The sequence below is a fragment of the Mycoplasmopsis synoviae ATCC 25204 genome (assembly GCF_000969765.1).
In the GTDB taxonomy this organism is placed as follows: Bacteria; Bacillota_I; Bacilli_A; order Mycoplasmatales; family Metamycoplasmataceae; genus Mycoplasmopsis; species Mycoplasmopsis synoviae.
In genome coordinates this window covers 1-57,671 of record NZ_CP011096.1, presented here as the reverse complement: position 1 = coordinate 57,671, position 57,671 = coordinate 1, and the positions used below count along the sequence as shown (strand labels likewise).

At 26.4% G+C, this 57,671-nt stretch carries 53 protein-coding genes, 5 tRNA genes and 1 pseudogene; 32 read left to right on the top strand and 27 right to left on the bottom strand.

Going from position 1 to position 57,671, the window contains the following annotated elements:
* The first annotated feature begins 13 nt into the window (after window positions 1-13).
* The 16 genes and pseudogenes from dnaX to fusA (VY93_RS00220) all read left to right on the top strand — a co-directional run.
* Entirely contained in the window at window positions 14-1,843 is a 1,830-nt protein-coding gene (gene dnaX / locus VY93_RS00295) for a DNA polymerase III subunit gamma/tau (RefSeq protein WP_020002844.1), read from the top strand.
* Between the two features lie 9 nt (window positions 1,844-1,852).
* Entirely contained in the window at window positions 1,853-2,140 is a 288-nt protein-coding gene (locus VY93_RS00290; protein WP_020002845.1) for a YbaB/EbfC family nucleoid-associated protein, read from the top strand.
* Window positions 2,140-2,724 (top strand): recombination protein RecR, encoded by a 585-nt coding sequence (locus tag VY93_RS00285; RefSeq protein ID WP_011283217.1) that lies wholly within the window; start codon window positions 2,140-2,142, stop codon window positions 2,722-2,724. The genes VY93_RS00290 and VY93_RS00285 overlap by 1 nt, the downstream gene beginning before the upstream one ends.
* A gap of 7 nt (window positions 2,725-2,731) precedes the next feature.
* Window positions 2,732-3,376 carry a dTMP kinase gene (gene tmk / locus VY93_RS00280; protein ID WP_011283216.1) on the top strand — a complete coding sequence of 215 codons (645 nt, stop codon included), beginning with the start codon at window positions 2,732-2,734 and terminating at the stop codon, window positions 3,374-3,376.
* Between the two features lie 3 nt (window positions 3,377-3,379).
* Window positions 3,380-4,297 (top strand): hypothetical protein, encoded by a 918-nt coding sequence (locus tag VY93_RS00275; protein ID WP_020002846.1) that lies wholly within the window; start codon window positions 3,380-3,382, stop codon window positions 4,295-4,297.
* Complete coding sequence (rsmI, locus tag VY93_RS00270; protein ID WP_020002847.1) at window positions 4,290-4,988, top strand: 16S rRNA (cytidine(1402)-2'-O)-methyltransferase; 699 nt, start codon at window positions 4,290-4,292, stop codon at window positions 4,986-4,988. The genes VY93_RS00275 and rsmI overlap by 8 nt, the downstream gene beginning before the upstream one ends.
* Window positions 4,989-5,097: 109 nt before the next feature.
* The gene (gene rpsL / locus VY93_RS00265; RefSeq protein ID WP_011283213.1) at window positions 5,098-5,511 is read left to right on the top strand and encodes a 30S ribosomal protein S12; all 414 of its coding nucleotides are present in this window, start codon (window positions 5,098-5,100) and stop codon (window positions 5,509-5,511) included.
* 33 nt (window positions 5,512-5,544) lie between these two features.
* Window positions 5,545-6,015 carry a 30S ribosomal protein S7 gene (rpsG, locus tag VY93_RS00260; RefSeq protein WP_020002848.1) on the top strand — a complete coding sequence of 157 codons (471 nt, stop codon included), beginning with the start codon at window positions 5,545-5,547 and terminating at the stop codon, window positions 6,013-6,015.
* Window positions 6,016-6,021: 6 nt separating this feature from the next.
* The gene (gene fusA / locus VY93_RS00255; protein WP_011283211.1) at window positions 6,022-8,112 is read left to right on the top strand and encodes an elongation factor G; all 2,091 of its coding nucleotides are present in this window, start codon (window positions 6,022-6,024) and stop codon (window positions 8,110-8,112) included.
* 570 nt (window positions 8,113-8,682) lie between these two features.
* Window positions 8,683-9,033, top strand: coding sequence for a hypothetical protein (locus tag VY93_RS00250; protein WP_026365142.1), 351 nt, complete (start codon window positions 8,683-8,685; stop codon window positions 9,031-9,033).
* 42 nt (window positions 9,034-9,075) lie between these two features.
* The gene (locus VY93_RS00245; protein WP_223211462.1) at window positions 9,076-10,167 is read left to right on the top strand and encodes an HAD hydrolase family protein; all 1,092 of its coding nucleotides are present in this window, start codon (window positions 9,076-9,078) and stop codon (window positions 10,165-10,167) included.
* 1 nt (window position 10,168) lies between these two features.
* On the top strand, window positions 10,169-11,830 hold the full coding sequence (locus tag VY93_RS00240) for a hypothetical protein (protein ID WP_020002782.1): 1,662 nt from the start codon (window positions 10,169-10,171) through the stop codon (window positions 11,828-11,830).
* The gene (locus VY93_RS00235) at window positions 11,803-12,366 is read left to right on the top strand and encodes a hypothetical protein (protein ID WP_020002781.1); all 564 of its coding nucleotides are present in this window, start codon (window positions 11,803-11,805) and stop codon (window positions 12,364-12,366) included. Before VY93_RS00240 ends, VY93_RS00235 begins: the two co-directional genes overlap by 28 nt.
* 85 nt (window positions 12,367-12,451) lie before the next feature.
* Window positions 12,452-14,668, top strand: coding sequence for an ABC transporter ATP-binding protein/permease (locus tag VY93_RS00230; protein WP_020002780.1), 2,217 nt, complete (start codon window positions 12,452-12,454; stop codon window positions 14,666-14,668).
* Between the two features lie 44 nt (window positions 14,669-14,712).
* Window positions 14,713-15,081: a signal peptidase I gene (gene lepB / locus VY93_RS00225; RefSeq protein ID WP_020002779.1), complete on the top strand. Its 369-nt coding sequence runs from the start codon at window positions 14,713-14,715 to the stop codon at window positions 15,079-15,081.
* 92 nt (window positions 15,082-15,173) lie between these two features.
* A pseudogene (gene fusA / locus VY93_RS00220) lies at window positions 15,174-15,855 on the top strand (elongation factor G); the annotation flags it as partial.
* A gap of 60 nt (window positions 15,856-15,915) precedes the next feature.
* Here the strand turns inward: fusA (VY93_RS00220) and VY93_RS00215 are convergent.
* A complete protein-coding gene (locus VY93_RS00215) occupies window positions 15,916-16,938 on the bottom strand; it encodes a hypothetical protein (protein WP_027332492.1) in 1,023 nt (340 codons plus the stop codon).
* Between the two features lie 303 nt (window positions 16,939-17,241).
* On the opposite strand from VY93_RS00215, the gene VY93_RS00210 reads away from it, so the two are divergent.
* The 4 genes from VY93_RS00210 to VY93_RS00190 all read left to right on the top strand — a co-directional run bounded on the left by VY93_RS00210 (window position 17,242) and on the right by VY93_RS00190 (window position 21,792).
* On the top strand, window positions 17,242-18,465 hold the full coding sequence (locus VY93_RS00210; RefSeq protein WP_020002734.1) for a S8 family serine peptidase: 1,224 nt from the start codon (window positions 17,242-17,244) through the stop codon (window positions 18,463-18,465).
* Entirely contained in the window at window positions 18,404-18,679 is a 276-nt protein-coding gene (locus tag VY93_RS00205; protein WP_020002733.1) for a hypothetical protein, read from the top strand. Before VY93_RS00210 ends, VY93_RS00205 begins: the two co-directional genes overlap by 62 nt.
* A gap of 160 nt (window positions 18,680-18,839) precedes the next feature.
* Window positions 18,840-19,862: an IS30 family transposase gene (locus tag VY93_RS00200; protein ID WP_020002725.1), complete on the top strand. Its 1,023-nt coding sequence runs from the start codon at window positions 18,840-18,842 to the stop codon at window positions 19,860-19,862.
* Window positions 19,863-21,003: 1,141 nt separating this feature from the next.
* The gene (locus VY93_RS00190) at window positions 21,004-21,792 is read left to right on the top strand and encodes an ABC transporter ATP-binding protein (protein ID WP_020002730.1); all 789 of its coding nucleotides are present in this window, start codon (window positions 21,004-21,006) and stop codon (window positions 21,790-21,792) included.
* A gap of 126 nt (window positions 21,793-21,918) precedes the next feature.
* Here the strand turns inward: VY93_RS00190 and VY93_RS04335 are convergent, their stop codons facing one another.
* The 9 genes from VY93_RS04335 to VY93_RS00150 all read right to left on the bottom strand — a co-directional run bounded on the left by VY93_RS04335 (window position 21,919) and on the right by VY93_RS00150 (window position 30,360).
* Window positions 21,919-22,047 carry a hypothetical protein gene (locus VY93_RS04335; protein ID WP_258454424.1) on the bottom strand — a complete coding sequence of 43 codons (129 nt, stop codon included), beginning with the start codon at window positions 22,045-22,047 and terminating at the stop codon, window positions 21,919-21,921.
* A gap of 1,107 nt (window positions 22,048-23,154) precedes the next feature.
* A complete protein-coding gene (locus VY93_RS00185) occupies window positions 23,155-24,525 on the bottom strand; it encodes a Cof-type HAD-IIB family hydrolase (RefSeq protein WP_020003030.1) in 1,371 nt (456 codons plus the stop codon).
* Complete coding sequence (locus VY93_RS00180; protein ID WP_011283197.1) at window positions 24,509-25,243, bottom strand: L-ribulose-5-phosphate 4-epimerase; 735 nt, start codon at window positions 25,241-25,243, stop codon at window positions 24,509-24,511. The genes VY93_RS00185 and VY93_RS00180 overlap by 17 nt, the downstream gene beginning before the upstream one ends.
* Window positions 25,243-26,118 (bottom strand): L-ribulose-5-phosphate 3-epimerase, encoded by an 876-nt coding sequence (locus VY93_RS00175; protein WP_011283196.1) that lies wholly within the window; start codon window positions 26,116-26,118, stop codon window positions 25,243-25,245. The genes VY93_RS00180 and VY93_RS00175 overlap by 1 nt, the downstream gene beginning before the upstream one ends.
* On the bottom strand, window positions 26,096-26,749 hold the full coding sequence (locus VY93_RS00170; protein ID WP_020003031.1) for a 3-keto-L-gulonate-6-phosphate decarboxylase UlaD: 654 nt from the start codon (window positions 26,747-26,749) through the stop codon (window positions 26,096-26,098). Before VY93_RS00170 ends, VY93_RS00175 begins: the two co-directional genes overlap by 23 nt.
* Window positions 26,750-26,758: 9 nt before the next feature.
* Window positions 26,759-27,238 carry a PTS sugar transporter subunit IIA gene (locus VY93_RS00165; RefSeq protein WP_020003032.1) on the bottom strand — a complete coding sequence of 160 codons (480 nt, stop codon included), beginning with the start codon at window positions 27,236-27,238 and terminating at the stop codon, window positions 26,759-26,761.
* Window positions 27,238-27,519 (bottom strand): PTS sugar transporter subunit IIB, encoded by a 282-nt coding sequence (locus VY93_RS00160; protein WP_020003033.1) that lies wholly within the window; start codon window positions 27,517-27,519, stop codon window positions 27,238-27,240. Before VY93_RS00160 ends, VY93_RS00165 begins: the two co-directional genes overlap by 1 nt.
* Window positions 27,520-27,547: 28 nt before the next feature.
* The gene (locus VY93_RS00155; protein ID WP_020003034.1) at window positions 27,548-29,278 is read right to left on the bottom strand and encodes a PTS ascorbate transporter subunit IIC; all 1,731 of its coding nucleotides are present in this window, start codon (window positions 29,276-29,278) and stop codon (window positions 27,548-27,550) included.
* 20 nt (window positions 29,279-29,298) lie between these two features.
* A complete protein-coding gene (locus VY93_RS00150) occupies window positions 29,299-30,360 on the bottom strand; it encodes a phospho-furanose lactonase (protein ID WP_011283191.1) in 1,062 nt (353 codons plus the stop codon).
* A 225-nt stretch (window positions 30,361-30,585) separates the two neighbouring features.
* On the opposite strand from VY93_RS00150, the gene VY93_RS00145 reads away from it, so the two are divergent.
* The 3 genes from VY93_RS00145 (at window position 30,586) to uvrA (ending at window position 35,633) form a co-directional block, all read left to right on the top strand.
* A complete protein-coding gene (locus VY93_RS00145) occupies window positions 30,586-31,434 on the top strand; it encodes a MurR/RpiR family transcriptional regulator (RefSeq protein WP_011283190.1) in 849 nt (282 codons plus the stop codon).
* Window positions 31,435-32,009: 575 nt separating this feature from the next.
* Window positions 32,010-32,735, top strand: a complete 726-nt coding sequence (locus tag VY93_RS00140; protein WP_020003035.1) for a glycerophosphodiester phosphodiesterase family protein — start codon at window positions 32,010-32,012, stop codon at window positions 32,733-32,735.
* Between the two features lie 42 nt (window positions 32,736-32,777).
* Window positions 32,778-35,633: an excinuclease ABC subunit UvrA gene (uvrA, locus tag VY93_RS00135; protein ID WP_020003036.1), complete on the top strand. Its 2,856-nt coding sequence runs from the start codon at window positions 32,778-32,780 to the stop codon at window positions 35,631-35,633.
* Between the two features lie 21 nt (window positions 35,634-35,654).
* On the opposite strand, the gene ffh is transcribed toward uvrA, so the two are convergent.
* Window positions 35,655-37,022 carry a signal recognition particle protein gene (gene ffh, locus VY93_RS00130; protein ID WP_020003037.1) on the bottom strand — a complete coding sequence of 456 codons (1,368 nt, stop codon included), beginning with the start codon at window positions 37,020-37,022 and terminating at the stop codon, window positions 35,655-35,657.
* A gap of 24 nt (window positions 37,023-37,046) precedes the next feature.
* Window positions 37,047-37,721: a glycerol-3-phosphate 1-O-acyltransferase PlsY gene (plsY, locus tag VY93_RS00125; protein ID WP_020003038.1), complete on the bottom strand. Its 675-nt coding sequence runs from the start codon at window positions 37,719-37,721 to the stop codon at window positions 37,047-37,049.
* A 40-nt stretch (window positions 37,722-37,761) separates the two neighbouring features.
* Between plsY and def the strand changes: the two genes are divergently transcribed.
* From def to VY93_RS00105, 4 genes are read left to right on the top strand one after another with little or no spacing between them, the layout of a single operon-like run.
* On the top strand, window positions 37,762-38,331 hold the full coding sequence (def, locus tag VY93_RS00120; protein WP_020003039.1) for a peptide deformylase: 570 nt from the start codon (window positions 37,762-37,764) through the stop codon (window positions 38,329-38,331).
* Window positions 38,332-38,353: 22 nt separating this feature from the next.
* Window positions 38,354-39,508 (top strand): hypothetical protein, encoded by a 1,155-nt coding sequence (locus tag VY93_RS00115; protein WP_020003040.1) that lies wholly within the window; start codon window positions 38,354-38,356, stop codon window positions 39,506-39,508.
* Window positions 39,508-40,413: an MSC_0882 family membrane protein gene (locus VY93_RS00110; RefSeq protein ID WP_020003041.1), complete on the top strand. Its 906-nt coding sequence runs from the start codon at window positions 39,508-39,510 to the stop codon at window positions 40,411-40,413. Before VY93_RS00115 ends, VY93_RS00110 begins: the two co-directional genes overlap by 1 nt.
* Window positions 40,413-40,958 carry a DJ-1/PfpI family protein gene (locus VY93_RS00105; RefSeq protein WP_020003042.1) on the top strand — a complete coding sequence of 182 codons (546 nt, stop codon included), beginning with the start codon at window positions 40,413-40,415 and terminating at the stop codon, window positions 40,956-40,958. Before VY93_RS00110 ends, VY93_RS00105 begins: the two co-directional genes overlap by 1 nt.
* On the opposite strand, the gene tsaD is transcribed toward VY93_RS00105, so the two are convergent.
* The 6 genes from tsaD to rpsP are packed head-to-tail and all read right to left on the bottom strand — an operon-like array spanning window position 40,959 to window position 44,162.
* Window positions 40,959-41,882 carry a tRNA (adenosine(37)-N6)-threonylcarbamoyltransferase complex transferase subunit TsaD gene (tsaD, locus tag VY93_RS00100; protein ID WP_020003043.1) on the bottom strand — a complete coding sequence of 308 codons (924 nt, stop codon included), beginning with the start codon at window positions 41,880-41,882 and terminating at the stop codon, window positions 40,959-40,961.
* A complete protein-coding gene (gene tsaB / locus VY93_RS00095) occupies window positions 41,876-42,445 on the bottom strand; it encodes a tRNA (adenosine(37)-N6)-threonylcarbamoyltransferase complex dimerization subunit type 1 TsaB (RefSeq protein ID WP_020003044.1) in 570 nt (189 codons plus the stop codon). The genes tsaD and tsaB overlap by 7 nt, the downstream gene beginning before the upstream one ends.
* Entirely contained in the window at window positions 42,445-42,843 is a 399-nt protein-coding gene (tsaE, locus tag VY93_RS00090) for a tRNA (adenosine(37)-N6)-threonylcarbamoyltransferase complex ATPase subunit type 1 TsaE (RefSeq protein ID WP_011283179.1), read from the bottom strand. Before tsaE ends, tsaB begins: the two co-directional genes overlap by 1 nt.
* Before the next feature lie 38 nt (window positions 42,844-42,881).
* The gene (rplS, locus tag VY93_RS00085; protein ID WP_020003045.1) at window positions 42,882-43,235 is read right to left on the bottom strand and encodes a 50S ribosomal protein L19; all 354 of its coding nucleotides are present in this window, start codon (window positions 43,233-43,235) and stop codon (window positions 42,882-42,884) included.
* A complete protein-coding gene (gene trmD / locus VY93_RS00080; protein WP_020003046.1) occupies window positions 43,225-43,908 on the bottom strand; it encodes a tRNA (guanosine(37)-N1)-methyltransferase TrmD in 684 nt (227 codons plus the stop codon). Before trmD ends, rplS begins: the two co-directional genes overlap by 11 nt.
* Window positions 43,908-44,162, bottom strand: a complete 255-nt coding sequence (gene rpsP, locus VY93_RS00075; protein ID WP_011283176.1) for a 30S ribosomal protein S16 — start codon at window positions 44,160-44,162, stop codon at window positions 43,908-43,910. The genes trmD and rpsP overlap by 1 nt, the downstream gene beginning before the upstream one ends.
* 138 nt (window positions 44,163-44,300) lie before the next feature.
* On the opposite strand from rpsP, the gene eno reads away from it, so the two are divergent.
* Entirely contained in the window at window positions 44,301-45,659 is a 1,359-nt protein-coding gene (gene eno, locus VY93_RS00070; RefSeq protein WP_020003047.1) for a phosphopyruvate hydratase, read from the top strand.
* 621 nt (window positions 45,660-46,280) lie between these two features.
* Here eno and VY93_RS00065 read toward each other — a convergent pair.
* From VY93_RS00065 to VY93_RS00040, 6 genes are all read right to left on the bottom strand, one after another.
* Window positions 46,281-46,365, bottom strand: a tRNA-Leu gene (locus VY93_RS00065).
* 5 nt (window positions 46,366-46,370) lie between these two features.
* Window positions 46,371-46,446: transfer RNA gene (locus VY93_RS00060), tRNA-Thr, on the bottom strand.
* A 1-nt stretch (window position 46,447) separates the two neighbouring features.
* Window positions 46,448-46,523: transfer RNA gene (locus VY93_RS00055), tRNA-Val, on the bottom strand.
* A 3-nt stretch (window positions 46,524-46,526) separates the two neighbouring features.
* Window positions 46,527-46,602 (bottom strand) — tRNA-Glu (locus VY93_RS00050).
* 3 nt (window positions 46,603-46,605) lie between these two features.
* Window positions 46,606-46,680, bottom strand: a tRNA-Asn gene (locus VY93_RS00045).
* Window positions 46,681-46,752: 72 nt separating this feature from the next.
* On the bottom strand, window positions 46,753-47,337 hold the full coding sequence (locus VY93_RS00040) for an ECF transporter S component (RefSeq protein WP_020003048.1): 585 nt from the start codon (window positions 47,335-47,337) through the stop codon (window positions 46,753-46,755).
* 37 nt (window positions 47,338-47,374) lie between these two features.
* Between VY93_RS00040 and coaBC the strand changes: the two genes are divergently transcribed.
* The 4 genes from coaBC to VY93_RS00020 all read left to right on the top strand — a co-directional run bounded on the left by coaBC (window position 47,375) and on the right by VY93_RS00020 (window position 54,698).
* Window positions 47,375-48,529, top strand: coding sequence for a bifunctional phosphopantothenoylcysteine decarboxylase/phosphopantothenate--cysteine ligase CoaBC (coaBC, locus tag VY93_RS00035; RefSeq protein WP_020003049.1), 1,155 nt, complete (start codon window positions 47,375-47,377; stop codon window positions 48,527-48,529).
* Window positions 48,505-49,257, top strand: a complete 753-nt coding sequence (locus VY93_RS00030) for a type III pantothenate kinase (RefSeq protein ID WP_020003050.1) — start codon at window positions 48,505-48,507, stop codon at window positions 49,255-49,257. Before coaBC ends, VY93_RS00030 begins: the two co-directional genes overlap by 25 nt.
* 83 nt (window positions 49,258-49,340) lie before the next feature.
* Window positions 49,341-50,336 (top strand): phosphatidate cytidylyltransferase, encoded by a 996-nt coding sequence (locus tag VY93_RS00025; protein WP_020003051.1) that lies wholly within the window; start codon window positions 49,341-49,343, stop codon window positions 50,334-50,336.
* Window positions 50,337-50,342: 6 nt separating this feature from the next.
* Window positions 50,343-54,698, top strand: a complete 4,356-nt coding sequence (locus tag VY93_RS00020) for a PolC-type DNA polymerase III (protein WP_020003052.1) — start codon at window positions 50,343-50,345, stop codon at window positions 54,696-54,698.
* Between the two features lie 36 nt (window positions 54,699-54,734).
* On the opposite strand, the gene yaaA is transcribed toward VY93_RS00020, so the two are convergent.
* From yaaA to VY93_RS00005, 3 genes are all read right to left on the bottom strand, one after another.
* Window positions 54,735-54,950: a S4 domain-containing protein YaaA gene (yaaA, locus tag VY93_RS00015; RefSeq protein ID WP_011283169.1), complete on the bottom strand. Its 216-nt coding sequence runs from the start codon at window positions 54,948-54,950 to the stop codon at window positions 54,735-54,737.
* Window positions 54,951-54,956: 6 nt separating this feature from the next.
* Window positions 54,957-56,090, bottom strand: coding sequence for a DNA polymerase III subunit beta (locus VY93_RS00010; protein WP_020003053.1), 1,134 nt, complete (start codon window positions 56,088-56,090; stop codon window positions 54,957-54,959).
* A gap of 154 nt (window positions 56,091-56,244) precedes the next feature.
* Window positions 56,245-57,615 (bottom strand): helix-turn-helix domain-containing protein, encoded by a 1,371-nt coding sequence (locus tag VY93_RS00005; protein WP_020003054.1) that lies wholly within the window; start codon window positions 57,613-57,615, stop codon window positions 56,245-56,247.
* Between the last annotated feature and the right edge of the window lie 56 nt (window positions 57,616-57,671).

Genomic DNA, 57,671 nt, shown 5'->3' with positions numbered 1-57,671 from the left:
AATTAACTTAACTATGAAATACAAATCTTTATACAGAAAATATCGTCCTCAAAATTTTCACGAAATTATCGGTCAAGATCACATTATTCAAACCCTTGATAATGTAATTTCTTCAGAAAAAATAGCGCACGCTTTTTTATTTGCAGGGCCTAAAGGAACTGGGAAAACTTCAACAGCTAGAGTTTTTGCAAAAGCGCTAAATTGCAGCCATAGCGAAGTTAGAAGTCAAATCTGCGAAAGCTGCCTCAATCAAAATAGCGGTGATATTATCGAAATGGATGCTGCATCAAATACAGGTGTTGATGAAATTAGAAATTTAAAAGAAAATGTTGATCAGCTTCCATTTGAATCTAAATACAAAATTTATATAATCGACGAAGTGCACATGCTAAGTAAAAGTGCATTTAATGCTCTTTTAAAAACCTTAGAAGAACCGCCTTCTTATGTAATTTTTGTTTTAGCAACCACTGACGTGCAAAAGGTTCCAATTACTATCCTTTCAAGAGTTCAAAGTTTTAACTTTAGAAGAATCTCTGAAAAACAAATAGTAGCCCAACTTGAAGATATATTAAATAAAGAAAATATTTCATTTGAAAAAGAAGCGCTCATGCTAATCGCTCAGCTTTCAAGCGGAGGCCTAAGAGACGCACTAACTATTGCTGAACAAATTTCAAATTTTGAAAATAACAATATAACCAAAGAATCAGTTAGAAAAAACTTTGGAATAGCGTCTAACGATGAAATAATTCAAGTTCTTAATGATTTGTATTCAAAAAACATTAGCGATGTTTTAAAAAAACTTAACGACTTAAAACTTTGAGGAATTGATCCGTTTTTATTTGTATTAAATTTAATATCACTTGTTAAAGAATATTTACTATTTAGAAAAACTGGTGATGATTCATTTTTAAATTATTATTCTGAAAAAGAATTAAATGATTTAAAAATAAACGATAGCTTTGCTTATCGAGTTTCTTCATCTTTATATGATTTATTAATAAACGTAAAAAGAACTGAATATCCTTTTGAAATAATAGAAGTTAGCTTTTTAAAACTTCTTGATGAAAACGATTTTATAGCAATGCAAAACGAAGAAAAGCAATTCAAACAAGATTTTCTTTCATCAATTAAAGAGCTTCAAAAAGAAACAAAAGAAAACAAAGCTAAAAAAGAAATTAAAATCAATCTTTTTGAAAATAAAACTAGCTCTTCAACTAAAGAATCAAGTGACACTATCAATATAGTTAACCCATTTGAAATTGATTTAGGTTATTTAGGTGAAGATGAAAAAGATGAGCCTAAAGCGCAGGTAAAGCTTGCTAAAGAAATTGATTTAAATTTTGCAACTTGAGCTATTTTTATAAATAAACAAAAAGATAAAGATTTAATTAAAAGACACGAATTTCAACTTAAAGATTTTTGACATTCTGTAAAAGATAGCGCGCTTCAAGAATTTCAATACTTTAAATCAGAAATGATCGATAGGCTACAAGTAGTGGCATCTAGTGATAGTTACATCGTTTTTAACATTAAAAACGATCCGGCTTCTGAAAAATATAAGCCTTATTCACCTAAAAAATTAAAAGAAATAACAGATAGTTTAAATAATAATAATTATTCTTATTTTCTTCAAAATTTTTCAGAACTAGCCTTTGGCGGATACAAGCACATCTTTTTCATTTCTTCATCACTTAAAAATGAACTTATGGCGGCTAAAAAAGACTTAAATGAGAATTTTGAGAACTTAGCTTTTGATAAAATAGAAAAAGATAATTTAAAAACTGAAAACAATTTAGTTTTTAAAAAGAATTTAGAAGATTTAATATTTAATAAATTTGGTTAGGAAGTAAAAATGAATGCAGAATTTCTAAAAAGAATGCGTAAAATTCAAGCAGAATACGAAGTAAAACAAAAAGAAATCGAAAAAAAAGAATTTGTTGTTGAAAAACAAGGAATTACTTTAGTTATGCTTGGAACTTTTAAATTAAAAAGTTTAAAAATTGATGAAGCTTTAATTGATCCTGAAGATAAAGAACTTTTAGAGGATTTAATTTCACTTACATTAAATGAAGCCATTGATTTAGTAAACGAAGAAATCGATAAACTATCTCCACAACTTCCTGGCGGACTTTCAGTTTAATGTTTAACTTATCATTAATCGAAGAATTTATTACAAAAATTAGAAAAATCCCAGGAATAAGTAGAAAGCAAGCTGAAAAAATCGTCGCTTGAATTTTATATTCAAAAGACGATGAAATCTACGAGCTTTCTAATTACTTTAAAAAACTTAAAGATAATATTTCTTTTTGCAGTTTTTGTAATATTCCACAAGAAAATAATAATTGTTATATTTGCAATGACACTAGCCGTGAAAATAAATTATTGGTAGTTGAAAATCCACTAATAATAGAAAAGCTTGAAAAGCTTTCTTTATTTAAAGGCAAATATTTCGTTTTCAAAAACTTAGTTAAAAATGAAAAATCACTTGATAAATTTTATTTAGATTTATCCAAACTTTTAAAGTATTGCAAAAATTTTGAAGAAGTAATTTTTGGAATTTCGCCAACGCTAGAAGGCGAAGTTACAACTAACTTAATAAGAAAAGAATTTGAAAAATTTCAAATTAATTCATCGCAGCTTGCTATTGGAATTCCAATTGGAGCTTCAATTGATTACATGGATGAAATCACTTTAAAATTTTCAATAAAAAATCGTCAAAAATAGGAGAGAAATGTTTATCACTTTTGAAGGTCTTGATGGTAGTGGAAAAACTACTGTTATAAACGAATTACTTAAAAAATTAAAAGATAATTTTAAATTTTTAGATTACGTACTAACTAGAGAACCAGGTGGTAAAGATATAAAAGAATCAGAAAAGATTCGTGAAATGATTCTTGATTCTGATTTAGAATTTTCTCCAATCACAGAAGCGCTCTTATATACTACCAGCAGAAGAATTCACATTGACAAAGTTATTCTTCCAGCGCTAGCTCAAAATAAAATAGTTTTCTGTGATAGATACTACGATAGCTTTTACGCATATCAAGGTTATGGTAGAAATCTAGGAATGGAATTTACCAAAACTTTAACCGAGCTTGCTGTAGGAAAGACTATTCCAAATTTAACTTTTTTCTTTGATATTTCTCCATTTGAAACTAGAAAAAGAAGAAGTGAAAATAATTTAATTAACGATAGACTAGAGCTAGAAGATTTATCATTTCATAATAGAGTTTATGAGGGTTATTTAGAAATAATAAAAAATAACAAAGAAAACCGTTTTGTAGTAGTAGACGCTACAAAACCAGTTAACGAAATTGTAGATTTTATTTTTAATTACTTAGTTAAACATAAAGATTTTGTAAAATTTTTAAAGTAAGCTATGATCGATTTAAAAATATTATCTTCTTTAAAAGAAAAAGCCATGCAAAATACTTTGCATCACTTTTTTTTACTTAATGGTAATCATCAAGAAGTATCTAAAGAAGATATTTTAGAATTTTTAAATTCAATTAATAATAATCAAAGTTTGAATTCACTAGAAGATCTTCCTGAAAATATTATTTATTTTGATAATAGTGATGAAATACTAAAAAAAGAAGATTTTTTATCTGCTATTGAAAAATTTTCATTTAAAAATAGTGATGAAAAATCATTTTTGATTATTAATAATTTAGAAAAAACATCTAATGTTGTTTTAAATGCAATTCTTAAAACAATTGAAGAGCCTAGCGATAATATTTACTTTATTTTTACAAGTAAATATTTATTTAAACTTCTTCCTACAATAATTTCTAGAGCTTTTGTAATTAACGTTTCAAAGGTAAGCCAAGATCAAATACTATCGCATTTATCTAGTGATAAAAAATTTGATGAATTTGAATTTTTTATTTCATATTTAGCAAAAAGTTTTTATCAAGCCGATGAATTTAATAGTAAATCTTACAAAGATTTTACGCAAAAATTTATTGAAGTTTTAGATTTTGCGCTATATGAAAACATTTATAAACTTGCTTCATTTTTAAATGAGCATATTGAAAAAAATTCAATTAAAAGTGAATTTGTAATTGAGTTTTTAATTCTATTTGCAAAAATAGAAATTTTTCAAAATAAAAAAACAGAAGAAAATAAGTATTTTAAAAGTCTTTTTGGGTTATTTGAAAATTATAAAGATGCAGAAATATCTTTTTATTTAGTTATAACTTATATAGATACTTATTTAAATAATAATTTAAGAAATAGTAACTATTATTTAAATAAGCAAAACTTGATTTTAAATATACTATCTTTATATGAGTAAACTTTATTTAATCGGAACACCAATTGGTAATTTAGAAGACATCACTTTAAGAGCTTTAAATAAACTTAAAGAAGTTTCAATTATAGCTTGTGAAGATACTAGAGTTACTTATAAATTATTAAAGCATTATCAAATTGAAGGTAAGAAGTTATTTTCTCATAATAAATTTAATGAAAAATCTTCTGCTAAAGGATTAGTTGATTTAATTTTGCAAGGTAATGACATTGCACTTGTTTCCGATGCTGGAATGCCTTTAATTTCAGATCCTGGTTTTGATTTAATAAAGCTTTGTAAAGAAAATAATATTCAAATCGAGCTAATTCCAGGAGTTTCGGCAGTAACAAGTGCTTTTGTTTTATCTAATTTTTCAGATACATTTACATTTTGTGGATTTATCAAAGATAAAACCAACCAAAGAGTTAATTATTTGAAAAACTTAACTCAAGGAACTTATATTTTTTTTGTATCGCCACATAAAATTGAAAAAACGCTAGAAGATATAAATTTAGTATTTAATGGAAATGAAAAAATTTCACTTTCTAGAGAGCTAACTAAAAAGTTTGAAAAAACATATCATGGATCAGCGATAGAGGTATTAAATACTTTAAAAACTAATTCAGAAATCTTAGGAGAATTTACTTTAGTGCTTCATATTCCTAAGGTTAAAAAGGCAAAAATTTCTAAATATTAACGCATATAAAACGTTGATATTTTTTTATAAATTTTTGTGATACTCTAGGCCATGTTGTTGTATAATATGTAAATCTTAACCAAACATAATAAATTTAGAAAGGATAAATATGCCTACAACTAATCAATTAGTTAATCGTGGACGTACTTCAAAAGTTCAAAAACAAAATGCTCCTGCATTAAGCTGAAGTTACAACTCATTAATTAAAAGATCTAAAAAAATGCCATCACCATTTAAACGTGGTGTATGTACTCGTGTGGCAACAATGACACCTAAAAAGCCTAACTCAGCTCTTCGTAAATTTGCCCGTGTTAAGCTTTCAAATGGTATGGAAGTTACTGCTTATATTCCAGGTGAAAAACACAACATTCAAGAACACTCTGTTGTTTTAATTCGTGGTGGTCGTGTTAAAGACCTTCCTGGGGTTAGATACCATATCGTTAGAGGTACTCAAGACGTTGCTGGAGTAAATAACCGTAAACAAGGTCGTAGTTTATACGGAACCAAAAAAGACAAAAAATAATAATTAATAAAAATAAAAACTAAGAAAGGTAAAATGTCAAGAAAAAAATCTGCAAAAGTTCGCGAAGTACTTGCTGATCCAATTTTTAACTCAGTAGTTGTTACTAAGTTAATTAATACCATTATGCTTGATGGTAAAAAATCAATTGCGCAAGATATTTTATATTCTGCATTTGATCTTGTCAAAGAAAAAACAAAAAAAGATCCAATGCAAGTTTTCACTCAAGCTGTTGAAAACATTACTCCACAACTTGAAATTAGAACAAGAAGAATTGGTGGAACAAACTACCAAGTTCCAACTGAAGTTTCTAAAAGAAGAAAACAAACATTATCTCTTAGATGACTTGTGCAATATGCACGTTTAAGAAATGATAAAAGCATGGACCTTCGTTTAGCTAACGAAATTATCGATGCTGCAAATAAAACCGGTGGTGCTATTAAAAAACGTGAAGATACTCATAAAATGGCAGAAGCTAATAAAGCCTTTGCTCATTTTAGATGATAGGCGAGCATGGCAAGAGATTACGATTTAAAAGATTACCGTAATATCGGAATTATGGCTCATATCGATGCCGGTAAAACCACTACTACTGAAAGAATTCTTTACCACACTGGTAAAATCCATAAAATTGGAGAAACTCATGATGGTGTTTCACAAATGGATTGAATGGAACAAGAAAAAGAACGTGGAATTACCATTACTTCAGCAGCAACCACTGCTTATTGAAAAAATAAAAGAATTAACATAATCGATACCCCAGGACACGTTGACTTTACAGTTGAAGTTGAACGTTCTTTAAGAGTTTTAGATGGTGCCGTTGCGGTTTTAGATGCTCAATCAGGAGTAGAACCTCAAACCGAAACAGTTTGAAGACAAGCTACAAACTATAAAGTTCCTAGAATTGTTTATGTTAATAAAATGGATAAAGCTGGAGCTGACTTTGAAGCTGCAGTTGCTTCTGTTAAATCACGTCTTGGAGGTAACGCTGTTGCCATTCAATGACCTATAGGATCTGAATCTAATTTCAATGGAATTATCGATTTAGTTACCATGACTGCAACTACTTATAATGGAGAATCTGCAGAAGAAGAATTCCCAATGGAAATTCCTACTGATTTACTAGACGTAGCTAAAGCAAAACGTCAAGAATTATTAGAAGCTGCAGCTAACTTTGACGAAGAAGTTATGATGATGGTTTTAGAAGGTGCAGATGTAGATATCGATACCTTTAAAAACACAATTCGTAAAGCAACTTTAACAAGTGAATTCTTCCCAGTTGTTTGTGGAACATCATTTAAAAACAAAGGTGTTAAGAAAATGATTGACGCGGTAGTTGATTATCTACCTTCACCTTTAGATATTCCACCAATTAAAGCTTATTTAAATGACCAAGAAACAGATGTTGTGGCTACCGACGATGGTGAATTTGCAGCGCTGGCTTTCAAAGTTATGACCGATCCTTTTGTTGGATCACTTACATTCTTTAGAGTATATCGTGGAGTTTTAGAAAAAGGAAGCTACGTATATAACTCAACTAAAGAACAAAAAGAGCGTATCGGACGTATTCTACAAATGCACGCTAATAACCGTGTAGAAATCGACGAATGTAGAGCTGGAGATATCGCTGCCGCTGTTGGACTTAAATTCACCACAACTGGAGATACTCTAGTTGGTGAAAAATCACCTAAAGTTGTTTTAGAGAAAATGGTATTCCCTGAACCAGTTATCTCTCAAGCACTTGAACCTGAAAGTAAAGCAGCTAACGAAAAACTTTCACTAGGTCTTCAAAAATTATCTGCAGAAGATCCTACTTTTAGAACATATACCGATGAAGAAACTGGTCAAACAATTATTTCAGGTATGGGTGAGCTTCACCTTGATATTATTGTTGACCGTCTAAAAAGAGAATTCGGTGTTAAAGTAAAAGTTGGTGCGCCTCAAGTTTCATATCGTGAAACAATTACCAAATCAGCTGAAGTTGAAGGTAAACACATTAAACAATCAGGTGGAAAAGGTCAATATGGTCATGTATGACTTAAATTTGAACCTAACCACGATCAAGGTTTTGAATTTATAGATAAAATAGTTGGCGGAAAAATTCCAAAAGAATATATAAAACCAATTCAAAAAGGTCTTGAAGAAAAAATGGCAGTTGGAATTCTTGCCGGATATCCAATGATTGACGTTAAAGCGACATTATTTGATGGATCATACCATGATGTCGATTCATCTGAGTTAGCTTATAAAATAGCAGCTTCAAAAGCTCTAACTAAAGCTAAAGATTTAATTGGAACAGTATTGTTAGAGCCTATTATGGATGTTTCTGTAGTTGTTCCTAGCGATCACATGGGTGATGTAATTGGTGATTTATCACGTCGTAGAGGATTAATAAGCGATCAAGAACAAAGAAATGACGGAGCTGTTATCGTTAGAGCTAAAGTTCCTTTATCAGAAATGTTTGGTTATTCAACAGAACTTAGATCAATGACTAGCGGTCGTGGTACATATCAAATGCAATTTGATCACTATGAAAAATGTCCTAAAAATATTTCAGATGAAATAATCAAAAAACGTAACATTCAAAACAAAGACGAAGAATAATAATTTATAAAGTCACCCTATGGGTGATTTTTTCTTCAAAAATTTGATAAAAAAACACATAAAGTGCTAATCTTAAATAACAATACATATACAGGCTACATCTTGAGTTTCCAAGTTACAATCTTTTAAAAAACGAATACATCTACGGTATAGTTGTATTCGTTTTTTGCCTTAAAAATTACTAGAACTATTTCTCTAGTATGTTGTAAAATCACTATAAATTTTGTTTAACTCTTTGTGCTAAGGAACTAAATTATTTGTAATTTCTGATACTACTTCATCATTTACTATTTTTGTGTGACAATTATGAATTTCAAAGCATCTAAAAATTTATTAATTTTAATTTTTTGCACTTCGCCATTTCTTTTATTCCCAACAATGAAAAGAAAATAATAGCAAAATCAAAAACGAATTATGTTTTTGATTTTTTTCACACAAATATAGTGATATTTGTAAAAAAAGTTAATTATTTAATATAATGAAAAAAATCAAAGTAATTTCAAAGGATTTAATATTGAGTTAATTAAAAAAGGATATATCAATATTTCTTATAAAAATGATGCAGAATTTGTGCAAGAAAAAATCCTAAATGGTTTTAATCATAATGTTAATTATGATTTATTAAATAAACTTAATTTTGTACCTAAATTTTTAGGTAGCGATAAAAAATTTATAAGGTGAGAATTTATTGCAAATAATAAATTTAAATTTAATGATTCAATTATTAAGGAAGTTGCTAATAATTTAAAACAACTTCATAGCTCAGATTTAAAATTTCAAGAAAACTTTATGCACAAAAGATTAGAAGCATTTTTAGAAAATATTAAAAAATTAGATAGATTAAATGATATTGTGCAAAAAAGTTGAATATTATTATCTAATAGACTTAAAAAATTCAGATTTAAGCACACCCATTCATAATGATTTATATTTTCAAACATTTTATTAACAGATGAAGAAAAAGTGTATTTTGTTGATTGAGAATATGCTTCAATGGGTAATAAATATTTTGACTTAGCTCTTTTTGTTTGTGCTACTGATTTAAGTGTTGAAAATGAAACAGAACTTCTTTTACAATACAAAGATGTCAATTTATATGAGTATTTAAACGAAAAACTTGTGGCTTACTTTTTTATTTGCACTTGAGCAATAGCTAAAAATGAAATTCCAATTAATATTAAATATTTCTTAACAAAATTAGAAGATTTTTACAACTTGGTTGTTTATTTAAACAACTTAAATAAAAAGCAAATTGAACAAGTTTTATTTTTAGATCTTGACGGAACAACACTTGATACTCATATTAATGGAAGAAGTTCATCAACACAAAAAGTTAGAGATTTCTTAGGGCACTTAATTAATTTAAATACTTTATATGTACCTTCGACAGGACGTGGATTAAATTGAGAAACTAAATTAATTGTTGATGAACTTGGATCTAAAAATTATATTTTAGGTAATGGTGCACAAATTGTTTTTAATGATGTAGAAATTTTTGCCAAGCCAATTAATTCAGATGTGTTTGATAATATTTCTAAGCAATTCAGAGCAAGTGGAGCAGTTGCTCTTATTAATTTTAAAGATACTGAAATTAGTTATTGTTCAAATGAAGAAATTAAAAAACAAGCAAATTTCTTTTACAACTTACAATTTGCAAATAATGATTTTGAAATTGAATCAAAAGTATTTAGAATGTTAATTTGACATTTTAAAAGCAATGTTTCAAGAAAACTTTTCAAAACTTGAAGTGAAAAATATCAAAGTCAAATTCACATTACTAAATCGGGACCTAATGATAATTTCATTGAAATTACAGATGCAAAAGTTTCAAAAGGAATTACTAAAAAACTTTTTGCCACATTAATTAATAATTCAAAGGTTAAAACAGTTCATATTGGTGATTCAATGAATGATTCTACTGCTGTTGGACAACTTGATGAAGTGATTTCAATGAAAAATGGATCAGAAGAGTTTAAAAAACTAGCAAATATTGTTAGTGAATTTAATAATAAAGATGAAGGTATAATCAATACAATTAAAAAGTATTGTTTTTAAAATGAAGAAAATTACAAAATATTTACTTTGATCAATTGGATCAATTTCCGCTTCTGCTACATTAGCTGGATTAACATATTATTTACTTAATAGAAAAAAAGATTCTATGTATAAAATTCCGGTTAAAGATGTGTCTAATTTAGAGAAAATAAATGTTTTAAGTAATGAATTGTCCAAAAAACAAGCAGAAATATTGAATAATCATTTATATAGTGATGAAAAAATGACTATTTTTTATAATAGAAAAATACCAAAAAACATTGAATCACATTATTATATTGTGAATCTTTATAAAAAATCATTATTTCAAAAAAATAGCATAGAAAAAGAAATGTTTAAATTATTTACATTTAGTGATTTATCAAAAGTACCGATTGTTATATTTGACAATTATTTATATACATTTTCTTTTAATGAAAATATGAAAAAAGAAAGTTTTATAAATGATATTAAAAGTTATTTATCAAAGAATTTAGATGATAAAAATAATTTTTTTACTATTAAAAACTTTGGAGGAATAACGATAAATGATATAGCAAATATGAATATAAAAATTTATGTTGCATTAAAAGAATTGGGTCTTAAAAATATACTTAATGAATTTGATTTTTTAAACAAATTAAATTATCTTAAAAACTATCTTTTAAAATGAATTAGAGAAACAAAAGATGAATATGAAATAAAAAGAAGTTTAGAGTTTATTTTAAAAATAAAATTAATTTTAAATGATAAATCATTAAATTCAGAAGAAGAAAAATATTTAAGCGAGATAGAAAATGAGATTTTAAAAGAGATAGAATCAGTAGAAAATTTAAGCGTTTCGCAATTAGAATTCATATGAGAGTTTTTGAAAATATTTAAGTTTTATGATTTTAAAACCAAAGAAGATATTGTAGTTATTATAAAAAATAAATATAGTAATATATTCAACAATATATTAAATAAGATGGAACCTAGAAATATTTTTATGTTTTATACTTTTTTTAAAGAAGAATTCAATTCTATTGATAATGAGAATAAAAGAATGTTTTTTGAAAAATATTTAGAAAAAATAAATGTTTTTTATGATTGAGATTTTTTTATTGCATATTCTTATACTTTATTTAAAGAAAGTGATATTTCATTAGTTGAAAAATCAATAGATAATTATTTAGATTTTATTTTAAATAAAAATGATATGTTTTGAGACTTAAATAAATTAATTAATCTATTTTTTATTTTAAAAATAAAAATTGAAAATAATTTGTTATTTAACAAAAAAGATATTATAAGAAACGTTCTATTAAATAATTTAAAACAAGACAAAAATATTTTCAACATTTTACTTAACGTTGCGAATTTATTTCTTTTAAAAAAAATAGATAGTAATCTCGAAATTGAAGTTTCTCAATCATTAATAAGAGAAATAGAAAAAATAATTAATAGGAATGACATTATAGAAGATATAAAATTTTTAATATTATTTAAGAATTTAGCAACTTTTTTAGATGTTGAAGTTAATTGAAAAGAATTATCAAAAAAATTCAATTTTATTAATAAATATAATTTTTTGTTTAATATAATAAGTGAAGAAAAAGATGTGTTATTAAACGATATTGATAATTTATTTGATTTATATTCTTTAATAATAAATAAATGAAATCAAAGTTTAAAAAATTTTTAGCAAGTTTTGGAATTTTATCAGCTATGATTGTTGCGCCAAGTGCAATAATAGCATCTACAGTTAATAAGAAAGAGGCAAATGCATTTTTTGGTAAGAAAACAGAAATGATTTGAATACAAAAGGGTGAGAAACATGTAGATGTAAATGATTATAAAACTTCTCATGATGGTAGGGTTTGAGCGAGAGACTATTTTTGAAGTAGTGATGAAGTATTTTGAAGAGGGGTTGCTGAAGCAAGAGTAGAAAGAGTTTTATTTGATAGTACTTTACCTAATAGAGTTGTTTTAGGAGTAGAGACATGAGTTGAAGGTAGTGGTAGACCAAGTGTATCTTCTTCAATTGATATTAGTCAATCTAGCGGTTTAGAGGCAAGTTTAGGAATATCTTCTAATCCAACCGAAAAAGGAAGAAGTTTTAGTTATGTTTTTGAAGACACAAATACAAGTAGTGTACATTATTCATATTCTGGACGCATATGATCATGAAGCTATGTTGGTATTTCTACAAATCCCTTTTTAAAGAAAAGAATAAAGTAGTTATTGTTGATTCTATGACTGATAATTCCTATGAGTATAAAAAGTATGTTTCCTAATGCTTTGAATTTAAATAAATAATTAATTTATGATTAAAATATTTAACTTAAACAAAAAAATCAATGATAAAAAGATTTTCTCAAATATAAATTTAGAAATACCAATAAATAAATTAACTTTTATAATAGGTCCTTCTGGCGTTGGAAAATCAACTTTATTAAATGTATTAGGTGGCATTGATAAAGAATATGATGGAACCATTGAATATAATTTTAATAATATCTCTATAGATCCATCAACTTTATTAAAAAACAATTATGTAGATTTTATTTTTCAAGATTATAATCTTTTTGAAGATTTAAGTGTAGAAGACAATCTAGTTTTTCCATTAAATTTTTTAGGACATAATTTAAGTAAAGAAGAAATAATAAAAGTAATTAATGAATTAGGTATAAAAGAAATTCAATTAAATGAAAAAGTGAAGAATTTATCAGGTGGTGAAAAGCAAAGAATTGCTATTGCAAGAGCTATATTAAGAAAATCTGAGTTTATTTTAGCTGATGAACCTACTGGAAATTTAGATACTAAAAATAGTGAAAATATTTTTAAAATATTGTCTAGTTTATCGAAAAAAAGATCTATTATTGTAGTTTCTCATGATTTAGAAGCGGCTAAAAAATATGGTGATTATATTTATGATTTAAAAAATAATGAATTATTAGAAAACAAACCAACTTGTAATGAGTATTTATTTAATGATATAAAAAATAATTTAGGCAAAAATAATTTTTGAAATAAATATAAACCATTACTTAAGTTTTCTTGAGCCGGAATTAAAAGAAAGATTATTTCTTTTATTTTAATGATTTTTCTTATTTCTTCAACATCTGCTTTATTATCAAATACTTATTCCTTGCATAATAATTCTCAATTTGTTTCTACAAAATATTTTAAAGAAACAAATTCTGATTTTATAGAATTAAAATATCAAACTTATTCAACAAATTTAATTGATATTAAAAAAATTGATGAATTAAATAATAGAATTGGTAATTTATCTTCAACTTCATACTATTCATATTATCCAGAGTGAAGAATTGTTGCATTAACTAATAGTGATAAAATATTAGAACTAAATTTTAATGAGATTGACAATTCAAGTTTTTGAACCAATAAATTAGCAAGTATGAACATTATTGGAAAAGCAAGTTTAGATGTAAATGAAGTTATTGTTTGAAAAAAAGATGCTGAAAAGTATAATTTAGATTTATACACAAATAATGAATTAAAAATAGATAATGGAATAATTTTAAAGATTGTGGGTATTGTTGATTATGATGATATGATAGATTTATCTAATTATTATTCCTATATAAAGAATAATGAAAAAATAAATATATTTGTTAGCACAGAGACAACGAAGAAAATTTCATTAGAAATAAATAAAAATTCAAAATTTAGTTTTTCTATTCTAAAATATATTGATGATGAAAATGCTATACAAATTGCAAATTCATCAATGATTGATTATGATGAAAATTTAAACGATAATGAATTTACATTGATATCTCCTGTAAAAAAACAGTTAAATATCGGAGAAAAATATAAAATTCATAGCGATTTTCATATTGATATGGATTTAACATTAAATAATTTTTTAATAGATAAAAATTCTGAAAATACTAAAATTAAATTTAGTAAAAAAACATTTGAAAATTTTAAAAAAATATATTCAGAGTACATAAGTGGATATCCTAATAGTCTTTTAATATATTTTAATAATGCTGAAAATCTAAAAAAATCTTTAAATTTACTCAATGATTTAGCTAAAGAAGATTCAAAAATAGTAATTCATACAAATTTTGCTTCACTAGGTAAAATGATTGTTGAAAATAGTAAAGATACAACAAAAATTATTCTTATTTTCGCTATTTCTATATTTATGATTTCAATAATTGCCGTTGCTATTTTTTCACATTTAATAGTTAGTTCTAAATCTAAAGAAATTGCTTTACTAAAATTATTAGGGTTGAATTCTAGACAAAGTTTAATCTATCATTTATTTTCATTTATTTTTGTTACTTTAGTTTCAATTGTTTTTTCTTTATTAATAATGTATCCTATTTATTTAATTTTTACATTATTGATTAATAATTTAGCTTTATTAAAATTTAATTGATTATTAAATGTGACAACATTGTTTATATTTTGATTAGCTATTTCATTTGTTTCATTTTTAATATACTTTTTTGTATCTCTTAGAAAATTTTATGCAAAAACAAATAGACTTCTTAAAGAGAAATAAAAATAAAATACTTTTATTTATTTTATTTTTATTAATATTAGTTATTGTTTTTATTTATTTTTTACTTTTTTTTAGTTAAAATTAATGGCAATTCAATGCTACCATTATTAAAAAATGGTGAATGAAAATTAGCTTTCAAATATGGCCCATACAATCAAAAGGATATAATTATTTTTGAACAAAATGGTGTTAATGTAGTCAAAATGATAGTCGGAAAAGAAGGTGATAAGATTATTATTAAAAATAATAATCTTATCACTAGTTTATTTATGGGTAATTTTGGTGATGATATAGAATTAATAGTTCCAAAAAATCATTTTTTTGTTTTAGGAACAAATTTAAATTTTAGTGATGATTCTAGAGTTTTTGGTTTTATAAACTCTCACCAAATAATTGGAAAAATATTATTTTAATAAAATATAGGGTTAGCCTATATTTTATTTTCAAGTTTTTAATCGATAAAAAATTTAAAAAATGCGATAAACTAGGGTATGTCATTGTATAAGTTAAAGTTAGAGCATCTCAAGTTTCATAACGTGGAACAATTACCAAATCAGCTGATGTTGAAGGTAAATGCATCAAACAATCTGGAGGGAAAGAACAATACGGACACGTATGAATTAAATTTAAACCTAACCCAGATCAAGAATTTGAATTCGTTGATAAAATTTTTAGTGGAAAAATTCCTAAAGAATATATAAAAACCAATTCAAAAAGGTTTTGAAGAAAAAATGGCAATTGGAATTCTTGCCGGATATCCAATGATTGACGTTAAAGCGACATTATTTGATGGATCATACCATGATGTCGATTCATCTGAGTTAGCTTATAAAATAACAGCTGCAAAAGCTCTAACTAAAGCTAAAGATTTAATTGGAACAGTATTGTTAGAACCTATTATGGATGCTTCTGTAGTTGTTCCTAGCGATCACATGGGGTGATGTAATTGGTGATTTATCACGTCGTAGAGGATTAATAAGCGATCAAGAACAAAGAAATGACGGAGCTGTTATCGTTAGAGCTAAAGTTCCTTTATCAGAAATGTTTGGTTATTCAACAGAACTTAGATCAATGACTAGCGGTCGTGGTACATATCAAATGCAATTTGATCACTATGAAAAATGTCCTAAAAATATTTCAGATGAAATAATCAAAAACGTAACATTCAAAACAAAGACGAAGAATAATTAAAGTCAAAAAAATGCAACCTTTAGACAAAACTAAAATTGCATTTTTTTCTTATTTTTTTATAGAAAAATATGTCTATCGAGTCTTTTTCTAATAACAAGTGTTGTTGCCAGAAGTATTAAAAAGAAAAGAAATTGCATTATAAGAGGGAAATATATTCAAATATCAAATTCTTTTGAAGAAATATAAAACTTGAAAATTAATGGCAATGTAACATAAGGATTTAATAGAGAAATTGATCAAAGAAAATTAACACTTTTTGCATATTCTACCGTTATATCTTTTTCTAAATAAAAATTAAAGTCAGCACCATAATGTATTCCTAAAACATATGAAACAAAAAGCATTGCTAAAAATAAAATTTTTATTCATACACTTGTAAAAGTTAAAAATAATGTAAATAAAATTGAAGCAATAAAAATACTAATGCAGCCAATTATGTATGTTAAAAACCTGTTATTAAAATTTTCAGTAAAACGGCTTTGTGGAATTTGATATGAATAATAATGAAAAATTTCATTTGGATCTAGTCTTATTCCTACATCAGGTTCTAATCCTGATCTTATTTTTTTTGCATCTTGAAGTCAGATATTAAATTTAAAAATATAATCCATTCCTAATATTCTTAACAAATTAATAATTAAAAAAATTAAGAACCAAAAAATAACTAAATAAAGACCAATATATCTAAAAGTTTTCTTATTTCCATTTAATAAAATAATTCTTTTATAATAATCACTTTTATAAAATATTTTTAAATAATGAGAAAACATAGAAACAGGAATTATATAAATAAAAATTAAAACAAAATATAAAAAATAACCTTGTTGATAAAAAGCTAATGAATAAAAAACTTTTTGTTCTTCGCTAGTTGGAATTCCTTCTATTGTTCCTGGCTGACTTTTAATAATTCAATCGACTTTTCCAGGATGATTATCAGTTGATCAGTTATTGTAAATAGCAAAAAACGAAACTAAAATAAAAGAAAAATAAAAAATTGAAACAATTAAGCAATAAATTATAGGAAAACTAAATTTTCTAAAAAATATTCTATAAAACATTTTTGAATTTTTTATTGTCATGGCATTTTAATTATATATTGAATTTTTATTTTTTAGGTATTTATTATATAATTTAAGTGTACATGAAACATTATGTACGAATAATTTGTTAATTAATTAATTCTATAACTAAAGAAAATAATTCAAAAATAATTAGTTATATAATTAATTAATAGAAAAGTTAAAGGAATAAAATGAAAAAGCTCAAAAAATTATCTCTATTGGTGTTTTCATCAATGGGCGTTTTTTGCCTTTTCTCCGGCAATTCAAAGCGAATTTAACGCTTCGAATAAAGATAACAATTCTAATTTAGAATCAAAATATGTGGCAAGTAGTGCTAATGTAGATTTTCAAAATTACGAACCTCAATACGCATTTTCTTTGCCTGTTAAATCATATGATTACGGTGGAAGTGTTTATCATTGACATAATAAATATTTGCCAGAAAGAATTTATTTTTCTAAATATGCTGATAATTTTAATTCTAATAGATTCACATTAGAAGATAGAAATAAAATTCATGAAGAATTAAATTCACAAAATTTAGTTGAAGGGAATCCAAGAATAACATTTTTAGAATCTCCTATTAATAATAATTATTGGGAAGGCTTGGTAGATTTTAATAATAAGAAATATTTTGATAAAAATATTACTTTTGTAGGTAGCAGCACTCAAAATACTGGAACAATCCATCGAAATTGATGGTTTTACGGTCCAACACCTTCAAATCATGCAACGCTTGTTGGCTCAATTGCAGCTGGATTAGATGGTGTAAATCCTTACTTAGATAAATTTTCTCTTGTTTTAAATTCAACAAACGGAACATGGCAAGAATATAACTGAGTAGAGGCCAAAAAAACCGATATTTTAAATATGTCTTATGGTCTTAAAGCAAAGTTAGGTAGATATAAATACGATTCTGATAGTCATGATGTTACAAAATTAGCATATGAAAATAAAGAATTAATTATAGTTAGATCCGCTGGAAATGATGGCGCTGAAACTGATCCAAACAAAAGATATATAAATGGAGGAAGCTTAGCATCAAATATTATTGTTGTTGGTAGCAATAATAGATATGGGCATAGATCTTTTACTTCTAATTACGGAAGTTATACCGGCAGACAGGTAACATTATTAGCCAATGGTGAATACTATTTTAATAATAATGAAGATGGATATAATAGTGGAACAAGTTTTTCTGCCCCATTTATTTCAGGAATTTTGTCTTTAATGTTAAGAAAATACAGAAACGTTTATGATTTGGGTCATAATAATTTAATTGCGCTATCTACACTAAGCGCATCTACATATAATTCTGGTTCAAATATTAATGAAAATGGCGCAGGGACTTTTGATTATAAAAAAATTGGTCAAGCTCATGAAAATTTAAAATATTTTGAAATTAAACATTCAAGCAACTATTCTAGAGGAAGATTGAATTCTTATGCAGATTATGGAAATTGAATTCAAGTTAAAAGTTTTTATGCTAAAAAAAGGCCAAGTAGCAAGAGTTGCTTTATCTTGACTTGAAGAGCCTGTTGATAATAACAGCGAAAAAATACATGATTTTGATTTAGAGTTAAGGGATTCTAAAGGAAATGTAGTCGCTTCTTCTAGGTCTTCTACGCGAAATATAGAATTTATAAGAAAATTTTTAGAAAAAGATGATCAATATTATGTTTACGTAAAAGCGTTTAAACCTTTAGAAAGACAACAAGTCGAAGAACTAGCCTTAACACATACGTTAGGTGCAGATTAGTTATGTATCTGATATTTGGTTAAATATTTAAACAAAATATCAATTTATTTGATATTTTGTCCTAAATTATCATTCCCAGTGCAACACTCTTAAATAGGGTGTTGTTTTTTATAAAATTGAAAAAAGATATAAAAAAAGATCCCCAGCAAAGGAATCCAAAATGAATTATAACACTAAAAAATATTCAAGATTAAATTTAGAAAAAAGATACCAAATAAGTTTTTTATTTAATGTACAAAAAGAATCTATTTCCAAAATAGCACAAACATTAAATATTCACAAAAGTACTATTTCTAGAGAATTAAAAAGAAATTTAGATAATTTTGGTCATTATTTTTGCGAAGTTGCACAACAAAAAACAAATTTAAGAAAAAAATATAGGTCTTTATTTAAACATCATTGAGCATTAGAAAATGAATTTGATCAAAAATTTCAAAAATATTACAACAAAAACATTCACGGTGTAAAAGCTACTATTAATAAAATAAAAACAGAAAATCCAAAAATGAAAACTCCTTCATTTCAAACAATTTATAGGTGAATAAAAACTACAAAATGAATTTTTAGACCAAGCAATAAACTTCGTCAATATTACAAAAAAGGTGGGAAAAGAACTAAAACAATTTCAAGGTTATTAGATGTAAACAAATATGTTTTACCTATTTGAGCAAGAAGAAAATCAATAAATACAAGAAAAGAATTTGGACATTGAGAAATGGATTTAGTTATCGGTAAAAAAGCACATAAAAAACAAAATCTTTTAGTTATTGTTGAAAGAAAATCAAGATTAGGTTTAGCTATAAAAGTTGTTTCTAAAAATCCTTTTGAAATTCATAAAAAATTAAATATGTTAATTAAAAAATATGATTTAACAATAAAATCCATAACAATCGATAACGGAATTGAATTTGAAAAAATAAGTATTTTTGGAAAACAAAAAGATATTCAAATATATAGAGCAGAACCTTATGCTTCTTTTCAAAGAGGTAGCAATGAACATTTTAATGGTTTAATAAGAAGGTTTTTTAAAAAAGGAACTGATTTTAATGATGTTTCTGATGATTTATTAGAAGATGTTGTAAATCAAATAAATGAAATGCCAAGAGAAATTTTTAATTGAGATAATTCTAAAAATTTATTTTTAAAAGAAAAACTCAATCATAATAAAGAAAACTTTATATAATTGAGTTTTTATGTTGCACTAGAAGTGAGAATTTGGGACAAAATATCAATTTATTTGATATTTTGTTATTTTTAAAATAAAAATTATGCAAAATTATAAAAAAAATTCAACAAAAATGTTTTATAGAATATTTTTTAAAAAAATGTCCGTACCAATTGCATATTCTCTTATTGCAATTTTTATATATTATTTTTTCTTCACTCTTTCTTATTATTATGTTTCTCAGCAATTTTCTGTACAAAATTTTTATGAACGTTTAAAAGACGAAAACTCTTTTGATTCAAAATGAATTTTCTTTCGAATAAATTTATCATTTAAATTTTTCAGATATGAAGATTTTAATTTTTTCGTTTTATTGTTTTTTTATTTTTTACCAATACTTATTTGAAGTTATTATTTAAGGCTTTTTTATAAAAGTGATTATTATAAAAGAATTATTTTATTAAATGGAAATAAGAAAACTTTTAGATATATTGGTCTTTATTTAGTTATTTTTTGGTTCTTAATTTTTTTAATTATTAATTTAGTTTCTTTAAAGCCAATTGATTATTTATATAAATATTTAGCTTGAAAAGAAGGTGGCGATAGTAATTATAAAAACTATGTAAAATGAATTCCATGATTAAACCCCTTTATTCTCGACGATAGCAAATTTAAAAGAGAAAATTTTCCCTATAATGGATTTAAAATTGAAGAAACTAACTTTTTTTACTTAGAGAATAAATTTTTCACCCACATATTTTTAATGTTCTTGTCTTTTTTCACAGCAATAGCATTTGTTTCAGTTTCATTTTATATAAATAAATGAATTTTATATTTAATTTATTTCTTAACACTTGTTTCACTAATATTAGATAGTTCAAAAATTTTAATGGTTTTCTTTCCTTATGATGAAGCTTATCAATATATTGGTTCCGAACTAAAGTTCAAAAAGTTTTTGGTAAAAATTCCGTTTTCTTTTTTTAATCCTTATTCTTTATTAGATGTATTTGCAAGTTTTCATTTTTTGTCAAAAAAAATTACAATAAATTGACTTTTTCCTGTAATTTTGATTTCTATATTTAATTTTTCAGTTTTAGCATTTTCTGCTTGAACAATGAGAAGAAATTTTAAATATTCATTTTTATAAAATAGGAGAATTATGAACAAAATTTTAATAGTTCAAAACTTAAATAAAACTTATTCAAATTTTTGAGGAAGAAGAAAAAAACAAGTTTTAAAAGATTTATCATTTGATCTTTACAAAAGTGAAAAGTTAGCAATCGTTGCAAAAAACGGAGCCGGAAAAACAACCTTAGCTAAAATTATTAGCGGATATATTGGTTACGAAAGCGGAGAAATAAAATATAACTACGAATTTACTTGATCTCCATACGAAGAAATATTATTAGAGTTTCAAGAATCACATAATATACCTTTTCATTTTGTTGGAGAACTTATAAATGATTATAAAGTTCGTGGAAAAGAACGTTTAATTAGTAAAGACTACGAATCATATTTATATGAAAAACTTAACATTAAAAAATTTAAAGGTAGAAGGTTTTCAAAGCTCTCTGGTGGTGAAAAACAAATTTTAAAACTTTATTTAAGTTTAATAGTTAAAACTAAAATACTGATTTTAGATGAATTTACTTCAGCGCTTGACTTTGAAAATAAAAAGTTTGTAAGAGAGATATTAATGGAATATCTTGAAAACTTTGACGTAACATTAATTCTAATTTCTCATGATGCCGGAGAAATTAGAAGAATAGCGGATAGAATAATTGTTTTAAGAGATGGAAAAGTATTTAACGAATTAAAAGACATTAAATCTAAATTCAAAAATGACGACGAAATTGAAGAAGTACTCAAAGAAAATATTGAAGATATTGCAGCAACAAATTTAAATAAAAGTAATACATTTTTAAATTTCAAAAGAAAAAATAAATAGAAATAAATTTAAAAAAACATAAAATATGAAAATTATTTTATGTCCCCATATTGTAAAGTGCAAGTTACCACTTACAATTTAATAAAATTGCCGATTTTTAAAAAATCGGCTTTTTTTTATTAGTTATTATTTTTTCTTTTTTAAGTATTTGTGAATTTTGTTTCTTGGTACAAATTCTTTAGCTCTGGTATATAGTGGCATATCTTTAGGAATTGGATTTCATAAATATTTGTTTCAATTATATTCATGAAACATTTCGTTTGGATGCTCTCAATTTTTTAGAAATTTTCTTCAAGTTAGATTTAATATGTTTTAAACTTTTCAAATTTCAAGGTCATTAATTTTTTCAAAGTTAGTGCTTTTTTTGAAATATCTTCGAATGTATTTATTGATATTTTAGGTAGTTACTTTTTGATGTGAAGCATAAGGATGAGCTTTATAAATATAAATTTTAATCTATATCCTATATAAAAAATTAAGTTAGATTTTCAGCCTTGATCTATGGTAATGGATTTGACATTAAATTCAATAGCCTTTAACTAAATTTAAAAGTTCTAGATTAATGTTTCACGGATTTTTAGTCATTATTTTTTTAATTAAAACAAATCTGGTGAGTCTTTCTTGGAAAACTAGTAAATGAGCTTTAGTTGCTCTTTTGCCAACGATTAAATCCGCTTCCCAGTGGCCGAATTCTTTTCTTAATCCGATTTTAAAAGGCCTAACTCAGCGTTTTCCAACAAGCCGCTCTTGGAGAGATTTTTGCCTTTTGCCGCCAAATACATAAATTGCTTCTAAGTAAATTTTTGCGATTTATTTTTCAAATTTTTGAATTAATTCAATTGTAAATCGTTTTAATTGAAAGACATTTAATGCTATAGTTACGCTTGATAAATTCCACAGTCCTTTCAACTGGAATTTCCTTGGCGTTATAAATTTTTAAGAATTTTTCTTTAAATTCTTGGAATTTATAAATTTCAGATTTAAGTTTAAAGTGGTTTTTTAGTGAATTCTAATGTCATGTTTTTCCCCAAGCTAGCTTGGCATCATAACCATATTCACTTGAGTTTTTCTAATTTCTTTAATCAATGAAAAATGACAAATTTCGAGATCTTTTGCTATTTTTCTAAGAGAATAATTAAAGTTTTGTAACAAGAATTCAATTTTTCGCAAATATCATAAGAAATTCGTCTATAATTTTTAATGGTTATATATAAATGCTCTCTTGAGAGCATTTTTTTCTTTAGTTGTGAGTTTTTAATAAAAAAATTTCCAAAAAATTTTAATATTTTTTTGAGAGTGGTAACTTGGAAGTTACAATGTGGGAATCCTTTTTGTATATTAGCAAAAAGAATTTTTTAGGCATTATTTATTTTTTATTAAATTTTTATCCATTATTTGAAGTTCAAAGCTAAATTTCTTATATTTAAAAACATAAACTAAATTTTTATCAATTTTATAATTTAATTCTTTAACTTTGGTTTCGAAATAAATACTAGGAAAGCCAAAAACTTTTCCAACCTGGATTTGTTTTAAAGTTTTTTGATTTAAATAAATATAAATTTCATCAGTTAATTTTAAATAAATTTCTCTTTTATTTAAAAGTGATTTGTAATCAAGTCTTAAATTGTTGTTGTAATATTTTTGGATTTGATTAAAAACTTTAAATTGATAATCACCATTTAATGATAAATAAATTGGATCATTAGTTTTTTTTATATATTTTAAAAAATCTTGGTAATTTTTAAAAGGACGATAAGCTCATTTAGTAAGAGACATTGTCCAAATTGATGGCTGATATCATCAACCATTATCCATTACGTTTAATTTATATTTTTTAATTTTTTCTTCAAAAGTTACATTAGTTAAAGAATAAATAAAATCAGCAATTCCTGAATTATTATTGTCTAAATTAGTTACTTTTCAAGCTATTTTTTTTAATTCTTTTTTAGCATTTAACATAGCAACAGGATAAGCTACATTTTTTAACATTTCGATATCATTTTCTTGATCACCTATTGCTAGAGCGTTTTCTAAAGATAAATTAATATCTTTAGAAATATCTAAAAGAGTTTGTCCTTTTGAAATATTAAGCGGCATTATATCGATAACATCACTTTGTGATCTTAAATAATATAAATCATTAAATTTATTTAAAAACTCTTTAAGTTTTAATAAGGTTTGCTCACTTTGTTTTTGAGAAATTACTAAAATTTTTAAAAAAACAAATTCATCAGGTTTTTTTTCTAAAAAATCATAGAGTTTTTCTAAAGCAATTTCTTTGTAATTTCATTTATATTTATTATCGCTTTGAATTTTGGGATAAATTCTATTTTCAAATCAAGGTGGATTATTGTAATTAAAACCATACATAGAATTTTTATGATAGGTTAAAAAGTCAATTTTATTTTCATTTAAATATGAAGCGATTTTTTTAAAACTTTCTTTAGGTAGATATCCCATTACTTTAGTTTGATTTAAATTTCTTCAATTTAAATCAACCATAGCACCATTAATACCAATAATTGCATCTTTTAAATTTAAAGCATCATAGTATTGATGGTTCATATAATTAGGCCTACCGGTTGCTATTATTACCTTTTTATTATTTAAATGCAAAAAGTTAATTGCATTTAAATTACTTTCAGAAATTTGGTTTTTATCATTTAATAAAGTTCCATCCATATCAAAAATAAATGCATGAATTTTATTAAATAAATTATTTTCTTTGGCCATAGGTAGCGTTTTTTGAATGTTTTCTATCGTAGTGTTTTTGGATTAATTCATTTTGAGCTGGTGTGACTTTTCCTCATGATGCAAGTAAAGTATTAAGAGCCATTTTAGCAACAGTTTCTAAAGTTAAACCGATATTAACAGCGTCAATAGGATCTTTAAAACTTCAAGCAAAAGGACCATGTTCTTTAACTAAAACAGCTGGAGTTGCTTTGAAATCTAAATTATTTTCTTTAAAGTGCTTGATAATTTTTAATCCAGTATTATGTTCGTAATTAGACTCAATTTCTTTTTTGCTAAGAGCTTTTGTACATGGAATTGGTCCATAAAAATTATCAGCATGAGTTGTTCCATAACATGGAATTTCTTTGCCAGCCTGAGCAAAGCCAACAGCATTAATGCTATGAGTGTGAATAATTCCTTTGATTTGACTATTTTCTTTATATAAAAGGCTATGAGTTGGAGTATCAACTGATGGATTATATTTACTTTCGTAGATATTATTTTCTAAGTCAGTAACTACCATATCTTCTCAAGATAATTTTTCATAAGAAACGCCACTTGGTTTTATGACCATAAATTTGCGATCTTTAGTAATTCCTGATACATTTCCTCAGGTATGAATTACTAGGTTATATTTAACAAGTAGCATATTAGCCTCATAAACTTGTTTTTTTAAATCTTGTAATTCTTTATGGTATTTTGATGGGATTTTATTCATTATTTATTTTTATTTACTTCGTTTCATTTTTGATAATAAAAATCTCTAGCTTTAGCTATTTTTTCAACTGCCTGATTAAAAGTTTCTTCTGGATTGTTTTTAGATCACATTTCTATCATCATTGGTTGATTTAGTTTATGTTTTTTAATTATTTTTAATAAATAATTAAAATCAACTGAACCCTGTCCAAATTCAATATCTCTAAATTTACCTGGCAAGGTATCTTTAAAATGAAATGCAACTATTTTATTTTTAGCTAAAAGAAATTCTTTTTCAAGATTTTCTTTTTTGCATCATTGGTAAATATTACCTAAATCTGGATAAATAGTAATATAGGGCGAATTTAGTTTTTCAATTCAAGGCATAATTCTTGAATTAAGTCCCATAAATTCAGTATCCATAACCTCAAAAGAAAGCATTACCGAGTATTTAGCAGCTAATTTTAGAGCATATTTTAAATTTTGATAAAAATATTTTAAGGTTTGGTTATCGCTTTTTTCATAATAAACATCATAACCTGCCATTTGTATGGTTCTAATGTTTAATTTTTTAGCAAGTAAAATGGCTTTTTTAATAATATTTCTTGAAGTTTTTCTAATATTTGGATCATGTGATCCAAATGGATATTTTCTAAGACCAGATAAAGTCATTGAATTAAAAGTGAAGTCATTTTCAATTAATAAAAGCTGCACTTTTTTAATTTGATTTTTAGTCCAATTAAGTCTAGCTAGTTTTTTATCTGTTTCATCTACTGAAAATTCCATAAAATCAAAATTAGCTTTTTTAGCTATTTTGATTTTTTCTTCTAGCGAAAATTTTTCATTTATGGCTTTTTCATAAATTCCAAGTAATCTATCAGTATTTATTGATTTCATCTTTTAATTCTTTAGCAGCTAATTCAGGATTTTCTGCGCCATAAATAGTTCTACCTGCAATAAAAATATAAATTGGAATACCTTTAAAAAGTTTAATATCTTCTTTTGTAACTCCACCAGTAACTGTAACTTTAAAGCCCATATTTGCTAGCTTTTTAACGCTATCTATATCGTTTTGGTTTCATTTAACTCCACTAGCTTGTAAATCTCTAGAACGATGTCAAACAACTTGTGGGACATTAATTTCTTTTCATTTTTGAACTTGATCTCAAGTAAAATTATTTGTCATTTCCATTTGCACTTCATTTAGAGGCGAAAAAGTTTTTGCAATTTCCATTGTGTCTTTAATTGTAGGAATTTCGGCAGCACAAATGCAGGTTGTAAATCTGGCTTTATTTTCAAAAAACATTTTTCCAAAAATTTTTCCAGCATCTGCTATTTTACCATCGGCAACTATGATTTTATCAGGAAATTCTTCAGCTAGAACTTTTATGGCTTTTTTACCTTGAGAAGCAATTAAAATAGTTCCAACTTCAATAACGTCAATGTATTTTTTCGCTTTTTTTACCGCTAAAATAGCGTCTTGAATTTCTCAAAAATCAAGAGCAATTTGTAATAAGGGTTTATTCATTTTTTCTTTCTATAAATATTTGGTGTAATCAATTTTAGAAATAAAATCAATTACTTGCTCTTTAGTTTGAAAACTTGCTATTTTTGCAATATTTTCAGGGCTTTCAAAAATAGCAACTAGTTGCGGGATAGCTATTTTTGTATGAGTTTCACCATCAATTGCTGCCACGCAAACAAGTACGCTTACTTTAACGTTATTTTCAAAAACAACTGGATTTTTTAAAGTAACTAAAGAAAATCCATTACCAAAAACGCTATCACTTGTTCCTGAAGCATGCGGCATGGCAAAGCCATCCATTATCACGTAATAAGGACCATATTTAGCAGTTGATTCTAAAATGTTTAAGTAATAATTTTGGTTAATTATTTTTGCTTTTTCTAATAGATTTGTTGAAAGTTTAATTGCTTCTTGTCAATTGCTAGCTTCTTGTTGGAGTAAAATTGAATCATTTTCAATTAAATTTTCAAGAAAATTTAATTTCCTTGACATTATCTTCCTTTTTCTTTAGCATCAGAAAGTGCTGCTTTGATTTCGTTAACATCCATTACGTTTTTTAAACCATAAACTAAAACTTTATCGTTTTTGATTTCTGATACAAAATTTTGTGTGCAAAGCACTACGTCAAAATTTGGAACAAAACTTTTCCCTTGACCTAAACCTAATGCTTCTACATTACCTTGAATATTTAATTCTTTCATGGCTTGGGTTACTTTTAATTTGATAATCATAGAAGTACCCATTCCACTTCCGCATATACATAAAATTTTCATTTGTTTCCTTTTTATTTTATTTTTTAATTTAAGCAGCGTTTTCTTGTGTTTTTAATAAATTTACATTTATTTTAAAAAGTTTTTGCAAGTATGTTTTTTTGTATTGACGATTTGAATCCACTATTTGTGAAACAAATACAAGAGCTAAAGGAAGTACAATAGCAAAAACAATTATTGCAAGTGGTTTTGCTCAAGAACCAACTCCAAGACTTAATCCAAAGAAGAAGTTTCAGTCAAACATTCCAAGGAATCCAGTTCTAAATGGAAGTGAATCAGCTGAATTTATAGCAACAGCATGGCTTTTTAGGGCAAATATACCAAAAGCAATTATAAAAATTTCTAAAAATCCAAATATAGCTGGTACTATTATCGATGCTTTATATCCTCCTGATGCATTTGCAAATACACCAATTGAACCAGAGTTAAAAAATAAAGTTATAAAAAGTGGAATTACTATTGGAAAGTTTCCGTTAGTTCCTTTTGAAATACCAATTAATATTCCAACTGCTACAAATTGAGCAATAGTTCCAGAAGCAAATCCATAAGTTACAGAGTTCATACTAAAACCATATGTAGCAGCAACGTCAACTGCAACTACAGAACCTGAAACTAGTTTTTCTGAAATACCTTGAAATGATTGTTGCAATTCAGTAACAAACATTCTAACTCCAGCTTGAAGTACTAATATTGAGGCTACTATTTTCATTGAACCAAGTAAAATATTTATCACTCAGAATTTAGCATCAACATTTCACTGTGAATACACAGGGTTTATTGCTCCATCTGAATTTACAAATCTAATTGTATTAACTGTATTTGGATCATTTGAAGGTAGTGAAGAAAATTGAGCGATTAAAATTAAAACCAAAAATAATATAAATATTAAAATAGTTTGAGTAAAAATATTATCTTCAAATATTTTAATTTTATTACTTATTTTTTTAGTTTCTGCTGAATCTTCTTTTCTACCAAAGAATCTGCCAATTCCATAAGCAATTGATAATCCGAGCATTTGTTGGTGGCCCACACAAAATCCAGCATTACCTGTAATTGCATCTGAACCTTTAATTGTGGCACTAGAACCAATAGATCAATATAGTCCAAGTAATAATGAACTAATGATGATGATTCCAAAAATTTGACCTGAATTTACTTCAAGTCCTTGTGTATAAAATAAAAGGAAATACACAATAGGAACAACAACCGCAGATTGTTGAAACATTACATGCCCAGTAAGCATAATTGAATGTGTATTGGTATATTTACGAAGCATTACCATTACAATGTTTACAAAAAATCCAAGTAACATTGCATATGCTATTCAAGCTTCATATCCAGCATTAAGATTTTTTAATCACGCAGCTGAATCATTTCATACAAAGTATGGATCAAGAGGAACAACTGAAGTTCCTAATTTAGAGATAGCACTAAAAATTGGTCTAGCTAAACCAATTAAAGTCCCAGCTCCAATTTTAAGCATAATTACTCCGATCATAGCTTTAAGCATTCCAGAAAAGGAATCAGTAAAGTTACGACCTAAAATTAAGTAACCAGCAAAAACGACTGTACCGATTAAAATTGTTACAGATCCCATGAAGTTTCCAACTAATACATTATCAACAAAAAATGTAGTAGCTGCTCCAAAAGAATCATTATAAGCTCCCATTCTTACAGCATAGGTAATTCCTGCTGTAAGAAAGAAAACTACTAACACAGCAATTAATCCAATAAGCGCTTTAACGTTTATTTTCTTTTTCACAATATTATTTTCCTAAAATATTAATTTAAATTAAGTTCTTTTTTTAATTCTAAAACTTCTTTTGATACTTTTAAAGGATCAAAGTTTCTTTTTTCATCAAAGGCAAGAACTCTTTTTGGATTATTTACTAAAATATCAAAAATTGCCTCTTTTGATACACCAACTTGTTTTAATAAAGGCAAGAATCTATCAAATAAATATGCTAAACCAAAAGTTTGTTTTCCTTTTGTTAGTCCATAATTTCTTTGATATAAAATTCTTCCAGCATCAAGAGAAAGTGTGATATGTTTTTGAAGTCCTTTATCAACTAAATATTTAATATTTTCAGCTAATAAAGAATCTGGATAATATTTGACTCTATCAGGACCATCAAAACATAAAGTAACTCCAGTTTCTTTAATTACTTTTTCATAGTAATATTTATCTGGATTTTTGTTTAGATGTGATATTTGAATTTTATCTGGATTGGCTCCAAAACCAATTAAATGTTTAGCAACTTCAAGTGCCATTGTTCCTAGTTGAGTGTGCACTAAAATAGGACAACCAGTTAAAATTGAAGTTCTAGCAGCTACTTCTAAAGCTTTTAATTCAAGCCTATCAATTGCGCCATAACCAGTTCCTGCTTTTATTATTCCAGCTTTAGCTTTTGAACGCTTAACTACAGGTCCATTGTAATTATATTCGTCCATACCTTCTTCAATTTCGGCAACGCACATCTTAACAATTTCTTCAGTTGGGACAACCGCTAGCCATGAAGAATATTTGTCATAAAATTTTGCTTTGTGAAAACCAGTTGACATAATTACGTTTCCACCTAAATTTTTAACAGCATTTGCTATTTCCAAAGTTTTTAAAACGTCACGACCAACATTTGGTGGATCCATAGTAACTATTGTTGAACCACCTCTGTCAATGAATTCTTTGAATTCCTTAATTGAAGCATCAACATTTAACATTAAAAAATCAATGTGTTCTTCAACTTCAGGTCCACCATTTTTAATAAAATGATCGTGGCAATCAGTAATACCTAGTTTTTCAACTGGAATATCACCTAAAACTGTACGAGCAAATTTATTTTCCATAATCTCCTTTTTAATAAATATATGCCTAAAAATTGGCCTTATATAAAATAATTATACTTAAAAAATAAGCCATTTTTTAGGCGTTAAAGCAATTTTTTTGTAAAAAATTTACAAAAAAATTAATGTATTTATTTTATTTTGTATAATATCAACAAATTTAATGTAAATTTTTTACAAAATTTCAAATGTAATTTTTAAAAAAATTTAAAAAATTTTTAATTTTTTATGAAAAAACAAGAAAAATCTCAAATATCTCATCCAATTTTGCTTAATAATTCTAAGCTTATAAATTCAGAAAATAAAGTTTTAGAATTTATAAATGGATTTCAAGGAGAAGTTTTTAATTATTCAATAGAAGATTTAGCTAAGCTTGCAAATGTTTCAACTGCTACAGTTTTTAGATTTGTTAGAAAATATGGATTTAAAAATTTTAAAGAAGCTATTATTTTTATAAATAAAAATTTACAAAAATTAAATGAAAAATATCCTCTTTCTACTTCGCAGGATAATAATATAAGCACAATAGTAGCAGGTAATAAATATGTTCTTGATAATTTATATACAAATGAATTGCAAAAAATAATAGAAAAAGCAGCCCAAATAATATACAATTCAAAACGTATATTAATTCATGGAGCTGGTAGCTCAAAGAGAATGGCTGAAACTTTAGTTTCAAATTTATATAAAGTTAGTTTAAATGTCATTGCTCATGATGATTTTCATTTGTTTTTACCAGTTTTAGGTAATGCTACAACTGAAGATGTTTGTGTTTTATTTTCTGATAATTTAAATTCGCCTGAAGCTGCTTTTACAATTAAGCAATGTAGAGAGAAAAAAGTTCAAATAATATTAATTACTTCAAAGAAAAAAAGTAATTTAATAACAAAAAATGATGTTGTTATTTTATATGAAAAAATTACTTCTAAACATTTAAATATTCCACTTTCTTCAAAGTGATCACAACTTTTAATTGCTGATTTACTTTTTGAGAACCTTTTGATTTTAGATAGCAATTTAAGAGAAAAATTAAATAATTCAATCCAAATAATAAATAAATGAAAAGCAAATTTATAAATTTTAAAAAGTACCTACAAAGGCACTTTTCCCACATTGTAACTTGGAAGTTACAATGTGGGAACGAATACGCCTTATTTATAGATGTATTCGTTTTTTTCTTCATTACAACTTGGAAACGCAGGCTACTTTGCCTGGATGATTATCTGTAGATCAATTATTATAAATAGTAAGAAAAGAAAACAAAATAAAATACAAATAAACAGTAAAAACGATTAATGAATAAATTATATGAAAACTAAATTTCTTAAAAAATATCTATAAAACATTTTTGAACTTTTTCTTGCAAGCATTTACTAATTATATATTTATTTTTTCAGCTTTTTATTTTTAAAATAAAATAAAAAAACATAAAGAGACGAATCTGTTTTATGTTTTTTTATTATTTATAAAATTAAAGGAAAAGTTAAACGAAAAATTCGAAAAACTGTTTGTTGCATAGCAACTTTACTTTCATTTAAAATATTGATAATTTAAAAAATAAAAAGAAAGTAAATTTATTTTGCTTTTTAAAGCTGTAAAATTTTACCAAAAAAAATAAAATAATTAATAATATTTTTTTAAATTAAATAAATATGGAAAATAAATATATTTTAGGTCATAGAGGATACTTTGATAAAGCTCCTGAAAATACAAAATTAGCTTTTGATTTAGCGCTTAAACATAATTTTGATGGCGTTGAACTAGATATTCATTTAACTAAAAATAATAAAATTGTAATAATTCACGATGAATCTATTTTAAGAACTACAGGTGTTGATTTAGAAGTTTATAAAAATAATTACGAAGATTTAAAAGATTACAACTACGCATTTTATTTTAAAAACAAAGTAGAAAAACAAAGCTTAATGCTTTTAGAAGATTTTTTAGATTTATATTTCGATAAATTTAAAATTATTAATATCGAAATTAAAACGGATAAAATTCATTATTTAAATATCGAAAAGCTTTTATATGATTTAGTTTCTGAATATTTAAACTTTGAAAATAAAATAGTTTTCTCGTCATTTAATTTTCAAAGTTTGATTTTACTTAAAAAAATAAATCCAAATTTAAAACTTGGTTATTTATTTGATTCAATGGAAAGTCTATTAAAAATAGAAAAAGATTTAATTTTAAATACTTGCAACTTTTTACATCCAAGTTGAAAGCTTTATTTAAAAAATAAAAAGGAATTGATATCTTACAATCTACCTTTAAACCTATGAACTATTAGATGTTTTGACAAATTAAAAATGTTTTATAAAGATAGCGACATTAATTTTTTAATTTCAAATAAAAAATTACCAAATTCTAAATAATAATTAGTTATTAATTTAACCATAATGTTAAAATAGTTAATAATGAAAAATAACGAATTTATAACAATTAAAGGGGCTAGAGAAAACAATTTAAAAAATGTTTCACTATCTCTTCCTAGAAACAAGCTAATTGTCTTTACCGGACTAAGCGGTAGCGGTAAAAGTTCACTTGCATTTAATACCATATACGAAGAAGGACGTAGAAGATACGTTGATTCTTTAAGTAGTTATGCAAGAATGTTTTTAGGTGGAACCAAAAAGCCCAACGTTGATTCTATAGAAGGGCTTTCTCCTTCGATTTCAATTGAACAAAAAACAGTTCATAATAATCCTCGTTCTACTGTTGGAACTATTACTGAAATCTTTGACTATTTTAGACTTTTATTTGCAAGAATTGGAATTCCACATTGTCCTACTCATAAAATTAAAATAACAGGACAAAGCTCTAAAGATATATTAAATGAAATCTATAAGCAACCTGAAAATTCTAAGCTCATAATTTATTCACCAGTTGTTGATTCTCAAAAAGGAACGCATCAAAACCTTTTAGATTCTCTTATCAAAGAAAATTACTTAAGAGTAAGAATTAATAAACAAATTTATAATCTTGACGAGAAAATAACTTTAAATAAAAACAATAAACATTCTATTGACATTATTGTCAATAGAGTTGTTTTAAATGAAAATAATTACAATAAAATTGCAGAATCAATTGAAATTGCAACCGAAAAATCAGATGGAATAGTAATTGTGGAAAACTTAGATTTAAACAAAGAATTTATGTTTTCTAAAAAACATTCTTGTATTCATAAAGATTTTTCAATGCCTAAAATTGAAACTCGTTTATTTAGTTTTAACGCTCCTTATGGAATGTGCGAAGACTGTAAAGGTTTAGGAATTCAATATAAAGCTGACTTTGAGTCAATAATTCCTGAAATGTGAAAAACCCTTGAAGATGGAGCTATTAAGTATTTTGAAAATACCGTTAATTCCATGAATATGGAATGACAAGAATTTAAAATAATGCTTAATCATTATAAAGTTCCTCTTGATGTTCCAGTAGATGAGCTTAAAAAAGAATGAATCGAATACATTAAATACGGAACTAAAGTCGAAGATGAAAAACTTTCATATTCAATAACATCAGTTAACGGCAATACCGTTAATAGATATGGGTATATTGAAGGTATACTTGATAAAATAGAAAGAATGTATTATGAGACTTCATCAGATCGTACTCGTGAGTATCTAAATAAATTCATGGGTTCTTTTACATGCGGTAGCTGTAAAGGAGCAAGGCTAAATAAAAACGCGCTTGCGGTTTGAATTAATGGTAAAAACATAAATGATTACATTCAACTTTCAATTTCAGATTGTTTAATTGAAATCGAAAATTTAGTTGAAAACCATTTAACAAATCAAGAAAAACAAATTTCAAATTTAATTACTAAAGAAATAATTAATAGGCTAACATTTTTAAAAAATGTAGGGCTTACCTATTTAAATTTAAATAGAGCGGCCGAAACTCTTTCAGGTGGTGAGGCGCAAAGAATAAGACTAGCAACTCAAATAGGATCAAATCTAACTGGCGTTTTATATGTTTTAGATGAGCCTTCTATAGGACTGCACCAAATCGATAACCAAAAGCTAATAAACGCTTTAAAGAAAATGGTTGATTTAGGTAATACTCTAATAGTAGTCGAACACGACGAAGAAACCATGTTTGCAGCTGACTACCTTGTAGAAATAGGCCCCAAAGCAGGGCTTGAAGGTGGCGAGATAGTAGCTAGCGGACCGCTAGAAGAATTCATTGAATCAAAAGATTCAATTACTGCTAAATATCTATCAGGTAAAGAAAGTATTGAAATACCTAAATCAAGAAGATCAGGTAATGGTAAAGTTATTTCAATATTAGGCGCTTCTGAAAATAATTTAAAAAATATTGATGTAAATATTCCGCTTGGAAAATTTATCGGAGTTACTGGGGTTTCTGGATCAGGAAAGTCAACTCTTATAAATGAAATATTTGTAAGAAGTTGAATGCAATCTGAAAACCTAATGGAAGGAACTAGACATAAAAAAGCTAAATTTAAAGGTTTTAAAAACCTTAAATTAGTAGATAAGATAGTTTCAGTTAATCAAAATCCAATTGGTAGAACTCCAAGAAGTAACCCAGCAACTTATACAAGCGTATTTGATGATATTAGAGATATATTTGCAAATATAGAAGAATCTAAAGTTAGAGGTTATCAAAAGGGAAGATTTTCATTTAACGTTCCAGGTGGAAGATGTGAAAAATGTTCTGGTGATGGTTTTATAAAAATTGAAATGCATTTTTTGCCTGACGTTTATGTATCTTGTGATGACTGTGATGGTAAAAGATATAACAAAGAAACGCTTGAAATTAAATACCACTTTAAAAATATATCTGATGTTTTAGATATGTCAGTCGATGAGGCTTTAAAGTTTTTTGAAAATAAAATAAAAATCACTGAAAAACTAAAAATTATGCAAGAAGTTGGTCTTGGTTATATAAAGCTAGGGCAAATGTCAACAACTCTTTCAGGTGGTGAAGCGCAAAGAATAAAGCTGGCTACTTATCTGCAAAAAAAACCAACCGGAAGAACTGTTTATGTTTTAGACGAGCCAACAACAGGGCTTCACATTCACGACGTTAAAAAACTTCTTAAAATTCTAAATAGAATAGTAGATAACGGTGATACCGTTTTAGTAATAGAGCATAACTTAGATGTTATTAAATCTTGTGACTATATAATTGACCTTGGTCCTGATGGTGGAGTTAACGGTGGAAAAATAGTAGCATCAGGAACTCCTGAACAAGTTGCTAAAATACCGCATTCATATACTGGTCAATTTCTAAAGAAAATTTTAAATTAAAAAGTGCAAATTGCACTTTTTTTAAAACATTCCACCAAGGCCGCCCATGCCCATTCCTGAAAGTCCCGATAAATTTCCTGATTTAATTTTTTTAGACATTTCATTCATTTTTTTTGCCATTTCATCAAAGTCATTCAGTAACCTGTTAAATTCTTGAACGCTTCTACCGCTTCCTTTGATTACTCTTTCTTTTCTAGAAGCTTGTTTTAATAACTTTGGATTTTTTCTTTCTTTAATTGTCATTGAAGAAAGAAGAATCTGATAAGTTTTTAATTTCTTTTCAGCGCTATCGATTTTATCTTCTGAAATTTTATTGGTTAAATTACCAGGCATGAATTTTAATAATTTAGAAAATTTTCCAAGTTTATTAATTTGTGCAATTTGTTGCATGAAATCATCAAGATTCAAATTCCCGCTAAACATTCTTTCCATCATGTTTTTAGCTTTATCTTCATCGATTACATCTTGTGCTTTTTCAATTAATGATAAAACATCACCCATTCCAAGAATTCTATCGGCCATTCTATCTGGATAAAATAAATCAATGTTTGAAATTTTTTCACCAGTACCGATAAATTTAATTGGAAGATTTAATATAAATCTAATAGAAAGCGCTGCTCCACCTCTAGCGTCAGAGTCAAGCTTGGTTATAATGCTACCACTTAGTTTTAATTTATCGTGAAAAGCACTAGCCACGTTGATAATATCTTGTCCACTTAACGCATCTGCTACAAATAAAATTTCTTCAGGAGATGCAATTTGCTTAATGTTTCAAAGCTCTTGCATTAATTTTTCATCAATTGAAAGCCTACCAGCAGTATCGATTATTATTAAATCGTTTTTATTATCTCTAGCTTGTTCTAGCGCAGCTTTTACGATATCTTCAGCAGGAGTATTTATTCCCATTTGGAAATAATCCATTTGCGCGCTTTTAGCTAGTGATACCAGCTGATCTATAGCAGCAGGACGGTAAATATCAGCAGCTACTAGTAATGGACTTGCTGCCATTTTTTTCTTTCTTAGATAAAATGCAAGCTTGGCTGCTGTTGTAGTTTTTCCAGATCCTTGAAGACCACACATCATAATAACGGTTGGCTTTTTATCTAGCTTGATTTCTTTAACTTTTCCACCTAAAATAGAAACTAATTCATCGTGAAAGATTTTAGTCATTTGCTGTGATGGGTTTAGCTTTCCTATTATTTCTGATGAAAGAGCTTTTTCTTTAACTTTTGAAATAAATTCTTTAACTACTTTTAGGTTAACGTCAGCTTCTAATAAAGCTAATTTAATTTCACGAGTTATTTCTAAAATATCCTCTTCTTTAAGAAGAGTTTTCTTAGAATATTTTTCAATTGCTTTTTGGAAACGTTTTTCTAAAATATTAAACATAGATATATTCTATTTGACTTTCTGTTATTTTTTAAACTTCATTTTATTTTCTGTTTTGCTTAAAAGACGCTTAATATTTTCTCTATGTTTTCAAAATATTAGCGCTGCTGCAAATAGATAAATTATTATATTGACTCAAAACTGCCCAAATCCACTTGTAGCATATGATAAAACGCCTTGCGACATTCACGGAATAGAAATAAAACCTATCATTATTAAAGTAGTTAGTAAGCTTGATAGTGAAACGTATTTTGTTTTAAATAATAGTAAAAAGAAAAATACTCCAGCGATAGGTCATAGCAATACATTAATAGAAATTAGTAAGCCCACAGTAGCCGCTACGCCTTTCCCACCTCTAAATTTAAAATATATCGGATAAGCTTGCCCAATTTGAGCGGCAAGCCCTGCTATTAAAGGAATATAAAAATATAGCTTCGGACTAAATACGAAAGGAAAAACAATTCTTACAAAATAGGTAGCAAAAACTACTTTTAAAATGTCAATAAATAAAATAACAATAGCTACTTTATATCCAAAAACTCTAAAGCTATTAGTAGCCCCTGCGTTTTTGGAATGAAATTCTCTTACATCTTTTTTATAAAATAATTTTCCAACAATTATTGAAGCATTAAGCGAACCTATTAAATATCCAATTCAAAAAATTAAAATATTAATAGCTATTGATAAAAATATTTCCATTCCTAATATAATATTATATATAATATAAATTTAATTGATTATGAGTAAAATTTACCAACCAAGTGACGTTAAAATTGTTTCTCTTCCAGACAAAATTTTGCGTACAAAATCTAAAGATGTAGAGCTTCCTTTAAGCGAGGAAAACATTGAATTAGCCAATAGAATGATCTACCACATTGAAGATTCGCAAAAACCTTTTTCTACCTTTCGGGCAGGAGTAGGAGTGGCTGCTATTCAATATGGAATTCAAAAAAATGTTTTCTACGTTAAATTAACTCAAGATGATAACTCAGTAGTCTTTGACGATGTTTTATTTAACCCTATAGTTACTTTTAAAGGAAAAATTTTAACCGCACTAGCTCACGGGGAAGGCTGCCTATCTGTTCCTGATGAAATTCCAAACCAAGAAGGCCTAGTTAGTAGAAGCTATGAAATCAAGGTGCAAGCTTATAGCTATAGAAAACAAAAACATTTAGAGTTTCACCTCAAAGGTTATCTAGCTATAGTTTTTCAACATGAGCTTGATCATTTAAATGGTAAGTTATTCATAGATAGAATTAACAAAAAAAATCCTTGAAAAAAACCAACAAAAAATATTATTTTAATTTAAGATAAATATATAAGAATATTTTATGAATGATATTAGCTTTCTAATGCGTTTCAAAGATGCAATTCACGGTAGAATTGACATTTTTGTTATTGCTTTAATCTTTTTTATACTTCTTGTTTCATTTGCTATTGGTTTTTGACTAAGATGAAAATTTACAGTTGCAAATATCGTAATAATTCTAGCAACTGTAGGGGTAAGCTTTTTAGTTTCTTTAGTTTATACAAACCATTTAAATAGCAGCAATTTAAGCGAACAAGAAAAAACAAATTACGAACTTTTTAAACCTTATTTTATAACCTTAGCAGCTAGCGGATTTTATTTAGCAGTTAGCTTTTTAAACTTTATTGTAATGATTATTTTCCATTACGTGCTAATAGCTAAAAGAAAGAAAAAAGGTAAATACAAAAAATCAAAAATTAAATTTAGATTTCTATTTGGTTGAAGCGCACTTTGCACAGCCTTTCCTGCAGCGCTTTTATATGCTAATTTAGCATCGTCACTAACCAACGTCAAAGAAGAAGAAAAAACAAAACAAGAAAAAGAAAACTGAAATTTAGATGTTTTATATCGACTATCTGATATTTCAGTTAAATTATTTACCGGTAACAATGGTAAATCACTAAGCGGAGCTTATGATAACAGCTTAAAACTTATAAAGCTTAATGAAATTAATACCGATTTTTCAAATATATTTAAAGAAGTTGAAAACGGTGATAAATCTGCAACAGAAAAATTAAATGAATTTTCTGAAATTTTAGTCTCAGGGCTTAATAACGAAGATGTTCGTTCATTTATTTTTAATGCAATTGAAAATAATGATTCACTAAAACAAATAATTTCAGAAGTTGCCGCTCAAGTTGAAGATTTAAATAAATCACTTCCAACCTACATTGAGAATAGCGATAGATATCGTGATGCATATAACGAAGCCATTAAAAATAACAACACTGAAAAACAAAAAGAAATCGAAAAAGAATATCTTTCTAATTATGCAAATAACCAGTTAAATACAAATGACTTTTTAATAACTGTTAGAAAAAATTTAAATTCTCTTTCAAATGATGCAAGAGGCCAATTAACTGATACACTAATTAATATAGTAAATAAAGAAAAACCAAAATTAAATACATTAGTTAATATTAATTTATTAATTTCTATGTTTTTAGCTAAGAAGTAATGATGAACAATTTAGAAAATAAAGAAAATACAAATTTAGAAGTAGCTCAACGTCCTGTCTATAAAAAAGAAGGTAATTTTAATTCTAAATTAGATAAAAAATACAAAGATCCAAAAAATCAATTAAATTCACTTACATATTCTGTCTTTAAAAAAGAAAGATTTTTATATTCAGTTTATGTTATTTTTTGAAGCATTATCTTTGTTGCTAGTTTAATTGGTGGAGTAGTTAATTACTTTTTAAATACTACCCTAGATTATCAAAATGGTTTAGTTTGATATTTTCTTCTAGCGCCGCTTGCTTTGGTTTCTTTATTTTTCATGATCAAATACGGGCTTGACATTAAAGCTTGAAAACGTAGCGAAAAAATATATAGAGCAAACGTTGCAAACGGACAAGTAGATGGACTAGTTCATTTCAATGAAAAATATAAAAAGTTAATTTTAGCTAACTTAAGAAGAGCTTGACTTTTTGCAATATTTGTAACTTACTTTTTACTTTTTAATTTAGTTGTATTTGGGCTTTGAAAAGCAGGAAATATTGACATTGTTTCAAATAATGCTGATTCTCCATTTCAGTTAAATTTACATCTTGATTTAACTCAATTAATGGATCAAGTATTTAAAGATACTAAGATTCTGCTAATTGTTAATTCAGTTGTATTATTTGCAGCATTTGCACTTTACTTTGCGATTTTCCTTTACAATAAAAATAGAATCGAAAACATTAAAACTCTTTTAGGCCCTGAAGCAAACGAGATAGTTAACACAGTTTATTTAATTAAACAAAGAGAAAACCGTTCTTGAATTATTGCTTATACTATTATGTTTGCTTTAATTGTTCTTCTTCCTCTTACTATTCTTATTGTTTTATTATTTAAGAAAACAATACGTCGTAAAAAATAATGAATCTTTTAGTTATAGTTGACAATAATTTTCAAGATGTTGAATTAACAACAGTGGTTTCTATTTTAAAAAGAAGCCAGCAATTTAATAAAATTGCTTTTTATAATCCATGCTCTAGAAAAGCAACTGGACAATTTGAAATTGTTAAATTCAACAATCTAGAAACTAGTGTAAATTTAAAAGATTACCAAGCTGTATTTGTGCCAGGTGGTAAGGCTTGTTTTTCTTTTAAAGATAACAAAGAAATAATTAAAAAGATAAAGCATTTTTTTGATAAAGATAAATGAGTGTTTGCAATCTGTGATGCGCCAAATGCTTTAAGATATAACAATCTTATTAAAGAGCAAAACTACACTTCTTTCCCAAGCGCTTGAAGTAAAGAGTTAAGAAGTAATTCTAATTATCAAAATAAAGGTGTTGTTGTTTTTGAAAAATTAATAACAGCTAAATCATCATATTACAGCCAACATTTAGCTTTTGAAATTATTAGAACATTGTTTGGCGAAAAAGAATATAAATTGTCAAAAAAATTAGCTAAGGGATAATTAGCTAATTTTTTTCATTCTTAAATAAGCGCACATTGCAATCATTGCACCATTATCAGTTGCGTATTTTATTTCAGGAAAAATTGTGTTTTTGTGAAGATCTTTAAACTTTTCTCTTAGATATTTATTGGCAGAAACTCCACCACCTAATAGAATTGATTCAGGTTTAAATTTATCTATTGCTAGTTTAAATTTTTCAATTAAATAATTAATTGCTACTTCTTGAAAAGAAGCTGCAATTTGTTCAATGCTTTCGTATTTTTTATTATTAAAAGCGTTTAACACTTGTGTTTTAATTCCACTAAATGAAAAATCAAATTCGCCACTAGTTTTAGGCTTTGTAAGTTTTAAATATTTACCTTTATATGATGAATGAATTTTATCTATTACAGGCCCACCCGGAAATCCTAAATTTAATCTTGAAGATACTTTATCATAGCATTCTCCAATTGCATCATCTAAAGTTTCTCCGACTATTTGAAAATCAAATTTGTTTTTAGCGTAAATTATTTGACTATGCCCGCCAGATACTATTAAACCAAGCGCTGGATATTTAATTTCTTTATTATCAATTGCACCCGAGAAAAAATGTCCATCTAAATGATTAATTTTTATTAATGGTTTATTTAAAGCAATGCTTAATGCGCTTGCAAATAAAAATCCAACTTGAAGGCAACCGATAAGTCCTGGTTCTGATGTATAAGCTATGTGATCAATTTTATTAAGATCAATAAATTCCTGTAAAAAGTTTTGCAATATAGCAATATTTTTTACGTGTTCTCTGGATGCAATTTCAGGAATAGTTCCACCGTATTTTTTAAAAATATCAATCTGCGAAATGCTTCACATATTTAATACTTTTCCATCTTCTAAAATTGCAATTGAAGAATCATCGTGTGATGTTTCAATTCCTAAAATTATCATTTCTTATTTCCTATTTGTGGATCTTTAATATAAAGAGCATTTACATCATTTGGATTAGTTTTTTTAAAGCTTGGAATATATTTTTTTAAATTATTTGCCATATCTAAATAATTTAAAAAATCAAGTTTTGTATTTTTAGATAAGTATTTAACTGTTACAGATTTTAAAATATCGCCAGTTTCTAAAAACTTATTTTTACTAAAAAAATAAATTTTATTTCCTTGTGCATCTACTTTAAAAGTTTTTCTAGTTTTATTTTGAATCATTAATAAATCAAAAGTATTTGCAATATAAAAATCAATATTTAGTAACAATGCTAAAGTTTTTAAAAGAACAATTGCAGATCTAACGCCAGTGAAATAACCAGGCCCAACATTAGTATAAAGCTTTTGAATTTGACTTACCTGCAAGTTATTTTCTTGAAGCATTTTCTGAAATTCGTTAACTATTAAATTAACTTTTTTTACTTCGTTTTCATAATATGATTTTCAAATAACTTTATAGTTATTATCAAATAAAACAAGTAAAAAATCTTTGCTGGTTGTATCTAAAAATACATTCATTATTTAACTGTAACTAAAAACTTTCTTTTATTAATTTCATCATTAAAACTTTGAATTTTAATTAAAACAAAATGCTTAAATGGCAATTTGAAAAGATTGCTTCATTCAAGAACTACAACGTTATCTTCAAAATACGGAATAAATTCATCAATATGACCTTTATAGTTATATAAATCTAAATGAATAAGTCCATTATAGGTTTTCATAAAATTAAAACTAGGTGAATTAATGTTTTCTTTGATGTTTAGTCTTTTTGCTAAATACTTAACAAAAGTGGTTTTACCAGCACCTAATTCGCCTTCTAGTAAAACTATTTTTTTTATTTTAATTTCGCTAAAAATTTCATCTAGAATTAGATTTATTTCATCTTGGCTATTGATTACAAATTCTTTTTTCATATAAGATGTAAAAAAACCCAAAATTGGGGGTTTTTTAATTATTTTGTTCTAATTTCTTTTAAACGTGCACTCTTACCTTTACGGTCACGCATGTAGAATAGTTTTTTTCTTCTAACTTTGTTAGAACGTAAAACTTCAATTTGAGAAATTGAAGGCGAATTTGTTGGAAATGTTCTTTCAACACCTACACCGTATGAATATTTTCTAACGGTAAACATTTCTCTTGTACCTGATTCTGATTTTTTAATTACAAGTCCTTCAAAAATTTGAATTCTTTCTTTTTCTCCTTCACGGATACGAAGGTGGACTTTAACGTTATCACCAGTTTTAAAACTTGCTAAATCAGTACGTAATTGAGGTGCCTCAACTAATTCAAGTAATTTATTTCTCATTTTTTATCCTTTCTAATATATCAGGTCTATTTTTCTTTGTTTTTTCTAACTGTGCTTTTAATTTTCACTCACTTATTTCTTTGTGATTCCCATTAAATAAAACTTCTGGCACTTTCATGTTTTTATATTCTCTTGGTCTTGTATATTGTGGATAATCTAAAAGTCCTTCGTTTTGAAATGAATCATTTTCAACGCTTTCTTTTTTGATCACTCCTGGAACAAGACGGCAAATAGAATCCGCGATAACCATAGCTGGAAGCTCGCCACCTGTTAAAACATAATCACCAATTGATATTTCTTCGTCAACTAAATATGTAACTCTTTCGTCAAAACCTTCATATCTACCAGAAATTAATGTTATTTGATCGTATTTGGCTAATTTATTGGCCATTTTTTGGTCAAATATTTTGCCCTGAGGAGTTACTAGGATTTTATATCCGCCTCTATTTTCAAGTGAATCTAGCGCTAAATCAATTGGTTCAACTTGAAGTAAAAGCCCGTGCCCTCCGCCATAGATTTCATCATCTACTTTGCGGTGTTTGCTTTTAGTAAAATCCCTAAAATCAACAACATTAAATTCAAGTATTTTTTTATCAACGGCTTTTTTAATAATGCTTTCGTTGATTAAAGGTTCGAAATATCTTGGAAATAAAGTTAGAAAATTAATCTTCATTATTTTTTAGCTTTTAAAGATTCTGTTAGTTTATTGTTTTTAAATAAGTTTCAAACAGTAACTGTAGGTTTTGCACCATTAGCTAGTCATTTTGCTGTTTTTTCACTATCTAAAACGAAATCTTTATTAGATGGGTTATAGTGTCCTAAAGCTTCGATAAATTTTCCATCACGTGGTGCTCTAGCGTCAGCTACAACTATTTTGTAAACTGGACGGAATTTACTTCCCATACGTTTTAATCTAATTTTAACCATATTCTCCTTTGCTGTCAAGCTATTTTGCTTTACACTATTACTAGATGGAATTATATATTATTTTTATTAAAATAAGTATAATTTTGCTATATATTTAAATACAAAATAAATACAAAAAACAATTTAATCTGGAGATAAATGTCAGCAATTAAAAAAATCCATGCAAGAGAAGTTTTAGACTCACGTGGTAATCCAACTGTTCAAGTTGAAGTGTATACAGAACTAAAAGGATATGGTTCTGCAATGGTTCCATCAGGAGCTTCTACTGGATCAAGAGAAGCTCTTGAATTAAGAGATAAAGGTTCAAAATTTGAATCTAATTGATTTGGTGGAAAAGGTGTAATGCAAGCGGTTGAAAACGTTAATAAATTAATCGCTCCTGCACTTATAGGTTTTGAAGTAACCGACCAAAGACAAGTAGATTTAGCTATGAAGGCTTTAGATGGAACTAAAAACAAAGAAAAATTAGGAGCTAACGCTATTTTAGGAGTTTCTCTTGCTGTTGCTAGAGCCGCTGCTAACGAATTAGATCTTCCTTTATATAAATATTTAGGTGGATTTAACGCTCACAAACTTCCTCTTCCAATGCTTAATGTAATCAACGGTGGAGAGCACGCTTCTAATACTTTAGATTTCCAAGAATTTATGGTTATGCCAGTTGGAGCTAAATCATTTAGAGAAGCATTGCAAATGGCAAACTTTGTTTTCCATAACCTTGCAAAATTACTTAAAAAACACGGACACGGTGTTCAAGTTGGTGATGAAGGTGGATTTGCACCTAACTTTAAATCACACGAAGAAGCATTAGATTTTTTAGTAGAAGCTATTAAATTATCAGGATACAAACCTGCAACCAGCGGAGAAAAAGCTGTTGCTATTGCAATGGACTGTGCATCTAGCGAGTTATATAAAGATGGTAAATATACATTCGGTAAACTAAAAAAAGCAATCGAAGAAAAACAGCCAGGATTTGAAAACTTAGGAAAAACCAAACTAGTTTATACAACCGATGAATTAATTGATTATTTAGATCACCTTGTATCTAAATACCCAATCGTATCTATCGAAGATGGACTTGCAGAAAGCGACTGAGCTGGATTTGAAAAATTAACCAAAAGACTTGGACACAAATTACAAGTTGTAGGGGACGATTTAACAGTTACAAACACAGAACTTCTTGCTAAAGCTATCGAAAGAAAAGCTATGAATTCAATTTTAATTAAAGTAAATCAAATTGGTAGCTTAACAGAAACATTTGAAGCTATTCAAATGGCACAAATGGCAAACATGACTGCAGTTGTGTCACATAGATCAGGTGAAACTGAAGATACAACTATTGCAGATGTTGCAGTTGCTATGAATACCGGACAAATTAAAACCGGATCAATGTCAAGAACAGATAGAATTGCAAAATACAATAGACTTCTTGCAATTGAAGAAGAATTATCAAAAGCTTCAACATTTCCAAAAGACGCATTTTACAATCTTAAAAAATAAATAATTTACCACAAAAAAGATCAATTAATTTTGGTTTTTTTATATTGTAAGGTAAACCTTACCACACAAAATTTAATAAAATTGCCGATTTTTTAAAAATCGGCTTTTATTTTTTACGCCTTTTCTTGCTGCTTTTTCTTTATTTGTGGTTTTTTATGTTTTGATATTTATCACATTCATAAAAAATACCTTCCTAAAGAAATTAGATAGGTTTTTAATTTAATGTAAATAATTTTTTCAGGTTTTAACTATTGACATTACTTATTTTTTGTTATACAATTATATTGATTCTTTTCTTCAAGATTTTTTTATTTTTAGTACTAATATTGCTATTTGTAGTTCAAGCACTAAATAATGAAAATCCTGTTAGAATAAAAAAAGATCAATTAATTTTGATCTTTTTTTTCATATTGTAAAGTGCAAGTTACCACTTACAATTTACAATATGGGAACGAATACGCCTTATTTATAGGTGTATTCGTTTTTTTTCATTACAACTTGGAAACGCAGGTTTTATATACACACTATTATAGTGTAGTTTCAAAAAAAAAAAAAAAAAAAACGGTTTATTTTGAAAAAAGGCGCAAAAAAAGACCATTTAAATGGGTCTTTTACTACCTTTGGTGCGCGAGGAGGGACTTGAACCCTCATGCATTGCTGCACTAGAGCCTAAATCTAGCGTGTCTGCCAATTTCACCACCCACGCAGTTTTGGTGCCGTCTATAGGACTCGAACCTACGACCTACTGATTACAAGTCAGTTGCTCTACCAACTGAGCTAAGACGGCATGGTGGAAGATAAGGGACTCGAACCCATGACATTCGCCTTGTAAGGGCGACGCTCTCCCAGCTGAGCTAATCTTCCAAATGGCAGTCTGTACGGGGATCGAACCCGTGCGTGCATGGATGAAAACCATGTGTGTTAACCGCTTCACCAACAGACCTAATGGCGCCGATTATTGGGATTGAACCAATGACCAACTGGTTAACAGCCAGCTGCTCTACCGCTGAGCTAAATCGGCAACTTGGGTATACGTATAAATATAGCTTATATATTATACATATTTCAAAAAAATTTATTCACATTTTTTGAATTAATATTTTAATAATTTTTCGGCTTTTTCTTGGTTTGTTTTGTTGCATAAATAAATATAAAACTTAAATAAAAACATAGAAAGTGCACCTAATACTAGTAGCTCTACTAAAGCGTTAACAGATATTAATGAAACTCAAAAAACAAAACCTTTTAAGCTCTCTCCAATAAAAGCAATTGTAGAAATTGCATTATGTAAAAATAAAAACGCAGTAACTAAAACGGTATTAGCAAGCGCGGCAAGAAGCCCTAAAAAAAGCGCTTTTCAAATAGTTATTTTTTTTATTTTAATAACTATTACTCCTATTAATGCACCAACTAAAAGTCTTGGTAGAAAAGCAATATCAAAATAGATAAATAAAATTCTTCCATATAAAAGCGCGGCCAAAAAACTTCCTAGTCCTACAAAGGCTCCTGATGCAAGTCCACCAAAAAAACCTAAATGAAATGATGCAATTATAATTACAATGGTAATGATGTTTATAGACACTGGGCCAATGGTAATTAGCCCAATATAAGGAATAAGGCTTAAGCCTAAAATTATCCCTAAATACATTCCAAAATAAGCTATTCTTTTAATTGACATAATTAGGTATATAATTTTATAACTTTATTATTTTTTTATGAAAATCCTTCTACTGGTTACCTCTAGCATTGCAATAGTTAAATTAGGTGATTTTTTAAATCTTTTAAAAAAAGATTCTAAAAATCAAATAACAGTTGTCTTATCTAAAAATGCTTCTAAATATAAATTAAATTTTCCTAAAGAAGATGAAAATTTAAAGTATTTATATTCAGAGAGCTACATTAAAAAAGATCCTCAACATGTTTATCTAGCTAGAGATAATGACCTAATAATTCTTTTTGCAGCTACATATAATACCATTACAAAATTTGCACGTGGCATTGCTGATAATTTTCTAACTTCAATACTAGCAGTTAATAAAAAACCGGTTGTAATTCTTCCGGCTATGAATTCAAATATGTGAGAAAATCCAATTAATTTAGAACACGTTTCTAAATTAAAAAAATACGGTCACATATTTATAGGTCCAGATTGTGGAACGCTATATTGCAATGACTTTGGAATTGGAAAAATGGTTAAAATCAGCGATATTTACGAGCGCTTATTTGGTAAAAATAAACCAAAACTGCTTTTAAGTTTTGGTTATACCAAAAGCCCTATTGATTCGGTAAGATCGCTAATGGTTCCATCAAGCGGAAAAATGGGACTGGCACTGATTTCAGAACTTGCTTTTGATTTTGATTTAACAGTTATTAATGCGTCCTTGCAGCATTTAAATTCAAAAATTCCAGCTAATGTAAAAGTTGTTAATGTTAACTATATCGACGAATATAAAGAAGCAGTTTTTAGTGAAATAAAAAACAGCGATGGCTTTATATCAGTAGCTGCTGTTAGTGATTTTATTTTTGAAAAAATAGATAATAAAATTTCTAAAAATAATTCAAGTGGAGTTTTAAAATATCATATAGGTAGTGATGTTTTAAAAGAAGTATCTAACAAATACCCAAACAAAATAATGGTAGGTTTTTCTTTAGGTGATTCTAATAATTACAAAGAAAAAGCTAAAGAAAAATTAATAAATAAAAAACTTAGTTTAATAGTAGCTAATAGCATTTCTTCATTAAATAATGAAAACATTAACGCAAGTTTATTAGATAAAAATTTAAATGAAATTTATTTTGAAAATGTTTCAAAATATGATTTTGCTAAAGAAATTAAAAATCAATTATGAAAAATAATCAAAGCAAAATAAAATTAGTTATTGATGTTGGTAATTCTTATTTAAAAATAGGGATTTTTCATGATTTAGAATTAATAGAGCTTAAGAAATTTAAAACAAAATATTTTAAAATTTCATATTTTCAAAACTTTTACAAAAAAGTATTTGCAAAATACAAATTTAATTTATTTATAGTTTTTGGTAGCGTGGTTCCAAGTATTGAGCAAAAGTTTTTAGATTTTGTTAAAGAAAATAATTTAGAAAACAACTTTTTTTTAATTAATAATTATTTAAAACTTTCTTTTAAGGTGCCACAAGAAAAATTAGGCCTTATCGGTAACGATTTACTTGGTGCTATGGAATATGCTTCTAAAGAAACGAGTAATGCACTTATTTTTCTTTTTGGTACAGCATCAGTTGCTCTTCTTCTAGAAAAGCTAAATTTTAGCGGAGCAATAATAGCACCTGGAATGAATTTTAGTTTTAATAATTTATTATCTAAAGCTAAAAAACTAAAAGGATTTAAGCTTCACAAAGAAAATGTTTCACTGTGAAATTTAAACACTCAAGATGCTCTTGAATCTGGATATGAGAATTTAAAAAATGGTTTTATTAAACAAATAATTTGTAAAAGTAATTCTAATTATCCTGTTTATATTTCTGGAGGAGATATTAGTAATTTAAGCCCAGAAATTAGTCATCAATTTGTAGATAATATCGTACTTAAAGGTTATTTACTTATTTACCTTAAAAATTGTTAAAATTCTAAATAATTATGAATATAAAAAACTGAACTGAAAATAAAAACTCTTTGTTTCAACAAAGAATTTTACCTGCATTCATAATGGTTTTTTTCTTTTTTATATTTATAGGAATTTTAAGGTTTGCTTATTTTTATAGTTTTAGTTTTAGTTCTGAAGTAATAATATCAACTAGAGCTATTAGTCTTTTATTAATGTTTGGTGTTGCATTTTGAGCAATGCTAGAATTAAATAAAGCTTTTTTAGAAAATAAATATGTAAGTGTTATTTTTGCATTTGCAATAAGCGCTTATACTGTATTTTTTAATGGACCTATATTTAGTAAATACTTTGTTTATTCAACTGAAAAATTTGCATTATCAGAAAACTATTTATCAATGTTTTCTGTTTTTTATTTTAACTATTGATTTTGAGTAAAACTAATTATTACTTCACTTTTATTTTTAGTTCTTAGAATAGTTATTCTTTCTAAAAGTAAAGTAATAATTAGTGGCATTTTATTAAAACTACTTTTATATTTTGTTGCTAATTTTGTTATTTGATCTTTTATATATTGCGTATTTATTTTTTCTTACATGCCTAGCGGATTTCAAAATTTAATTATATTTACTACCATTGCATCATTTTATGATGTTGGCGGATTTTTTGGTGGTAAATTTTTAGGTAAAAAAATTATTAAAAGACCATTTTCACCTTTTATTAGTCCTAGTAAAACTTGAGAAGGCGCTTTAGTGGGACTTGTCTTTTCAATTGTGTTTGTTTTTGTTGAAATCTTTTTAGCCAATGTAATAGAGCCTAATAAATTCAATTTAGCGCAAGTTATATTAAATGTAGGAAGCTCTTCATTTAATGGAAAATTATTTGGGACAGCATTATTTTTTATAGTATTTGCTCCTGTGGTTTCAATGCTTGGTGATTTACTTTTTTCTTTAATAAAAAGAGTTTGCCTTATTAAAGATTTTTCAAAAATTTTAAAAGGCCATGGCGGAATATTGGACCGTATTGATGGAATTGCTTCAGTGTTTGCGCTTTGAAGTTTTTTGATGGTTATTTTATATTTTTTAAATTATGTTGGATAGGTAAAGATGAAAGAATATAAAGACGTCAAAGTAAAATCATTTGCAAATTATTTTAATTTAGAGTTTTATGAAAATTTAATAGATATAAAACTGCTAGATTATTCAATTGATCAAAATACTAAAAAAATAAATTTATCTTTTGAGCTTGATTCATTTCCTACTGTAAATGATTTTTTTGCTTTTATTGGCAACCTTGACAACATAAAAGATTTCAAAGTTTTTTATTCTTTTAGTTTTTTAAAAATTAATAACACTGAATCTTGAATTGAAAATTTTTTAAAAACTGCTTGTGAGTATTTAAAGCTTAATGAATTAAATTCAGTTAATAAAGTTAACAATCAATTCTTTTATGATGAATTTTCTAAATCTTGAAAAATATCCTTAACCAAAACTGCAAATGAAATTAAAGTAGAAAAAGAACTATTAAAACTAAATAAATTTTTAGACAAAATAGGGATCGATATCATTTCTTGTTTTATTGATAATAAAGATAGTGCAAATAATTCTGATGAATCAGATATAGAATCATCAGTTTTAAATTTTGTTCAAAACTTTCAAGAAGAATTTGAAACAAATTCATCTTCAACTTTTTCTAAAAATAAATTTAGAAAAAAACAATCAAGAGAAATTCAGTTCTTTTCAATCAAAGAATTAAACGAAAACTTTTCGTCACTAAAAAAAGAACAAATTTCAGTTACAGGAACTATTTATAAAAAGGAACTTCTTTTTAAAAATAATAGTTTTGAAAAACATAACCTATTTATAACTGATTATGATGATGCAATTAAACTAATTGCTTCTAAATCATCAAAAGTAAAAAATGAATTTTTAGATAATTTAGAAGTTGGTAAAACTTTTATATTTTATTGCTACGTTGATACCGATCAAAGAGGTAATAAATACATTCAAATAACTAAAGTTAATACTTCGCCTGATTTAAGAGAATATTCAACTGATCATCAAAAAATAAAAAGAATTGAATTTAACTGTAAATCTAAAAACAATACTTTAGATGGGCTTCTTACTCCTGAAGAAATAGTAGCAGAAGCAAAACGTCAAGGACATAGCGCTGTTGGAATTAGTGATTATAATTCTATTTTTTCATTTCCTGAATTTTATTACGCTGCCAAAGCTAATAATATAAAACCAATATATGGTGCTGGTTTCGCGATGCTAGAAGATACTAACGGCGCTTTTTTAACAGAGTTCCAAAACCAAGATTTAATAACTGGTAGATATGTGGTATTCGATATCGAAACAACAAGTCTTAGTGCATATCACGGTGAAATAATTGAATTTGCTGCAACTATTATTGAAAATAAAGCAGTTGTAGATAAAGTAGATATCTTTATTAAATCAAAAGAAAAACTATCACACTTTACAACTCGACTAACTTCTATTACTAATGAAATGCTTGATCAAAAAGGTATTGAGTTAAAAGAAGCGCTTCAAAAAATTTATGACGTTCTAAATAATAACGTTGCAGTTGCGCATAATGCTAATTTTGACTACAACTTTTTGATTGAAAAATTTGATCAAAATAATATGCAAGCTCCTAAATGTACTTTTATAGATTCTTTAGTGGTTTCAAGAATATTATTTGAAAAAAGAGATAAACACAACTTAAATGAGTTTTGTAGAAACTTAAATGTTAACTACGATACCGAAAAAGCTCATAGAGCTATTTATGATACAGAAGTATTAGCTGATGCTTGAATTGAAGCCACATTAAAGTTAAAAAATACAAAACAAATAAGTAATTTTCAAGAGCTTTCTGAATATAAATCAGATGCATTATTTTCAAAACATTTTTCTTTATATATAAATACAGTAGTTAAAAATCAAGCTGGATTAAAAGAATTATTCCAACTGGTTTCTATTGCTAACACTAAAACATTTTATGGTGCACCTAAAATATTTTGAAGCACATTAAAAAGCTTTAAAAATATTCTAGTAGGAAGTAATGGAGTTAAAGGTGAGTTATTTGATATTCTTCTGCTATCAAGTAGACAAAGAGTTGAAAAATATATCCAAAAACTTGACTACATTGAAATTCCTCATCCTGATTTATTTGATTCATATTTAGATAGAAACCAATTAACAAAAGATCAATTATTAGAATCACTTCAAATATTAATTAGCTTAGCTAAAAAACATAATAAGCTAATAATATCTACCGCTGAGCCTAGATATAGACATAAAGGTGATAGAGAAATTTTTAAGGTTTTAACTTCATTTCCTATTAGAGATAAAAGGCATTTCTTATGAAACTATAAAGCAGTAAAAGCAGGAAATTACAGCGTTCCTAATTTTTACTTTTTAACAACAGATGAAATGCTTGATGCTTTTAGTTTTTTAGAAGATAAATCATTAATTGAAGATATCGTTGTTAATAATGCTCATAAATTAAATAATTTAATTGATGAAAATATTGAAGTTATTAAAACTGATTTATATCCTCCATCAATTAAAAATTCATCAGAATTATTAAAAGATTTAGTTTATAAAAATGCAAAGAAAAAATATGGTGAAGTTTTACCAAAATTAGTTCAGGATAGAATCGATAAAGAATTAATTCCGATCATTAATTATAAATTTGATGTTGTTTATTGAATATCTCATATATTAGTTAAAAAAGCAAATGACGATGGTTATGTTGTAGGAAGCCGTGGTAGTGTCGGTTCTTCTTTAATTGCAAATTTAATTAACATAACTGAAGTTAATCCGCTTGAGCCTCATTATATTTGTGATAATTGCAAACATTTTGAAGTAGTTAATAACGACAAAATAACATCAGGATATGATCTTGATGACAAAAATTGTCCTAACTGTGATTCTATAATGGATAAAGACGGGCATTCTATTCCATTTGAAACATTTTTAGGTTTTAAAGCTGATAAAGTTCCTGATATAGATTTAAACTTTTCAGGTGAATATCAAATTGCAATTCATAACTACACCAGAGAATTATTTGGTGAAGATAAAACCTTTAGAGCTGGAACAGTTTCTTCTATTCAATATAGAAAAGCATTTGGATTTATTAAAAAATATATAGAAGATACAAATACATTTTATTCAAATGGATTTATCGACTATCTTGCAGAAAAATGTATCGACGTAAAAGTTACAACCGGGAAGCATGCTGGAGGTATTGTAGTTCTGCCAGAAAATTTAGATATTGAAGAATTTACTCCAGTAAACTATGCATCTGATGGACTTGAAGATAAAGAGTGAAAAACAACACATTTTAAATACGATTTTTTAAAAGAAAATCTTTTAAAACTTGATCTTCTGGGACATAGCGATCCAACTCAAATTAGGTTTTTAGAACAAGCAACAGGGCTTCTATCTAAAAACATTCCTAAAAAAGATAAAAAGCTATTAAAGTTATTCTCATCGACAGAACCTATGGAAATCGATCCAAACGATATCAACGGAGAAACAACAGGGGCTATCGCCCTTCCGGAATTTGGAACTAAATTCACCAGAGGAATAATCAAAACTTCTAAGCCGCATTTATTTGCTGATTTAATTTCTATTTCAGGCTTATCACACGGGCAAAACGTTTGAAAAAATAACGCTGAAGATTTAATACTTAACGAAAATAAAACTCTTAATGAAATAGTTTGTTGTAGGGATGATATCATGAACTATTTAATTAAAAAAGGAGTTGATGCTAGTTTATCTTTTAAAGTAACTGAAAGCGTTAGAAAAGGAAAAGGTGTAGATAGCGAAGACATTAAAATACTTTCTACATACAATATTCCTGATTGATTTTTTAATTCAATGCAAAAAATTAAATATATGTTCCCTAGAGCTCATGCGGTAGCTTACGTTATTATGGCTTGAAGAATGGGATACTATAAGCTTTATTATCCACTTGAATTTTATGCATCATTTTTCAGTGTTAAATGTTCTAAATTCGATCTATCTGCAATGATTGATTTTTCAAAAGATGGTTATTGGAAAATAAAAAATAAAATCGAAGAAATTGAAAAATTAATAAGAACAAATAACAAAAAAGATAATAAAAAAGAAGAAGATATTTTAGAGTCATTAAATGTCGCTTTAGAAATGTATTCAAGAGGATTTACTATTCAAAATATTGACATTGAAAAATCAGATGCTTATAACTGAATAATAGATAAAGATTCCAAATCGCTAATTCCTCCGTTTTCTGCTCTTGATGGAATTGAAGCTGGAGCTATTAAAATAATTAACGCAAGAAAAGAACGGCCTTTTAAAACAGTTTTAGATTTCGCAAAAAGATCAGGGGTGAGCTCTACTATAGTTGAAAAATTAAAAGAATTAAACGTCTTTAAAGATCTCCCAGAATCAGAGCAACTATCTTTATTTGGATAAAATTAAAAAACAAAAAGCCATTTTTTGGCTTTTTCATTATTCTTTTTCGACTTTGTGGACAATATTATTAATTCAAATAATATCACCTGGATAAACTTTTTTATTTCTTTCAGTTGTTTGTTTTCCATTTATTAAAACTTTATTGATTTTGTTTTGTAGAAAGAATTTAGCAGTTCCACCAGAATCAACTTCATCAATTTTTTTAAGCAATTGACTTAGCTTAATGTATTCTCCGTAAATTTTTATTGTCATAAATTCCTAAAACATTAAAGCAGCAATAATTTGAATGTTTGAATCATTTTCTGTTGATTTCAAAATAATTCTTGTGCATTTATTCTCATCGTCATTTGAAAGTACAAATTTAGCTGATACTAGACCTTCATTTAGTGTTTGAAGAGCATCGTGTAAATAAACGTAGTTAAACGCTACTTTTACTTTTGGTCCATTTACTGTTAGTGAACTTGAAATTGTTTCAGATTTACCAATTTCCGAAACTTCGTAGTTTAACTTCATTTGATTTTCATTGTTTAATTCGATGTAAATTTTCTTTTGTTCTGATGATAGAAAATAAACTTTTTGAATTAATGATAAAAATTCTGATTTTTCGATTAATACTTCTGTGTATTTGCTTAATTTAAATAAACTATCAACATTTAAATATTTTTCTTTTGCTACTCTTAAAAAGATTTTAATATCATCATAGAATACCCCGATTCTATCTTCGTTAATAAATAAATTAACATCTTTTGGAGCACTTTGAGGAAGAAGTTTTTTAAGTGATTTAGCATCAACTAAAAAATCAAATTCATTTACATTATCAACATTTAATGAGTCAGTAGAAAATCTACTAAAGTTAGTTGAATATAAAACAATTTTATTTTCTTCTTTTTTACCTTTTATATTTATGTATTTTAATCTTCTATCTGTTGTATTTTCGTTTGCAGCACTAGGAGAAACAGAAGCGTTTTTAATTACATTTTTTAACTCTTTAGATTCAACAGAAAAAACATTATCGTGTTGATCGAATTCTACTTTTCTAAAAGATTCTGTTTGTTTTTTTGAAAGTTCAAATCTTGAATAAACATCATAAATTAAAATAGAATTATTTTTCTCTTGAATAGTAATAAAACCTTCAAGTTTAGAAACAACATCCTTAAGCATTAAAGCATTAATTAAAATTTCGCCTTTTTTCTCTAATCTAATTTTATTTTCATCTACTTTTGTTTTTATTTGAGCAGCAATAGAATTAGAATTAGCTATTACATGTAAAAAATCACTATTTATTTTTATATAAAAGCATTTATTTGAATCAAAAGAATCTGATGAATCAGTGTAATTTATAAGTGTGTGAATAATTTCTTCAATTTTTTTCTTATTAATATGAAATAGCATAAAAATGTCCTTAAGGTTTAAATTTTAAATAGTATTAATAAATGATGTTTATAACTATATAAATTTTACTTTATTTTTCAAAAACTCTATAAATTAGGATTTTTAATTCATTTTAAGATGTTGATAACTTGTGTGTTTATTTATCTTATTTTTGTTAGTTTTCGTGGATTTTGTTGATGATAGAATTAATTTCTGATTTTTTTTCTAGATTCTTCATCTTTTCATTTACTTTTCTAATTATATAAATAACTGATGAATGATCCATGTTAAAGTCACGACCAATTTCGTTTAGTGATTTATTTAATAGTTTTTTATCTAAATAAACACAAATGTGTCTAGCCCATGAAACTGAAAGTTTTCTTGATTTAGATTTGATTTCTTTTTTTGATATTCCAAAAAATTTAGAAACTTTCGAAATTATTAAGTCTATATTTATTTCTTCTTTTGTTTTTACATCTTGATCAAGTAACGACTTAATGAATTCAACTTTATTTTGAAAACCTTCTAAAAACTTCATTCTTATTTTTAAGTTATTAACAATTTGAATTAAGTTTCAATTACTATTAGAAGTGTTAAATAATATAAATTCAATTGATTGTTCATCTAAAACTTCAAATAGTTTTGGATTTAAAAATTGTAAAAATGATTTTCTTTCAGATAGCTTTGGTGATTCAATAGAAACCTTAATACCAGAACCTAGTCTATTGAATAATTTTTCATCAAATAAAGATTTCAGTTTTTTATATTCAGTTTTAGAAGCTATTATTGTTAATTTATTTAAATTGATTCTATTTTCAATAATGTTAAGAATAAAGTTTTTGGTTCCTTTTTTCTTACCTTCTCCATAGTCATCAAAGTCATCAAATAAAACAACATCAGCGTTTATAAAGAAGTTATTAAGCTCTTGTTTTGTCAGTGAATTATTTTCAAATAATACTTGAGTTATTTTGTTTGAAAAAAGTGCTGGCTGAATATAAACACAAGATTTATTTTGTTTTTTAGCTTCGTTTGCTATAGCAGAAAGTAAATGACTTTTTCCTGATCCGCTTTTACCACACAAAAAGTAAATGTTGTTAAATTCGCCAGTTTCATTTAAACTATCTTTTAAAACTTCAAGAGCAAGTTCGTTAAAAGTAGATTTAAAGAAATTATCAAATGTATAGTTTTTGTTTTTAATACCGAAGTCATTGTTTTTAAATTTAATGCTTTGCGTTTTTTCTACTTTATTTCGGCTTGAATTTTGAAGCAGCAGATTTAATTCTTTTTCTGAATGGATTAAATAAAAATTATCAAGCTTAAAATTTTTAGATTTAAAAAACCTAAAAATTAAATCCTGATAATTTTCTAGTATAAATTTTTGAATGCTTTTTTTAGAAAAAAGAGGTGAAAAGATATAAAGTTTTTTATCTTCAAATAATGCAAAAGTACTATTCTTGAAAAATTCTTCAAAGTTTTTTTTGTTTTCGTTATTAATAAAAAAAAGATCGAAATCTTCTTTTAATTTTATTAAATTCACTTTTTGCATACTTAGTTAATTGTATAACAAAATATAAAAATATATGTGAGTAAAATGTAGATAAA